Genomic DNA, 57671 nt, shown 5'->3' on the forward strand with positions numbered 1-57671 from the left:
CAATCAAGCAAGAGGAGCGGCAATGAACTCCCCACAAAAGAGCGGTAGAAAAACACTCGTCTTATTATTACTGGCTTTTGTGCTGCCTGTTGTTGCAGCCAAACTAGTATTGAGTTTTGATCTCTATAACGGCGGTGCAACCAATAAAGGCCAACTATTAGAGAGCGTCAGCTACTCCAATCTAGCGATGGCAAATCCTCAGCCTCAAGAGTGGCAACTTTTATATCAACTACCTAGCCATTGCGATGTCACCTGCGAAGATAGGCTTTACATCTTACAGCAAAGCCATACAGCCCTTGGTCGTAATCAAGACCGAGTGCACACCATCATTATGGTTAATCAGCAAAGCGATACCGCAGCGTTAACCGGCTTCGATTTTGTTACCGCCACACCATCTACAGAGCTTAGCCAGTTACTTAATCAACAACAGCTAGTGATTGTTGACCCCCTGGGCAGTTTAGTCATGAGCTATCCCATTGCTAGCGATCACCAAGCACAAATTATGCAAGGCAAAGCCTTAGTCGCTGACCTACGTAAACTACTGAAGTTATCGCGAATAGGATAAGGAAGGCCTGTTATGCAGATTAATTCGTTATTGAAAATCACCTTAGTCTTTACCCTCTGCGTTATCTTAATGGGTGCCTACACTCGACTAGCTGACGCTGGGCTTGGTTGCCCTGATTGGCCGGGCTGCTACGGCATGCTCAAAGTCCCTACTGCAACACATGAGTTAAACCAAGTTCAACAAGACTTTCCGGGCCATACAGTTGAAACCGATAAAGCTTGGTTAGAAATGATCCACCGCTACATTGCAGGTACTTTGGGCTTGCTAGTATTGCTTATTTTAGTGCTCAGCCTTAAAAGCCAAGACGCCCCAAAAAAGTTACCTATGTTTATTGCCGCACTTATTATCTTTCAGGCTGCTTTAGGCATGTGGACAGTTACCATGAAGCTAATGCCGATTATTGTGATGGCGCATCTGCTCGGTGGTTTTGCGCTATTTTCACTACTCTTGTTACTGTATTTACGTAATAAACCGCTGCGGATCCCCGGCGGCGATCCTCGGGCTCGCAAACTCGCTGGATTAGCCGCAATCTGTATTGGAGTGTTACTACTACAAATCATCTTAGGCGGCTGGACCTCATCAAATTACGCAGCGCTTGCCTGCACTACTTTACCGATTTGTGAAGGTAACTGGGTCGATAATCTTAACTTCGCCGATGCATTCTCACCATTTCAGGGCGACCACCCAAGCTTTGAGTTTGGCGTATTAGATTACTCGGCGCGCATGACTATTCATGTCGCTCACCGTATTGGTGCTGTCATCACCAGCATCATGTTGTTATATCTTGCTTTTAAGCTTATTCGCACTGCGAGCTCTAGCATTATGCGCAATGCAGCTTGGTTATTGATAGCCCTAGTGGTACTGCAAGTCATACTCGGGATCAGCAATGTAGTACTGCATTTACCACTTGGCATTGCCGTATCTCACAATGGCGGAGCCGCCTTACTGCTTTTGACCTTAGTTTTTATTAACTACGCCTTATGGCGTAAAGCATAGGAGGGCAAATAAATGACAACGACTAACGCCCACACTAACGCGCAACCGATGATGAGAGGTTTCAATTATGGCTAAACCAATCGCACTACCAAGAAACCCGGTAAGTTCAATATTTCAGTGGCGTGCCTACTATGAAATGACCAAACCTAAAGTCGTCGCACTAATGCTATTAACCGTTTTAGTCGGCATGTGTTTAGCCGTGCCCGGTGCTGTACCGATAACACCTTTACTAGCAGGAATGGCTGGTATTGGCATGATGGCTGGCTCTGCAGCAGCTTTTAACCACCTTATTGATCGCCGTATTGATGGCTTAATGGCGCGCACCTATAACCGGCCGCTACCTAAAGGCCGAGTGTCAATTACTAAGGCATTAACGTTTTCGTTTGGCTTGGGGATCTTAGGTTTTATTATTCTATACGCCCTAGTAAACCCGTTAACCGCTTGGCTAACCTTTGCTAGCCTAATTGGCTACGCCGTGGTTTATACCGCTTATTTGAAGCGCGCAACGCCGCAAAACATAGTGGTAGGTGGACTCGCTGGCGCTATGCCGCCACTACTTGGCTGGACTGCGGTAACCGGTGAGTTTCACGGTAATGCGCTACTGCTCGTTATTATTATTTTTGCTTGGACACCGCCACATTTTTGGGCACTAGCAATTCATCGTAAAACTGAATACGCCAAAGTCGATATTCCTATGCTGCCGGTTACCCATGGCGTTGAGTTCACTAAAACCTGTATTTTTTTATACACCATTTTACTCGCCATCGCGTGCTTACTGCCGGTATTAGTCGGCATGTGCGGCCCAGTTTACCTTGTGGGCTCAACACTGCTGAGTGCAGGCTTTATCTATAAAGCGTGGCAGCTTAAGTACCATGAAAAACCGGGTTTGGCGATGGATGTATTTAAGTTTTCTATCTACCACTTAATGCTGCTGTTTTTGGTGTTATTGGTTGATCACTATCTTTAACTAACAAGCACAGCCTTGAGTCAATAGCCTTGAGTTACTACGTACTCAATCTAGGCGAGCGAAATCGATGCAAAAGAGAATAAAAGGGGATAACAGATGAAGTTCACTTGGATTATTGCAGCCATTTTGCTCATTGCCGCAGGGGCCTATGCCAGCGTACAACTCAGCCAACAACCTCTAGAGCTACAAACAAGTTTTGAATATCCAACACCGCAACCTTTAGCGCCATTTACCTTGACCGATCAACGCGGCAACAGCTTTAGCAATGCGGATCTACAGGGCAAATGGAGCCTGTTTTTTATCGGTTACACCTCCTGCCCCGACGTTTGCCCAACCACTATGGGCAAACTCACTTCAGCCTATGCGGGTTTAAATCAAGAGTCTGATGTACAGGTTATTTTTATGTCGGTCGATCCTGAGCGTGACAGCACCAATAAGCTAGAAAACTACATGAACTTCTTTAATCCTGACTTTATTGCGGTCACTGGCGAACACAAGCAGCTTTTTCCGGTCACCCGTAGCTTAGGTTTTGTTTACGCCATGGTGGGAGACGGTCCTGATTACCAAGTTGACCATAGTGCCTCGTTTGCTTTGGTCTCCCCTCAAGGAGAAAAGGTCGCCATTATCAAACCCAAATCGCATTCTGCCGGCCAACTGCCACAGATAAAAAACAGCGATTTAATTCATGACGTTAATGCAATAATCGCCAAATATTCTAGCTAAAAAAAAGCGCCTAAGTAGGCGCTTTGATTTATTACTCGGCTATCCATTGGCCGTTAGATTTTGGTCTCACCCAAGGTTGTGAAAACCAGTAATAACTACCCTTTGTTTTACTCGGAGCGGTACAGTTATAGCGTGAACGACCTGCTGGTAAATCCAATTCAGCCTGAATTCTAAACTGGTTGTCACTGAGCCAATTTGGCTTTTTAGCACCTTGTCCTTGAATAAAACACATTAACTGCGACGCGTTAATATCGCTCATATCTAAGGTTACTTTGATCTCTGGTCGCCACTGACCTTGCACCAATTGCGGATTACTATTGGTTTGCGCAATAACTGGCATATTTAAACTATGAAGCTTCACCTTCAAGCTATTAAGATCAGCGTATACGCCTGCCACAGGAAAACGTGGCAATGCCGTTAACGGTGAATACGGACCTGCCGCACCCGATTGCTGACCAAACGCCACAAAACCGTGCTTAGTAAGCATGGCTTCAATTTGCTGATTGTATTCGCCATACGGGTAAGCCAGCATTTTTAAGTTCTGCCCTGTCGCTTTCACGATTTCAGCTTCAGTACGCAAAATGTTGTCTTCAATACGTGCTAGCCATTGCGCGTCTGTTTCACTACCTTCTTTACGAATTAAATGCTCATGATTCCAACTATGGTTAGCAATTTCAGCACCTTCTTTAGATAAGGTAACCAGTTGCTGCCAACTCATCATTTCACCATAAGCTTTTTGAATTGGCTCAACCGAGACAAAAAGCGTGTAGGGGAAATTATATTGCTTTAAAATAGGATGAGCAGTATTTGCAATGCTGCGATATCCATCATCGAACGTAATCGCGATTGTCTTCTGTGGCAGTGTTTTCTTTGCCTTAATAGACTCCACAACTGTTGAAAGTGGTACAACATTAAAGTTGTTGTCCGCTAGATATTGCATCTGCTCTTTAAATTGAGCTGGTGTTACGCTTGTAACCGCAGGCGTGCTATCCGAAACATGATGATATTGAAGGATCACCGCTGCGTGAGCCGAAAAACCTGTCAGCGCTAACAGCGCTAGCAACACGTTTTTAACCATAAATATTAGACCTCTAAAATGATTGCCTTATTGTTAAACCCACAAAAAAATCGTCAATTACTCGCTCTTGCGCTACCGATGATTTTATCAAATATCACGGTGCCGCTATTAGGGCTGGTTGACACTGCCGTTGTTGGACACCTTAGTAACGCCTATTATTTGGGCGGTGTGGCAGTTGGGTCAACGATTATAACCTTAATTTTGTGGTTGCTTGGATTTTTACGCATGGCAACCACAGGATTAGTCGCGCAAGCCTATGGCGCCGACGACACCCAGCAGCAATTTAAACTGTTAGTGCAAGCCGCCAGCTTAGCGTTAATGTTTGGTATCGCCGCCATTGCGCTACAAACGCCTATTTTGAATTTAGCTATGGCAATGTCAGACGCCAGTGTAGAAGTAGAACGCTATTGCCGTGAATATTTCCAAGTCAGGATCTGGTCTACGCCATTTGCGCTAATGAATTTAGTGATGCTGGGCTGGCTTCTTGGGCGTCAGCAACCAAAAGCCGCTATGTGGCAGCTAATCATTGCCAACTTAGTCAATATTGTTCTCGACGTACTGTTTGTATTGGTGCTTGGCTGGGGCGTAAAAGGCGCGGGTTTAGCATCTGTGTTTGCCGATATCTCAGGCTTTTTAGTTGCACTAACTATGGTACGCGGCCAACTTAATAAGCTCGGTGGATTCAAGCTATTTGCAGTAGCCAAGCAACTATCCTTGCAGAGTTACGGCAAGTTAATCAGCCTAAATGCCGATATTTTTGTGCGCAGTTTGTGCCTGCAGTTATCGTTTGCCTTTATGACTTTTTACGGCGCAGGCCTTGGCGATAACACAGTGGCAGCCAATGCGGTGTTGCTTAATTTGTTGATGCTTATTTCATACGCTTTAGATGGTATCGCCTATTACGCTGAGGCCGAAGTCGGCCGTGCCTATGGCCAGAAAAATAGCCAATTAATGCAAGAATCCGTAACGCTTGCTTGGGCTTGGTCAGCGATTGCCGCGCTCTGTTTTACGCTATTTTTCGCTGTTGGTGGCTCACAAATTATCTCTATGCTCACCAGTATTAGCGAAGTACAAGCCGTTGCAGAGCAGTATCTTATCTGGGTGGTATTCTTACCGCTGCTGGCTTTTGGATCTTATCTTTTTGATGGGGTGTATATTGGCGCAGCTAAAGGCAAAGTGATGCGTAACAGCATGATTTTATCAACCTTCGGCGTATTCTTCCCAGTGTGGTATTTGCTGTCAGAGCAAGGTAACCTTGCCTTATGGGCTGCTATGAGCTGCTTTATGCTCGCTCGGAGTGCCTCACTATCTTTGCACTACTGGTTTAGATTAAGGCTGACGCTTAGCCACTAAGTAACCACTAAATACCAGCATAAAAAAACGCGACCTTAGGTCGCGTTTTTATTTGAATTACTCAAGCCAATTGCAGTTAGCAATTATTGGTAAGAGTGGTCGCCATGTTGATGCTCTGTTACGTCTTTAACGCCAGTTAGCTCGCCTGGGAACATATCAAGCAATTGTTTCTCGATACCATCCTTTAGCGTTACATCAACCATAGAACAACCGTTACAACCACCGCCAAACTGCAGTACAGCGATGCCATCTTCAGAGATCTCAACTAGCATGATGTTACCACCATGGCTTGCTAGCTGTGGGTTGATTTCAGACTGGATAACATACTCAATACGCTCTTGTAGTGATGCATCGTCAGACACTTTACGCATTTTAGCGTTCGGTGCTTTCAGTGTTAGCTGTGAACCAAGTTGATCAGTTACAAAGTCGATTGTCGCTTCTTCAAGGAAAGGAGCGCTCTTTTCGTCAACCATGGCATTAAAGCCATTGAATTCTAATTCTGTGTCATCAGCTTCAACCGCGTCTGGTGGGCAATATGACACGCCACACTCAGCTTGCGCAGTGCCAGGGCTGATAACAAATACTCGAATGTGAGTTCCTTCAGGCTGATCTGATAACAATTTAACAAAATGCGCCTGAGCTGCTTCGGAAATGGTAATCATGAAAACATGCTCCGTCAGGAATAAACCTGAGTGTTTTAGTAAGAATTAACCCTATAATACTCTTACTCTGCAATCCTTTGTAGTCCCTAAGGCTCACAGATTAATAATAAATACTAATCAGATCACAGTTTTTTATCTTACCCTAGAGTGGTTTTGTCGCGCTCGAGCTGTTAATTTAACAACAATATTATAAATATAACGAAAAACTCCATGTCTAGAATTGGTCTTGTTTTTTTATGCGCTTTTTTGATCTTGCCCGCTTTTTTTGCCGACGCAAAAAAGACGCGCCTAACCGATAACCCGCTCTACGGCGTGACCACAACCAGCCCTGAAGCATTTTTAGGTTACCCACTTGGCGAGCGCTTGCTGCGTCATGACCAAATCAATTATTACCTCAAACAAATCGCCAGCGAAAACCCCAGAGTATCGATTGAAAATACCGGCCAAAGCCACGAAGCTCGCCAACAATTAACAGCGGTTATCACCTCCAGTGAAAACCAAGCCAAACTCGATGAAATCTTAGCTCAGCGTCAACAAGTTAAATACCAAGGTGAGCAACAAGGACCAATGGTGATCTGGCTGGCTTATTCAATCCATGGTGATGAAAGTAGCGGCGCCCACAGCGCCTTAAAACTAAGCCATATGTTAGCCACCAGCGAAGAAAAGTGGGTAAAAGAACTACTCAATAACGCAGTCGTCCTCATTACACCAACACAAAATCCCGATGGCTTTGACCGTTTCTCAACTTGGGCCAACGGCTATGCTGGTAAAGTTGCCGTTAGCGATCCTAACCACAAAGAGCACAAACAAGGCTGGCCAAGTGGCAGAAGTAATCACTACCTTGCCGACCTAAACCGAGACTGGCTGTTCTTGCGTCACCCTGAATCTCAAGGACGAGTAGCGTTATTTCACCGCTGGCAGCCGCATTATGTGGGTGATTTCCATGAAATGGGCCACAACCAAACTTACTTCTTCCAGCCCGGTGTACCAGAGCGCACTCACCCACTAACATCGAAAGCAAACCAGAAAATCACCGCCAAGCTAGCCGCTTATCATCAAGCAGAATTGGATGATAAAAAGCAGCGCTATTTTAGTCGCCAGCTGTTTGATGACTTTTTCTATGGTAAAGGCTCTACCTATCCCGATATCAACGGCGCGGTTGGAGTACTGTTTGAGCAGGCAAGTGCTCGCGGCCAACAACAAGACTCCGTTAATGGCTTAGTAACCTTTCAAGAAGCAATAGACAACCAATATGCGACTTCGATTTCCAGCCTGAAAGGCGCATTAGCATTAAGATCTGAGCTAGAAGAATATCAAGCGGATTTCTTTAAAAATAAACACCAAAAAGCCATTAAAAAGAAACCACGTCAAGCGGGGCTACTACTCAGTGCTGATAACGATAGCGGCCGAATTAATGCGCTTACCACATTGTTATCTCAACATAAAATTGACTATTACTATCTTACCCACACGCTCTCACAAGGCGGGCTAGATTTTGCTGTAAACAATAGTATTTTTATTCCTAATAAGCAGGCGCAGTCATCACTGCTTGAAGCTATGTTTGACGATAGAACCGAGTATATCGACCCGACTTTTTACGATATTTCGACTTGGAATCTGCAACACGCTTTTGGGTTAACTTTACGCCGCAATGTAAAGCTAGAGCTCAGTGTATTGAGTCAAACACCACCAGCCTTTACTCCAGTAAGTTTTAGTAATGATGCCGTCGCTTTACTAATTGATTGGCGTCAAAGCCAGGCCACGTTATTGCTACAACAGCTGCTAGAACAAGATATATTAGTCAAATTTGCAGCTAAACCTTTTAGCATGCAGGTCAAAAATAAAGACCTAGATTTTGTCGCTGGCACCTTACAAATCCCGCTGAAACAAGATGGCCATAAGGCAAGCGAACTTAACAAGTTAGTCGCTCAACTCGCGAATAAACTTAAAGTCGATGTCATTGCTGTAAACACTAGTGCGGCAAGCAGTGGTATCGATCTTGGTAGCCCAGACTTTGAGTTAATCAAACCAATTAAGCCGCTGCTCATTAGTGGTAAAGGCACCTCAACATCTGAAGTCGGTCAGCTCTGGTATTATCTCGATAATGTTTTAGGTGTCGCCACTACTGTAGTGGATATTAACCAACTCGCTTCAATCAAACTTAGTGATTACAGCCACGTATTGCTGGCCGATGGCCGCTACCAAACATTAGATGAACGCTTTGCACGTAAGCTAGGTCAGTTTGCCAGTGAAGGCGGCGTAATTATCGCCCAAAAGGGTGCACTACATTGGTTAGAGAAATCTAACTTACTCAAAAACAATTTACGCAGCGACCGCTTTTATAAGCAACTATTTGATGCAGAGGGGCTTACCTTCGATGAAAAGTCAGCTTTTAAAGCAAAGCAAGCCATAGGTGGTGCAATACTCGAACTAAAACTCGATCCTAGCCACCCAATCAACTTTGGCCTCAATGGCGACAGGCTGCCTATTTTGAAAAACAAAGTGATCGGCTTTTCACAAACCAATGGGCCTTTCAGTGTTGCTGCTAAATACACTTCAAAACCTTTGTTAAGTGGCTATTTAGCTCAAGAGTACCAAAGCAGTTTTAGTAATTCGCCTGCGATAATTGTTGAGTCTCGCAATAAAGGCGCAGTAGTGGCGATTGCTGATAACTTGCTGTTTAGAAATATCTGGTTAGGCAGTGAAAAAGTCTACGCTAATGCGCTGTATTTTATCCCAGCATTAAACTAATAGGCCACTTGCATTAACTTAGAGGCAACTCAGGATTATTAACCGCAGTTTGGTGCTTCGGCTCGAGCCAAGCACCAAACTTGCACTTGAGTATGAGTCGGCATAAACAACTTAGTGATTTCATTTACCGTAGTGCCAGTTGTCACCACATCATCAATCAAAGCAATACGTTGCAAGTTAATTTCAGTCACTAGCTCAAACGCATTAAGTAAGTTTTTTCGTCGCCGCTTACCCGATAACCCCGCTTGCGGTTCAGTCGCTCGAGTCCGTATCAAGCAATCATCTAATAACGGAATATTTAACCGACTCGATAGCGCCTTAGCAATCAACCATGCCTGATTAAAACCGCGCTGCTGCAATCGTTTCTTATGCAACGGCACGGCAATCAAAGCTTGCGGCAGCGTTAAGCAGCCGATGCTAATGAGATAACTAATCCGCTCAATTAATGCATCAACTAACACATCAATAACTGCAAACTGCGCCTGATACTTAATCTGGCCAACCCAATGCCCTAGCCCTTGATGGTAACTACAAGCAGCAACAATTTTTAACTTGGGAGTAAGCATGCACTTGCCGCAAAACGCCATTGGCAGTTGCATTTGCCTACCGCAACCTAAGCAAATATCGCCTTGATAACAGCAAGCTGACAAACACACGCCACAAATACCCCGCTGGGCTATGAAGATATGTTGATGGCACATCAAACAGCGATTGGGTAACATAGCTGCCAGCCATCTATGACTAAAAATATTGTTGATAGATGAAGTCCTTTTCAAATAATCAGTACAAGCCAACGAGATCGATATGAATCAACACCCTCTGCACATTGAATCTATAGGCCAAGGCCCAGATCTCGTCATCCTCCATGGCTGGGGTGTTAATAGCGCGGTATTTGCACCATTAAAATACGCACTCTCTGATTATAGAGTCCACTTTGTCGATCTGCCGGGGTTTGGCTACAGCCAAGTGGTTGAGGGCAATATTCATCACTGGCTTACAGCTATAATGCAGCAGGTGCCGCAAACAGCCATTTGGACTGGATGGTCGTTGGGCGGCCTAGTGACAAAACTTGCAGCGGCTCATTACCCAGAGCGAGTAAGCGCGTTATGTACCATAGCCTCGTCTCCTTGCTTTATGGCTCGCGAAGATTGGCCGGGGATCCCAGCTGAAGTATTGGGGCAATTCGCCAGCCAATTAACTAAAGATCTCGATAAAACCGTAGAGCGCTTCTTGGCGATTCAAGCCATGGGCAGCCAAACTGCAAAAGCCGATATTAAGCAATTACGTGAGTTAGTGCTTGCTCGCCCATCGGCGCAGCAAAGTGCACTTGCCCAAGGGCTCAATATGCTTGAAAACGTGGACTTACGTGCAGAAGTCGCTGCAATTAAGCAACCTTGGTTAAGAGTTTGGGGCAGACTCGACGGCTTAGTGCCACGCCGAGTAATTAAAGCCATGCCACAACTTGAAAATAGCCAAGACCTTATTCTGGCCAAAGCCTCACACGCCCCCTTTATCAGCCACACAGAGGAGTTTATTGAGGGTTACAAACTTTGGTTAAACAGCGCTGCGCGCGATACAAATCAAAGCTCAGACTAACCAAATTTAAATACAACGGCTGCAATCTAGCGGTTACAGCTTAAGCCGCTAAAGATCGACTAACACTTTATTTTTCCGCCCAAATTGATTAATATTTAAACATAAATGTTAATTCTCAAATAAGGTGGACCAGTTAAATGTTAGTGGTTACCAACTATCCTAACGTGCCGATTGCAACAACTAATGCTGCAACCGATTCTGCGCGCACGGATAGCCAGCAGCGACCACCTATCATTCCGCCACAACAAGCAACTAAAGGCCATGAAGAACGCGCCTTTAATCCACAACATGAGCGCACTGCAGAACAAACACAGACTCAAGCAAAATTGCGCGAGTCTATTCAAGACAAACAACAGGGCCAATCTCAACAAGAGCAATCTGGGCAAGAATCTAGCCAAGAAAAGCAAAAACAAAACCAAGCGCTTAATTTAAAGCAGTTACTGAGCCAACGCGCGCCATTAAAGCGCAGTGATATTAAATTACCCGGTCAACAAGTAGCGACTCAAGACTCTGCCCCGGCAAAACATCCAATGCCTAATGAAACACTGCAGTTCTACCAAGCATTTGGTGCCCGCATTGAAGCTTTTTATCATCAGCGTACCGAGCCCAATAGCCAGCCAGATCTGCTAATAACCGCATAATACCAATCAGTATAAACATTTAGTCACTCAGCGAGAATTTAGCGGTTTTGAGGCAAGGCAACGAATGAAGAGCATAGTTGTTCTACGTTCAAGTTCGTTAACACAGCATCAGAATCGCTAAAACTCGCCAGTCTGGAACGTTTTTGGCTGCCTACTTCTGCGTTGAATAGATTTATAAGGGAGTAACCATTATTGCAGCTATTCGCCTTGAATTAGTTTGCCAAAAATCGTTCTGAGTAGATCAAATTCTTATACTGATTGGTATAACTAGATATAAAAAAACCGACAATCAATGTCGGTTTTTTATTGCTGCGCCGAATTACTTTTTCAGCTTAGCAAAGGCATCGGCAAATGCATTACCCATGGCGGCGTTTGCTGGCTGCTTAGGTTTGTGGCTCTTTTGCTGTGGGCGCTGCTGATTAGCACCTTTAACATTATGCTGACCACCTTTGTTATTGCTTGGGCGCGGTGCCACTTTTGGTGCATCACCCGCTTTATCTTCAAGACGCATGCTTAAACCAATACGGCGGCGCTCAGCATCAACTTCCATCACTTTAACTTTAACGATGTCGCCAGCTTTAACGACTTTATGCGGGTCATCAATGAACTTGTCAGTCATCGATGAAATATGCACTAAACCATCTTGATGCACGCCAACATCAACAAAGGCGCCGAAGTTAGTTACGTTGGTCACTACGCCTTCTAAGATCATATCTAGCTTAAGATCTTTAATCTCTTCTACGCCCTCTTTAAAGGTCGCAGTTTTAAACTCGCCACGAGGATCGCGTCCCGGCTTATCAAGCTCGGCCAAGATATCGGTTACCGTTGGTAAACCAAACTCGCTGGTAATGAAATCTTTGGCTTCAAGCGCTTTAAGTAGCTCTGTATTACCGATAATTTCAGCAACAGAAATACCTTTAGCCTTAGCGATAGACTCAACCAAAGCATAAGCTTCAGGATGCACTGAAGAAGCATCGAGTGGGTTATCACCCTCGCTAATACGCAGGAAACCAGCAGCTTGCTCGTACGCTTTAGGCCCTAAACGCGCCACTTTTAATAACGCTTTACGGTTATTGAATCGACCTTGCTCGTCACGGTGAGCAACAATATTACGCGCTAAGGTTTTATTAAGACCTGCAACCTGAGCTAAAAGTGCTGCCGATGCCATGTTCACATCAACGCCTACGCCGTTTACACAATCTTCAACAACCGCTTCTAGCGAGCTTGATAGCTGGCTTTGGCTAACATCATGCTGGTATTGACCTACACCAATCGCTTTTGGCTCAATCTTAACGAGTTCTGCCAATGGATCTTGCAGACGACGTGCAATCGACACAGCACCGCGGATCGATACATCTATATCAGGGAATTCTTCAGAAGCAAGTTCAGACGCTGAATACACAGAAGCGCCTGCTTCGCTGACCATAATTTTAGTCAATCTTGGCAGCTCAGCTTTAACTTGGCTGATAAGATCTGTTGCTAGCTTGTCGGTTTCACGCGATGCAGTGCCGTTACCTACAGCGATGAGCTCAACCTTATGCATTTTAGCTAGGTTAGCCAGTGTTCTAACTGATTTGTCCCACTGGTTTTGCGGCGCATGTGGGAAGATAGTGGTGTGCGCCATTAACTTGCCAGTATCGTTAACGATAGCCACTTTAACACCCGAGCGCAGACCAGGATCTAAACCTAGAGTTGCTTTCGCGCCGGCAGGAGCGGCCATGAGCAAATCACCTAAGTTGCGTGCAAACACTTTAATCGCTTCTTGCTCAGCAACATCGCGCATACGTCCAAGAAACTCAGTTTCCATCTGCAGCGCAATTTTCACTTTCCAAGTTGCCGCAACAACCGTTTTTAACCAAGCATCAACGTTAGAATCGCTAAGGCCAAGCTTAAAGTGCTCGATAATAATCACTTCACAGTAACTGGCTTGCTTAGCATCTTGATGCGGATCCGCATTGATATTAAGGCTCAGCATGCCTTCATTACGGCCACGCAGCATAGCTAACGCACGGTGCGATGGCACCTTGGTTAGTTTTTCAGAGTGTTCGAAGTAATCTCTGAATTTAGCGCCTTCTTTTTCTTTACCCTTTACCATACGGCTTTCAAGCACTGCATTTTGCTCTACTTGAGTACGGATTTTTTGTAGTAGCTCAGCGTCTTCAGCAAAACGTTCCATCAAAATAAAACGCGCACCATCGAGTACCGCTTTAGCATCGCTAAAACCAGCCGCAGCATTGATATAATCAGCCGCAGCGGTTTCACAGTCAGCTTGGCGATTGGCCAATAAAAAGTCTGCTAATGGTTCAATACCGGCTTCGATTGCGATTAAACCTTTAGTACGGCGCTTAGGCTTATACGGCAAGTACAGATCTTCTAGGCGAGTTTTACTATCAGCGGCATTAATTGCAGCTTTCAGCTCAGGAGTTAACTTACTTTGAGCATCAATGCTCGACAAAATCACATTACGGCGCTCATTTAAGTCGCGTAAGTAACTTAAACGGCTGCTTAAGGTACGTAATTGTGCGTCATCCAAGCCACCGGTGGCTTCTTTACGGTAACGAGCAATAAAGGGTACTGTTGCACCATCGTCGAGTAATGAAATAGTGTCGGTAACTTGTTGCTGGCGAACGTTAAGTTCTTCAGCGATGAGCTGTGCAATATTCTGCATAAATAGAGGTCGAGCCTAGTTGATAAAGGGGAATTTGCCAAAGATACCACAGCACATGGCTTTGGTTAATGCTAATACTAAGACAATTATGCTAATTACGCCGCTAAACTGCGGCGTGTGCGTCACATAAGTTGGAGAAACTACTCAAAACCTTGATAAGAGATGCGGTTGATATACCAAGTTTGCTCACCTGCAGGAGTCTTGATTACGGCTTCGTCATCAACCTCTTTTTTGAGTAGACCACGCGCCATAGGAGAGTCGATTGAGATATAGTCTTTACGGCCAAAAATCTCATCGTAACCGACTATTTTAAACTGTAACTGCTCGCCATTATCGTTTTCAATTTCAACCCAAGCGCCAAAAAACACCTTGCCTTCTTGCGCAGGCGAGTAATCAACAACTTGCACATTTTCTAGGGTTTTACGCAAATAACGAACCCTACGGTCTATTTCTCGTAGTTTACGTTTATTAAAGGTGTAATCAGCATTCTCGCTGCGATCGCCCAAACTTGCGGCCCAACTGACGATCTTAGTGATTTCAGGTCTGTGCTCGCGCCAAAGATAATTTAGTTCTTTTTGCAGTTTTTCGAAACCTTCACGGGTTACGATAGCGGTTCTCATAGCGTCTACTTTCTATATTAAGGATTACGGGAATAATCGGTATTTTAACCGAGGCTGCTAGCTCTACTCTAGCGTAATTGCTCGCTACAGACTAGAAATCAAAGCCCAAATCTCACTTCAATTGTCGTGTTTTCAATCTCACCACAGACTGAGTTTTTAGCCCTAAGCTCAGCATAATTTGTGTTATTGCCCCGATAATCGACAAAACAGCAAAATTGTTACAATTTAACGGGCCACAGTGCGTTATAAAAAGCATTATAATTCATAGCATTAAAACTCAAGTATCAATTAACTCATGCTTAGATAGTGAACTAATTGAAATCTCACTAGTCATTTAATTAGCAAAGACGCTATATTAAGCAAGCACATAAGATTAATAACAAATTAGCTAGATATGCGACAACTTAAGCGCATATCGATAGCAATAAGGGGCCACAAGCATGGGACAAGAAACCTCAAAGATTCTCGTTGTTGACGATGATATGAGATTACGCGCACTACTAGAGCGTTACTTGATGGAGCAAGGTTATCAAGTGCGTAGCGCCGCCAATGCTGAGCAGATGGACCGTTTGCTAGAACGCGAGAATTTTCACTTGCTTGTGTTAGACCTTATGTTGCCTGGTGAAGATGGCCTATCTATATGTCGCCGCCTACGCCAAACCGGTAACCCCATCCCAATTGTTATGCTCACGGCTAAAGGTGATGAAGTTGATAGAATTATCGGCCTAGAGTTAGGGGCTGACGATTATCTGCCAAAACCATTTAACCCACGCGAGCTTTTAGCACGAATTAAAGCAGTCATGCGCCGTCAAACGCCTGAAGTTCCGGGCGCACCGACCCAGCAAGAAGAAGAGATCACCTTTGGTGAGTTTTCACTTAACCTTGCAACGCGTGAAATGCACCATGGCGAAGAAAGTATTGCATTAACCAGTGGTGAATTTGCGGTACTTAAAGTGCTCGTTAGCCACCCTCGTGAACCATTGTCTCGCGACAAGCTAATGAATCTTGCCAGAGGCCGTGACTATTCAGCCCTAGAACGCTCTATTGACGTGCAAGTTTCACGCTTACGCCGCCTGATTGAAAAAGACGCCGCCAACCCTCGCTATATTCAAACCGTGTGGGGCTTAGGTTATGTGTTTGTACCTGACGGTCAATCGCGTAAATAGTCTTGTCATTATAAAACGTGCCTTTAACTAAACGGTGGTGGCAGCGACTCCTGCCACGTAGCTCTTTTAGCCAAACAGTAATGCTGATTGGCTGTTTGCTGCTGACTAATCAGCTGGTTTCTTATATTTCAGTGGCGGTTTACTTTATTAAACCTAGCTACCAACAGATAAACCAGCTTATTGCCAGACAAGTAAAACTACTATTTGTTGGTGGTGTCGATATCGGTCGCGAACATTTAACGATGGTCGATGCACTTAACGCAAAAGTCAGCGACGACACCATGCACTTTTACAACCAAAAGCAAGCTCGGCAAGCTGGTATTGAGCGAGCCACTTACTACAGTTTTCTCTCTTCACAAATGTCTGAGTATTTAGGCGGTGAGGCAGAAGTACGCATTGCCCAAGGTGAAGAATTCGAGATCTGGATCCGTCCGCCTCAGGCGCCATCCATTTGGATTAAAGTGCCGCTAAAAGGCTTAAATGAAAAGAACTTATCTCCATTAACCTTGTACCTAATGGTAATTGGCGCCTTGAGTGTCGCCGGCGGTTGGTGGTTTGCACGCCAGCAAAACCGACCATTACGTCGTCTACAAAAAGCCGCCATCGCGGTATCCCGTGGTGATTACCCTAAACCACTGCCATTAAGTGGCTCGACTGAGATTGTTGAGGTGACTAACACCTTTAATCAAATGTCTCACAGCATGAAACAACTCGAACAAGACAGAGCATTGTTGATGGCGGGGATCTCGCACGATCTGCGCACTCCACTAACTCGTATTCGCTTAGCTTCTGAAATGATGGTCGAAGAAGATCAATACCTTAAAGATGGCATTGTTAACGATATCGAAGATATGGATGCCATTATCAACCAGTTCATTTCCTATATCCGTCAGGATCAAGAAGGCTGCCGTGAGTTGGCGCAAATCAATGAGCTTATTCAAGATGTGATTCAAGCTGAATCGAATCGTGAAGGTAAGATTGACTCAGAGCTAAGCGAATGCCCACCAATTCTCATGCAAGATATCGCCATTAAGCGCGTGATAAGCAATTTAGTCGAGAATGCTTACCGCTATGGTAACGGCTGGGTAAAAATCAGCTCACAGTTTAATGGACAGTTCGTCGGCTTTAGCATCGAAGATAACGGCCCTGGTATAAAAGAAGAACAAATTCCTAAGCTGTTTCAGCCATTCACCCAAGGCGATACTGCTCGTGGTAGCGTAGGCTCTGGCTTAGGTCTTGCGATTATCAAACGAATCGTAGACAGGCACCAAGGTAAAGTTATTTTAACTAACCGAACCGAAGGTGGACTCCATGCTCAGGTTTGGTTGCCAATAGAATAACGAAGATGAGTTTAATTCACTGTTTGTTGTAATTTTTTTGTAACCCTAATGCCATATTCTTACGCCAATTAAAAAAGATTGGCGTGACTTATGAAAATCTCAACCCTATCACTTTCAGCCTCTGCCCTGCTGTTACTAATCGCAGCTTTACTTGCAGGTGTCGTTTTTTGGAGCAGTGATAAGCGCCAATCTATCGAGCAACAAACCATACAGCTACAGCAAATCCAAACATTGTTTCTAGTTGAAGTCAGGCGCGATCTCGACAGTTATTTATCCACTGGCGATGCTGGACAACTTGAACGAGCTAAGCTCAATTTAATCAGTATTCAAAGCCAGATAAATCAGCAGCATGATTTGGACATTACCGAGATCCAGTCTTCAATCGACAACTTTATCAATGCCTTAGATAAAGATTATCGCGCAGCGGGTAAATTAGCTGGCAACCCACGTCAGCTATTGGCTCACGCTGAATCAGAAATGATAGATAACAACCGCCGCCTTGCTGAATATGCGTTTCAAGGTCAAAGCGAGCATCCTAGTCTAGCAGAGCAATATCTTGCATTAACCTCACAACTGCCGCCGATTATTTACGGTTTATCCCAAGTTAGCGCAGGATACTTAATCGACAAAGAGCAGCGACTAAAATCCATCTTAGCCACACTGATTAATGAACTAGAAGCATGGCACGATAAACTCGATGCACTAGTGCTTATAGGCATGTATGAAACCATTGAAGCCGACGAATTTGCCCTTGGTGATGATGAAGCAGAGCAAATTGAGATCGGTGAAAGTTACCGCAATGAATTATTGAGCTTAAGCAATCGATACAATAAAGAAGTTGCCAATACTCACGCACTCTTAATAGAAAATCAGCGTACACAGCAAGCGCTAATCGAAGACGTTGCAGTAATAGAAAAGCAATTACTCGACCTAGGCCAACAACAAGAAAAACAAAATCAACTACTTAAGAAGGAGTTGATGATTGCCATCTATACTATGGTGTCGGTTTTAATCGTATTTGCCATTGGCTACTTAGTGCTTCAACAGCGCCGAGTGATTAAGCCGTTAAAGCACCTCAATACTGCATTTTCTAAGTTAAGTGAATCCAATAGTCGTGAACGTTTAGCAATACAACGTCGCTGCGAAACCGGGCAAATTGCGGGTCACTTTAATCAACTGCTGCACCGCTTTGAACAAGAAGATGAACAGCAAAGACAACAAATCAGTTTAGTCTCGCAATCACTATCGCAACTTGTTGAACGCATTAACCATATTTCAGTTAGCACCGAGCAAACCCAAAGTATTGTACTTACCGCACAAAGCCAAACCGAACATATCCGCGTACTAGCTAAAGACGTTAGCCAAACCACGGACCAAGTAGAAAAGTCTGCGCAGCAAACTATGGTTCAAATGCAACAAAGCCAGCAAGAATCACAAGCGGTTCTCGATGCAACCGAAGAAACCCAAACCGCTGTGCAACATTGCCATCAATCACTTGCAAGCCTAACCACATCTGTTTCTGACGTGTCGCGCATTATTGATGTTATCGGTAATATTGCCGAGCAAACTAACTTACTTGCGTTAAACGCAGCAATTGAAGCCGCCAGAGCAGGCGAGCAAGGGCGCGGCTTTGCGGTAGTAGCCGAAGAAGTACGTAATCTGTCTCAGCGCACACAAGTGTCATTGAAAGAGATAATGCAAATTCTGAATCAGCTAACCCAAGCTAACGGTGATTTAGAGCTAAGAGTACAAGGTATTGAAGAAGCTACTCAAGCGCAGAAATCCCGAGCCCAAAGTCTATGGCAAGCCGCACAAAGCGTACAAAGCCAAGCCAGTGAAATGGTGAGTACTGCCCAACAAGGCGCTAATAGCACCCTTGAACAAGTCGCACACTTAGATGAGTTTGTAGTGGCAATGCAAAGCCTTAAAGAACATGCACAAGCATCATCAGAACAAAGCGAAGTCATTGCACAGGAAGTGCAGCAGAGTGTTGAAAATATTGAGGTCAGTTTAGGAATACACACAATAAAAGCGGCCTAAGCAAACACAAAAAAGGAGCTTAACAGCTCCTTTAAATTTAATTCAGGTGTTATTTTCCTGAAGTAAAAATCAACTCTAAAGCGTGGCTAAAATCGCTTCAGCAGTGCTCACTTCAAATGATTTTGGTGCTTCAACATTTAGCGTTGTCACCACGCCATTATCCACCACCATGGCATAACGCTGCGAGCGTACACCACCAAAGGCTGCAGTATCCATTTCTAAGCCGAGGGCTTTAGTAAAGCTGGCATCACCATCGGCAAGCATCATCAATTCAGTTGTATTTTGACTCTCGCCCCATGCTTTCATCACAAATGCATCGTTCACTGACACACAAGCAATTAAATCAACACCTTTAGCTTTTAACTGATCGGCAAAGACCACAAAGCCCGGCAAGTGCGATTCAGAGCAAGTAGGAGTAAAAGCGCCAGGTACAGCAAACAGCACCACTTTTTTGCCAGCAAATAGCTCGGCTACATCATGGTTTTGCATACCATCTTTAGTTAATTCAGCGAGAATCCCCGCTGGCAATTGTTGGCCTTGTTCAATCATTAGCATATTCCTTCATTACATTCAGAAAACTTATGCTAGTTGAAATTAAAGCTAACAAACACCTTAATTTTATGAGGGCTTTCTAATCCGACTTAGTTGTCGCCGCATACTCTTTAATGATCCAATCTACGATCTTCATGATACGGGCATCTCTTTTTCTTGAAGATTTATAGGCAATGGAGTACGTCCATCCGGTATAACAATGCGGTAAATCTAATTTGATTAAGTTCCCAGAGTCGACTTCAATTTGTAACGTTTGCTCTAATCCAAGCACAATACCTTGGCCAAAAATAGCCGCCTGAACAGCTAACATATTATGGTTATAAATAAACTTCCTTTGAAGTGGCCCAACTGCGACTTTGTTAAATCTATACCAACCTTCCCAATCGACCCCATAATCTTTATGTTTAGAATAAAGTAGTGTTTGCTCATGAAAAGTTGCTAAAGATATATTGGGATGTGCACTTAAGTATGCGGGACTACAATACGCCACCAGTTTTTCTTCAACAAGTGGCGTTATCGTATATCCATCCTGACATTCGCGAGTAATAATAAAAATATCTGCCAGCATGTCACTCATTTCAACATCATCTTGAAACATACCTACATTGATGTTGAATTCGGGATGCTGCTTTCTAAACTTAGCCATCTTTGGCACTAACCATCTAGCAGCCAAAGAATTATATGAATGAACTCTTACTTCATTAGACATATCCGGAACTAAACTAGCACACACGCTATTTAAATCATAAAAAACAGGTGCTAAACGCTGTCGAAGCTCTAGTCCCGATTCGGTCAGCGTAATCTTACCCGCATTACGGTGAAATAACTTTTCTAAAAAGTAATCTTCAAGCTGCTTTATCTGCTGTGAAACGGCACTTTGAGTTATGCATAACTCATTCGCAGCAAGAGAACAGCTTTCCAATCTTGCGCATGATTCAAAAACCTGTAATGCCCTTAGAGGGATATTATTATTCATATTTTATATACGAAGTTTAAATGCGTGATGCTCGAGATTAACATAGGGATTTAGAGTAAAAATGTAACTCTGAGCACATAAAGATACTAATTACTTGGCTCTCTAGGACTAGTTAACAATTATTCGAATGAGCTCACGAAACTGTCTATTTCGTGAGCAGCACCTAGCATTCAATTACATTGGTGACATTTAGATCTCTAGTAAATCTTGCTTAAGTTCGTCAAGAAATTCATCAGCTTGATCGAACACACCCAACATTTTTATAAATCCGTGGATTACCCCATTAAAGCAACGATATTTAACTTTGACTCCATCACGTTGTAGGGCTTGCGCATAAAGAAAGCCATCATCACATAAAGGATCAAACTCAGCGGTATAAATAAGAGTTGGCGGCAAGCTTCTATGGCTCTTGGCACTTAAAGGAGAGCAATAAGGATTTTGTGCATCGGCTACACTTCGCAAATAGTGACTCCAATAATATTTCATACTTGCACGTTGTAGCAGATAACCTTCAGCATTTGCATGAGCAGATGGCGTTTCCCAACCATATTGGACAGCTGGATATACCAAAACTTGATATGCTAACTTAGGTCCACTTTCATCGCGCAACCTCAACGTTACGGCGGCGGCAAGATTACCACCTGCGCTGTCACCTAGAATCCCTATCCGTTGAGGATCTAATCCAAGCAACTCTGCATGCTCAAAGATCCATAAAGTTGATGAGTAGCAATCATCCATAGGGATCGGAAATTTATGTTCCGGTGCTTTTTGATAGTTAATTGCTACAACAACAGAGCCAGTTCGATTCGCAAGCGCCCGACTAAAATGATCATTAGTCTCAATATTAGATACCACCCAACCACTACCGTGAATAAAGATAAGCGCAGGCTGCAATTCATCTTTATTACAAACCGTCGGACGGTAAATTCGCACGGGAAGATCCGCTGTAGGACCGGGAATAAAACTATGTTCAACCTTGGAAACTGATTCAAGCACTCTGTCAGCCCTAGCTCTAGTCAACTCATTCATATCTAAGCGTCTAGATTCCACAGGTGTCATATCCTCATAAGGCTTGGCACCACACTCTCTAACTTGCTGTAAATACAACGCAACTTTTGGATCTAACGGCATACAACTTTCCCTATATATCAATACTAAAACTGCTGTTAATGCACAATAAGGTGTACCGCCTGAGGCGCTAACAGATTTAAGCTTTATTGGGGTCGTACTCCCTCTTAAACCTTGAGCCTTAAAGCCCACTCAGGCGGAACCTAATCAACTAAGCTGCGTAAACTTTGACTGAGAAAGAACCTCAGTCAAACCTTTTAGTCTTGCCCTATCAGTTTCAATCTGAGTAAGAGGTTTAACTATTCTCATACTTTTTGCCGAGCGGTGTACCAGAGCCTGATACTCCATAGTATTGAGCCTTTTCCAATTCAGATCTTGTTCAGTTACATCACGAACATGCTTTGCAGGCTGCCCCATCAATAGCTGCTTAGGCTCACCTTGAAAACCTGCTTTAACAAAACTCATCGCAGCGACTATGCTATTCTCTCCAACGACCGCGCCATCCATAACGACGGCATTCATCCCCACTAAAGCATTACGCTTAATGACACAGCCATGTAAAATAGCTCCATGTCCAATATGTCCATCAGGCTCAACCACTGTATCCATGTCGCAGTATCCATGCATAATGCAACCATCTTGAAGGTTACTGCCACGTTGTAATATCAGCCGCCCGTAATCTCCACGCAGTGATGCATTAGGCCCAACATATACATCTGCCTCTATGATCACATCACCTATAAGTACCGCTGCGGGATGTACATAAGCAGTTGGGTCGACAACTGGTATTAACCCTTCAAATTCATAGCAAGGCATAAGCTAATTACTCAAAAATTTAGACTGACTCATCACTTAGCAATAACGCCTCAAACATTAAAACCACTATTACTAAGTACTGAATTCTTTAAGTGCTGATTAGACAGGAGGCAAACACCTCCTATTTCGACTTACTTCCACTCAACTAATCCAAAATTGAGATAAAAAGTCTCTGGGTCATTTGCATCCATGACTCTAAAGTGCACACAGTTTTCACTCCATTTCCAAATCTGAGTTTTAACTCTGCATCCCGGGTATAGAGATTTAGTTAACCGAGTCTTAAAACGCGTAAGGCGTTCCGGCTCACCAGTAAACATGGCTTGGATAACATGACGACATGCAACACCTGCTGTACTCACACCGTGCAGATTTGGCTTAGGATGACCAAACTCCTGCGCATACTCCCAGTCCACATGTTGCGGATGGTCATCGCCAGATAAACGGTAGATAAGCGCTTGGTTTAATGGAATGTCTTGCTCGACTTCAAAATCTGGAGCGCGTTCAGGGATCTCAACAATATCAATAGGAGCCTTAGGTCCGCCAAACCCACCATCATACAAAGCACAATCCCAGCTTTCATTCGTAAACAGCTTTACTCCAGCTTCATCGAACGTTTCACCTATATGTTGCGCTAAACACCCCCGCCCTTCGCCTCGGTCAAATAGCCCTTTCAACAGTACCTTAGTGGTCAATTTTCCTGGGTTAGTAGGTAACGGCTGATGGATCTGTAAATCAAATCCCCAGTGAAGTGAGCCTCCCCAGTTAAAGCCGTAATCGATGGTTTTAGTCACTTCAGCATCAACGATCTGAGTGGCTGCAAAGATAGGTAACACCTTTAAGTTTTTTTCATACACATAATCGAGCTCTGTTTTGCCATCACTACCTGCACCGCAACCCAATGCAAATAGCATCACGTCTCTGGCTGTATATTCATTAATAAATGGGCCATAGGTTTGCCCTTGCATCTCTAATTTCAACGCCATCTGTAAATCCTTTCATTACCTACAAACAGTTAAAGTAAGGCCTGATATTTCAGTAAAAACATCAGGCTTTATCGAGAGTCAAAATCTAAGAAAGCTATCTACCTTTCCACACAGGATCGCGCTTTTCAGAGAAGGCTAAAGGTCCTTCTAGCGCATCTTCAGAGTGCAACACTGATGGGTAGTTTTTCAGACCACCAGCTCGTATATGGCGATAACCATCCTCAACTGAAAGCTCACTCGTTTCACGGTAGATTTCTTTAATCGCCGCAATAGCTAAAGGGGCACCTTGAGCAATTTGTTGTGCAAGCTCACGAGCACTTTCCATTAATTGATCACTTTCAACCACACGATTTACTACGCCCCAACGCAACGCTTCCTCAGCGCCCATTCCGCGGCCAGTCATCATCAATTCATTCACGATTGCAGGTGGTAACAATTTAGGTAAGCGCAACATTCCGCCGCTATCAGGTACGATGCCTAGCTTGGCTTCTGGTAAAGCAAAGCTGGCATTTTCAGAGCAGATAATCATATCGGCAGCTAACGCTAGCTCAAATCCGCCACCAAAGGCATAACCGTTTACAGCTGCAATAACGGGTTTATCAAGATCAAAGATTTCAGTTAAACCTGCAAATCCACCTGGACCAAAATCAGCATCAGGTGCTTCACCTTCAGCTGCTGCTTTTAAATCCCAACCGGCTGAGAAGAAACGCTCACCTGCACCAGTAATAATCGCCACACGTAGCTCAGGATCTTCACGGAATGCTAAAAAGACCTCACCCATTTCAAAACTTGTTTTAGCGTCAATCGCGTTGGCTTTCGGTCTATCAAGAGTAATTTCTAAAATAGCGCCATTGCGGGTAACGTGTAATGATTCACTCATGCTAATACTCCAATATAGAGCCACTTCAGACTCATTTATTAAAAAGCTAATTAAGTTAACTTCACATCAGAAGTTTTTTTTGTACTTTACAGGTACAGGTTCTTGGAAAAGATTTTTTTATTTCAACAAAAGATGGAACTTTAAATTTAGCCATATTCTCAGAACAGAACTGAAGAATTTGTTCGATACTTAAAGATACACCCTCATTAAATATTACAAATGCTTTAACTGCTTCATCTCTAATTAAATCAGGCACACCAATAACTGCGGCATCTAAAATAAACGGATGCGACATTAAAACTTTTTCAATTTCAGAGCTTGAAATATTTTCGCCCGACCTTTTAATCATATTTGTCTTTCTATCGACAAAATAAAATAAACCACTTTCATCCACATAGGCTTTATCGCCGGTATATAGCCAACCATCGGTACTTAATACTTCTTCTGTCGACTTTTGGTCTTGATAATAGCCCTTCATAATGGTTCGACCTGGTACACCTTTGACCCAAAGGTCACCAATAGCGTTAGCCGCCAGTTCTTGACCATTTTCATCAGCAATTTTGGCTTCATAACCAAGCCCAGGACGACCTATTGAAGGCCAATGACGCTCCTCTGCAGGGCTATCACCAATAAGGCCAACTAAGGTTTCTGTCATACCGTAAGAGTTAAATAACTGCACCTTAAAGCGGGTTTCAAAATCAAGCTTCTCTTGATCAGATATATGCAAGAAAAACAACATGTCGCGTAGACAATGATCTTGTTCATTGGCTGCTTTTGGTTGCAACATCAGGGTACGAACAATCATTGGCATACTATGCGTAAGCGTAGCTTTATAGTCACAGATTTGTTGCCAGAATTTACGTGCACTGTACTTCTCAAGCATCACCAACTTGGCGCCAACAGTAAAGGCTGCCATTGCCGCATTACATTGAAAATCAATGTGAAAACTCGGCATCATGGTTAAGTATGTATCATCGCTTCTCAAACAGGTTTGCCACGCAGTGTAATAGCCAGCAAATTGTAAGTTACAATGAGTGATCTCAACTCCTTTTGGCCGTGACGTTGTCCCGGAGGTAAATAATATTTCGGCCACATCGTCACTACTAATCGTGACCTGTTTTACTAATTCGGTCTTTTGTTGGCTAACAAGAATATCAAAATTCATTGAATCAGATATATCTACACTAGTGGTTCTTGTAACCAAAATATTATTTATTGAGTTACCTACTTGCTGTTTCATCTTGCTATAAATAGCTAGAAACTCTTCTTCTATAACGACAGCTTTAACATCACACTTATTAATAATAAATTGACTCTCGGAAAATAAATATTGATTATTGATAGGGACAATAACCGCTCCTATTTTTGCAAGGCCAAACCAACAGAAAATAAACTGTGGACTGTTATACAACTGCACCGCAACTTTATCTCCTTTATTGATACCTAAATTTAAAAATAAATTTGCAGTTCTGTTAATTTCGTCATTAAGCTGACAATAAGTAAACTCTTGGACATCGCCGGCAGCATCCTCATAAACCAACGCTGTGTTATTACTAAATTTACGAGCACGCTCTTCCCACATGCATCTTAATGTTTTGCTACCAACGATATCCATTCTTCTAGCCTCACTTACACTCAGATACTTTTGCCAAGCCTTTTTCGCTTAAGCTCTCAATTTGCTCTTGTGAGTAACCAATATCTTCCAAGATTGCAGCGGTATCCATGCCATGCTTTGGCATACCTCGCCAAATTTGACCTGGGTTATTCTTAAACTTAGGCATCACGTTCGGACCTCTGTAGGTCTTACCGTCAATGTTCTTCCATTCAGTAATAGATTCACGCGCAATATATTGTGGATTGCTATCTAATTCAGGAATAGTCAACACTTTTGCACAAGCAACATTTAGCTCAGCGAACCTTGCCAATACTTCCTCAATGCTCTTTTGCGCTAAGTACTCGTCTAATGCATCTTCTATCTGGTAACCGAATGGACACTCAATACGGTGGATAAGCTGCGTACCTTGAGGCACCTCCTCGCCACCATATAAATGCATGATATTCATATCCTTGAACATCTCTTCGATCTGCATACCGCCAACAAGCTCCATAACGATATAGCCATCATTACACTTATATAGGCCGCAACCTGCATAGTAAGGATCTTTACCCTTCGTCATACGGGGGCAGACTTCGCCGCCATTAAAGTGATCCATCATGAAGTATTGCCCCATTCGCAGCATCACTTCATACATTGCAACGTCGATACTTTCACCCACACCAGTTTCACGTACACGGTATAAAGCCGCTAGCGCTGAAGTTGTTGCTGTCATACCTGAGAAGTAATCCGCCGTGTATGGGAAGGCAGGCATTGGCTGGTCAATATCGCCGTTTTGGATCAGGTATCCACTGAATGCTTGAGCAATTGTGTTGTAAGCTGGCAAGTTTGTGTATTCATCAGTACCGTACTGACCAAAACCCGACAAGTGAGCGATTACTAACTTTTTGTTTTGCTCCCATAGAACTTCATCAGTAATACCACGACGCGCAAACGCGGGACCTTTGCTCGCCTCAATAAAGATATCTGTGGTTTCCATTAACTTAAGAAATGCATCTCGGCCTTCATCTTTAAAGATGTTAAGTGATAATGCATGAAGGTTACGACGCGATAGTTCAGGGTAATTAGGCTGTACGCGGATAGTGTCAGCATAAGCAACGTTTTCAATCCAAATAACTTCTGCGCCCCACTCAGCTAGCATTTGTGCCGCAAATGGACCCGCAATTTCAATACCAGAAAACACCACTCTTAAACCAGCAAGAGGACCAAACGCAGGTGTGGACAATTTATTTGACATAATACCCATCTCTCTAAATATTCGAATAAAATCTCATCACGGCTCTATGCCGAGACAATAGTCATAATTGGGATTTACCAAGCATTACTGCAGTGAAAAGCAGGCGTTGGGATTCGAGTAGCAGTGTCGATCTGCTTAAAATTAAAAATAAGCGCTCAAATCCCACGCTAAATACTGCCCAGACTAAGTGCTCACTAACTCAGCACTTAATCTGTTAATCACCACGGTTAATTAGCGATAGCGTTTTAAAACTTCTCGACCTAAGGTCAGGATCTGCATTTCATCTGAGCCACCAGAAACACGGTCAACTCGGATATCGCGCCACATACGACTAATACGGTGTTCACCTGCAATCGCATAACCACCAAGCACTTGCATCGCAGAGTCAATCACTTCAAAGCCCGCATTCGCACAATAGAACTTACACATTGCCGAGTCACCAGAAGTCATTGTGCCGTTATCACACTTCCAAGCCGCTTCATAAACCATGTTTTTCATGCTGTTAAGCTTGATAGCCATGTGAGCAAACTTGTCTTGGATTAACTGGAAACGACCAATCGCTTCGCCAAATTGAACACGTTGGTTAGCGTATTTAGCCGCATCTTCAAATGCACAGTACGCTGCACCATAGTTAGTTAGCGCCACTAAGAAACGTTCTGAATCGAACTCCTCTTTAACGCGCATAAAACCGTTACCTTCAATACCGAAAATATCTGACTCTTCTAACTCAAACTCATCGAATTGAAGCTCACAACAGCTATCCATTTTTAGGCCTAACTTTGGTAACTTACTCATCTTGATGCCAGGCTTTGACATATCGACAAACCACTCACTGAAGATTGGTGTTTCAGAGTCTGCATCTTTAGCCATAACCACAATGTACGGTGCACCTGCAGCACTGGTAATGAAGCACTTGCTACCCGTTAAATACACCTTGCCATCGCGGCGCTTATAAGTGGTTAGTAAACTGCCCACATCAGAGCCAGCACTTGGTTCAGTGATCGCCGAGTTCCACATTTGCTTACCTGTACCACGTAGCGCCATGATCTTATCAATCTGCTCAGGACTACCATGTCTTAGCATCGTGCTAATCCCAGGTAGTTGATACAAGACGTAGGTCGGTGCACCTAAACGGCCTAGCTCTTCCCAGATCACAGCAAGCGTGACCATGCCTTCGTTGAATCCGCCATGTTCTTCTGGCAACAACAAGCTATCGATGCCCATCTCGGCAAGTTCTTTCACAAAACGCTCTGGATATTGGCTATTTTCATCACATTCTGCGAAATAGTTTTCCCAGTTTTCTTTAGCCATTAAGTCGCGGATACCTGCTACAAAAAGCTCTTGTTCGTCGGTTAATTTAAAATCCATTATTTATTCCTCTAAATTTCAACTGTGGATCCCAGGTGTGGCTAAGCCTCTTCACCGACAGGTTTCCAATTATTTTTACGAGCATCTTTTAAGAAAGAGATGATAATCATGATGTTAACTATGATGAGCGGCGCACCACCGGCGATAATTGCCGTTTGCAGCGGCTTCAAACCACCAAGCGATAAAAGTACGATACCGATAACACCTACAAGCACAGACCAACCAACACGAACCCAAACTGGTGGTTCGTTATCGGCGTCAGCACCTTTACAGGTAGACATAGCCAAGGTGTAAGAACAGGCGTTAACTAAAGTCACTGTCGCAAGGAAACATAGAATGAAGAATCCCCACATTGTGATCGTGCTGAAAGGTAATGCTGCCCATGTTTCGATAATCGCTCTCGCCGCACCATATTGCTCAATCAGCTGTGGCATATTGACAAGGTTTTCGTTCATCAAGCTCATAGTGTTACTACCTAGAATGGTCCATAGGAACCAGGTAGAAGCAGTTAAACCAGCCACCATAGTCAAACAAAGTTCACGTACAGTGCGGCCGCGGGAAATTTTAGCTAAGAAGATACACATTTGGATGCCGTACACTACCCACCAAGCCCAGTAGAACACAGTCCAGTCTTGTGGGAAGCTTCCTTCACTTACTGATGCTGTATAGAACAACATACGAGGAAGTAGCTCTAGCATTACGCCAATAGAGTCAGTGAAATAATTGATAGTGAAGCTGGTTGCACCAATTAGGAACACCCAAACCAACATAATGATGCTCAAGTAACTACGTAGGTCACTCGCGATTTTGACACCTTTAGTTAGACCAAATGCAACGCAGATAGCATTAAATATAATCCATGCCGAGATGATTATGGTATCAACTTCAGGGGTACGTGGAATACCGAATAGCCATTGAATACATTCAGTTACTAGCGGAGTTGCCAAACCTAAACTGGTACCCATAGCAAGAATTAGTGCAACAACATAAACGTTATCGATAAAGATACCGATGAAACCTTTGTGATGTTTACCCAATACAGGTTCTAATGTGCCACTTGGGCGGACAACATCCATTTTCTTTACAAAAAGGAAGTAACCAAGTGCCACAGTAAAGAAGCCGTAACCCATCCAAGGTAAAGGACCCCAATGGAACAAACTGTACGCAAGCCCTAACTCTTTAGCCTGAACAGATAATGGCTCAAGGTCGAAAGGTGGATAAGTTACATAGTAGTAAACTTCCAGAGAGCCCCAAAACAACACCGCGGCCGAGGTACAAGAAGCAAACATCAGGAAGATCCAACTTCCTGTACTAAACTCAGGTTTTTCCTGACCTAAACGGTTGTTAGAATATGGGCCCCATGTCAACCAAGCCCAGCCAGCTCCCATGAAAATCATATACCATTCAAATGCCCAACCCCATGTATGGGTCAAGTAATGAAATACTTCTTGAATCGCAACATTCGCCGCATCTAAGTCCCTTACTGTAAAGTAAGAAAGCAATACAACGGCGATTAATGAAGGAAAAAAGATAATCGGATCAATAGTGACCTTTCTCTTTCCTGCTTTGGCATCTACATCCATCGTTTTATTGTTCATATTAATACTTCTCCCTCTCTATTCTAAGAGGATAATAGTTAAAGTTTTAAACTGAGTATTTACCTAATTATTTTATTACCTAGAAATAAAAGTCGAAAAACAAATATAACCAAGCATTTTAATCAATCACCAAACAACAATTTTAATTACTTATAAAAGAGGACACATACAAGCAATTAATAAATTTAAATTAGCCCGCTGATTTGCGTAAGAATCATGCCAGCCAGAATTCCGCTATACAGTGATCGTTATCACGTTCATTTGAAATAGAAACTTAACGGCTTAGAATTGGCTAAAAACAAGTAAGAAAAAATAAAATCTAATTTATAAAAACTAGAAAGGCCTTATCAACAGACGCTAACACGCAAACAAAATCAACAACCGAAAATAAAAAATAAAACCACAAAATCAAAAGCTTAATCATCGCCCGCTTAATGTATAACACTAATTTAGAGTACTTTTAAACAATAGGTGAATTTTATAAATACGCTAAAAAACCCTGAAAACTGTAATTCTAATAAGCGTATTAGAATTACTTAACAGGTATATTTAAGCTCTACTAATGAGCTTATTAGCCTAAGTAAAAAGACCATTAGCCTACCTAATAACTGTATTAAAAAATCTAAAAAATAAACTTTCAAGGGCATATTAGTGAAACTAATAGAGCTGTTAGAAAGACTAACTCTACGCCATCTATAAGTGTGACGAACATAACATTAGCGTGTTAATTTATCGCCATATAATTGGTTCAACTTAGAATGGTTACCAAGAAGAAAAGTTAAAAAACCTCTTCTGAAATTTAATACTTTTAAGCGTTATTAATTTAAAACCCATTTTAACAATACCAAAACTAATAATTAGTTATGACATTCAAATTCTTATATTAGGTTTCTAAATACTTCGTATTTTAACGGGAGAAATAATGAAAATTATTACGTGTTATAAGTTAGTACCTGAAGAGCAAGATATCTCAATCGCCGCTGATGGTAGCTTAGATACCAATAAAGCCTCACCTAAAATTAATCCATTCGATCTCTGTGCAGTAGAAGCTGGCGTACAACTTAAAAGCCTTTTAGGCGACTGTAGTATCACTGCAATGAGTATTGGTGGTAAGGCGTTAGAAAACCCTAAATCACGAAAGGATATTCTTTCCCGTGGCCCAGATGACTTAACAGTTGTTGTAGACGAGAAATTTGAACACCTGTTACCACATCAGACAGCACGTGTATTGATGGCCGCAGCACAAAAAAGTGGTTTTGATTTAATCATCTGTGGTGATGGTTCTGGAGATTTATATGCTCAACAGGTTGGCTTACAGTTAGGTGAACTACTAGGCATCGCCAATATTAATGCTGTCAGTAAGATTATCGCCGCAGAGCCAGGCAAGATTACAGTTGAGCGCTCATTAGATGATGAAGTAGAAGTATTAGAAATTTCACTACCTGCCGTAATTTCTGTATCTGCAGATATTAATGAACCCACTATCCCATCGATGAAAACGATTCTAGCGGCAGCTAAAAAACCAGTCACGAGTTTAGGTGCCACAGACCTAGAACTACCAGAGTTTCCAGCATTAGTTGAACTCACCTCTGTTATCGCACCAAAACAGAAAGCTCGCCAAAATTTAATCATAGAAGGCGATGATGAGCAGCAGTTAGCCGAATTCGCAGAACACTTACGTAAAGCACTTAACTAATTAAGGATAAATGATGAGCAAACTATCTAATATTTGGGTATTTAGCGATATCGCTTCCCGTTTACCTGAAATGATCGCAGCTGGTGCTGCACTAGGTGAAAAAGTATCTGCATTTATTATTGGCGCAGAATCTGAAATTACAGCCGCTTACACATTAGGCGCAACACACGTGTATTACTTAGGTGAAAAAGATAGTCAAAAGATTACTGAAGACTATAGCCATACGATTGCACAAGTTATTGCTGAATATAGCGAAAGTAGCTTAGTCCTACTAGCTCCTACTAAACGCGGCAAAGCCATTGCTAGTAAATTAGGCGTGCAATTACAAGCTGGTGTTGTTAACGATGTAACCGAAATCAACGTTGAAAACGGTGTATACGCTAAGCATATGGCCTACGGCGGTTTAGCTATTGCTGAAGAAAAAATCAATAGCAAAGTAGCAATTATAACGTTGAGCAGCGGCGTATATGAAGCATTGCCAGCAGATTCTAGTCGCACAGGTGAAGCTGTAAACGTAGCTTTTATTGAGCCAGCAACAAGTATTACATGTATTGAGCGCCGAGCTAAGCAAGGTGAAAGCGTTGACTTGGGCAAAGCTAAACGCGTTATAGGTGTAGGTAGTGGTATTGGTAGTCAAGAAAACCTACAAGTCGCTAATGAACTAGCTGCACTTATAGGAGCCGAACTAGGTTGTTCTCGACCTATCGCTGAAACTGAAAAATGGATGGAACGCGAGCGCTACATCGGTGTATCTGGCGTAATGCTAAAACCAGAAATTTATTTAGCATTAGGTATTTCTGGTCAAATCCAACATATGGTTGGTGCTCTAGGTTCTCAGACAATTTTGGCTGTAAACAAAGATAAAAATGCGCCAATTTTCCAATATGCGGATTACGGTATTGTTGGTGATATCAACAAAGTCATGCCAGCACTTATTAGCGCTTTAAAAGCTTAACTGAAAAACAATTTATATCGTTATTTCAATCGCCTCCCGCTTTAAATTAGAGAGGCGACTAGCCAAATATATGTAGAGAGTGACGAGTATGTCAGAAGAATCATTTGACGCGATCATCGTAGGAGCGGGGCTTGCAGGCAGTGTTGCTGCATATGTTCTTGCGAAAGAAGGCGCAGACGTTCTAGTTATTGAACGCGGCAACTATGCTGGTAGCAAGAATATGACTGGAGGCCGTTTATATAGCCACAGTTTAGAAAGAATTATCCCTGGTTTTGCTAAAGAAGCGCCAATAGAAAGAAAGGTAACTAAAGAAAAAGTGACCTTTCTAACCGACGATACTGGCGTCACTCTCGATTACCACAACGGTCGAGAGCAAACTGCAATTGAAGAATCTTACACCCTATTAAGAGGCGACTTTGATCAGTGGTTAATGGGTAAAGCTGAAGAAGTTGGCGCTCAATTTATCAGTGGTATTCGGGTTGATGAAATCTTAGTCCAAGATGGCAAAGTCATCGGCGTGAAAGCTGATGGTGATGAGCTAACAGCCAAATCAGTGATTTTAGCTGAAGGCGTTAATCCAGTTCTTGGAGAGCAACTAGGAATGGTTAAACGTGTTAAATCTGATGCTATGGCTGTTGGAGCAAAGGAGTTAATAGAGCTACCAGAACAAGTTATTCGAGATCGTTTTAACCTTAATGACGATGAAGGTTGTGCTTGGTTATTTGCAGGCTCTCCCGCCAATGGCTTAATGGGAGGAGGCTTCATTTATACTAACAAAAGCTCAGTTTCATTAGGCATCGTTTGTGGTTTACATGATATTGGAAGTTCAAATAAAACTGTACCGCAAATGCTTGAAGACTTTAAAAACCACACCATGATTAAACCTCTTATCGAAGGTGGCAAGTTGATTGAATATTCAGGTCATGTAGTACCTGAAGCTGGTATTCATATGGTGCCGAAACTGGTTGATGATGGCGTATTAATTACCGGTGATGCTGCAGGCTTTTGCTTGAATATCGGCTACACAGTCCGCGGCATGGATCTAGCTATCGCTTCGGGTGAAGCTGCAGCAAAAGCTGTACTTGCTGCGCGCGAGAAAAATGATTTCAGTGCCCAAGGTTTGTCTTCTTATCAAACATTATTAGAAGATAGTTTCATCATGAAAGATCTTAACTTGTACAAAGAGTTACCTAAGTTCATGGAGAACCCACGCATTTTTAATCAATACCCTAAAATGGTTGCTGACATCATGCAAAGTATGTTCACTGTGGATGGCAGTCCATCTCAGCCTATTAGAAAAACTCTCATGAAGCACTGTAAAGAAGTCGGCTACATGAATCTAATAAAAGATGGGTTTAAAGGAGTCACTTCAATATGAATAAAGTAGTTAATGTCGATGTAAAACTTGGAGCTAACAAGTTTCATGTGGATGAGGGGCATGCGCACATTATCCTAAAAGATAACCCTGACCTAAATGAATATCGTAAACTTGTTAATGCTTGTCCTGCAGGGCTTTATAAATTAGAAGATGACGGAACAATAAGATTCGATTCAGCGGGATGCTTAGAATGTGGTACATGTAAATTTCTCTGCGGTGAAACCATTTTAGAAAAGTGGGAATACCCTAGAGGTACATTCGGCATAGAATATCGCTACGGATAAAAAACATAATTAACTTAATATAATTTAGGGTTGGGATATATATTCCGACCCTTTAGTCGTATTTAAAAAACATATATTTGTTGCTACTTCACAAATGTAAAACCTTTATTAAAAAATATAAAAAAACACCATTTAAGTCACCGTTTTAATAATTTTACCGAGTACTATTAAATTTAAGTTTATAAAACGTACAAAATGGAGCTGGCACCTCCATATAATAAATAAACCATAAGTCTCTAATAATTTGGTGGTAATTCGTATGAAACCAAGAACTAACTTTGATGATATGGAGTTTACTCCATTGCACAAAAAAATAATGCTTTGGGGTAGTGGTGGACCTTTTTTAGATGGGTATGTATTAGTAATAATTGGCCTAGCACTTCAACAACTAACACCTGCCCTAGAGTTAGATGCACAATGGATCGGATTAGTTGGAGCTGCTACGTTAGCCGGGCTCTTTATCGGTACAGCATTATTCGGTTATGTAGCCGATATATTTGGCCGAAAATTGATGTTCATGATAGATATCATTGCTATCGCAGTACTCTCCTTTGCAACCATGTTCATCTCCTCACCTATTGAACTAGTAGTTATGCGTTTTTTGATAGGTATTGTTATAGGTGCAGACTACCCTATTGCGACATCAATGGTTGCCGAATTCTCACCAACTAAAAAGCGAGCCTATACAATGGGCTTTATTGCTGCAATGTGGTACGTCGGAGCTACAGCAGCAAACATGGTTGGCTACCTATTATACGATGTAGAAGACGGTTGGCGCTGGATGTTTGGCAGCGCATTAATTCCTTGTCTAATAATACTTCTTGGCAGATTTCATCTTCCAGAGTCACCAAGATGGCTGCTAAAAAAAGGTCGTATTAAAGAATGTAAAGAGACAATGGAAAAGTACTTTGGTCCTAATGTTGATATAGCACATGAATCTGCAGAGCAAACTAAATACAGTAAACTTTTCGAGCCAGTTTATTTAAAAAGAATTCTATTCATTGGCTTTATTTGGACCTGCCAAGTTATTCCAATGTTTGCCATCTATACTTTTGGCCCACAAATTATCGAGCTCCTCGGCTTTACTGATGGCAAGGATGCAGCCTTAGGTAATATAGTGATCAGCCTCTTCTTCATGGCAGGCTGTATTCCGGCTATGTACTGGCTCAACTCTATAGGCCGCAGACCATTATTAATTGGCAGTTTTGGCATAATGACTGCTTCTCTAGCACTACTAGGGATAGTACCTGATCCTAGCATTTGGTTAATTATTGGCGCTTTTGCTACATATGCCTTCTTTTCTGGCGGTCCGGGAATATTACAATGGTTATATCCAAATGAACTATTTCCAACAGAGATCCGCGCATCAGCCGTCGGTGCTGTAATGTCATTTAGTCGAATTGGTACCATTATTTCAACCTATGCACTACCGATTTTCATGGCGAATTATGGTATTTCTCCAACATTATTAGTGGGGGCAGCTATTTCATTATTTGGTTTAATTATCTCTGTATTTATGGCTCCAGAAACTAAAGGTTTAACTTTAGAGACAACAAGCTCAGCAGCATTCAAAAGTAAAGGTAAAGGTAAAGGTATAGCAACGAACACCTAATAAAGACTAAGGGGGCTGCCCCCTTAATCTAACTCCAATTATTTATTAATTTGCATCTAAAAAATCATATTTAAAACTTAAGGAGTTAATATTTGAATAAACCAGTTATATATCCATGAAATAAACTTAAAAACAAATATAAATAATTTACTTACCTATATAAAACACTGGGATAACACGATCATGAACACAAATAGAAAGTTCTACCTTTCATTAATTGCAAGTGCACTCACACTCAGCACTTTTAATACCCTTGCTGCGGAGCAGGAAGAAGATGGTATTAATATCCATGGAGGCGTACGTGTAAATTATGCTTATAAAGATTATAGCGAAAGCTCAAAAGATAAAGCTGGGGATTTTACCTTTGATATGGCGTCTTTGCGCTTTGATGCAAAACACGGAAATTGGGGATTAAAGTCTGACTACCGTTTTACAGCTGATACTAACTATATAAAATTTGGTTATGGGTACTACAACTTCAATCCAGACTGGCAGTTACAATTTGGTATAAACAAGGTGCCATTTGGCAACCTAGGATATATTTCAAATAGTTATTGGTTTGGATTGCCTTACTATCTGGGTTTTGAGGATGATCATGATATCGGTATAAAAGCCGTTTACGAGCACAATGGTTGGCAAACTGATATGGCATTCTATAAAGGTGCTGAATATGGCCCTACAGAAAACAAACGTTATGCTGCAGATCTCTACAGCGGCACAATTAACGGAACTGAATACCATAACGAAGAGACAAATCAAGTTAACTTGCGCCAAACCTATAAAATGGAACATCAAGGTGGTTCAACGACCTTTGGTGCTTCTATTGAAGCTGGACAAATTTACAACTCGAAAACTGGTAACAACGGCGATAGATATGCTTTCGCTGCGCATTTAGACAGTACTTTCAATGGTTGGAATCTACAGTTACAAGCGATGCAATATGAGTTCGATGCCGCCGATAGCGCTGATAGTAATAAAATAGGTGTATCTGTAGTCAGCTGGCAATTTGAAGTGGCATCTAAAGGTCAAGTGTATAGTGCAAACATAGCTAAAACACTTCCGACAGACTGGGGAAGTATAAAATTCTACAATGACTTTGGTTTAATGACTCCCGATGTAGATGACGATAGCTATGATAATAGTATGCAAAATGTCATTGGCGCAGCTATAAGTGCAGGTCCAACATACACTCAGATTGACTTCATTATGGGTAAGAATATGACTTTCTCTACAGCTAACAACGACCACATAGGATTGCCTGAAGTTGGTGATGATTGGGATAAACGCTTCAACGTTAGCGTAGCCTACTATTTCTAGTAACTCCTCGCACAATTTGTGACGCTCACATTCCTACATGTCACTCGTAAAATGTTGATTTAGTCACCTAACCACAGCCTTCACTTAGTGAAGGCTTTTTTACGAGCATTACAAAGCGCTACCCAATATCTAGCCCATCAATTCAACCTCTACCCTATCAATACTGCAAAATGCTATTATTGGCATTAGCTAGACTTTATCTTTAACTCTGTAAAACCCATTGCGAGTTAACGATTTAATCAATATAGTTGCGCACTTTTTTAAGCCTCAGTTTAAGGTCGGTTACCATGTCATTGCCAAAAGATGAACTCCCTATCGATAACAGCCAACATCCAAGCGATTCAGAATATGAAGCGCCTGAGTTATCTATGGTTGAAGTGAGCCAATCCGTTGAGCAACTGACCAACGCAGAAGGTGAAGAGCAGGCAGAGCTTTTCGATGAAATGTTAGAAGAAGCAGAGCCAGGTACTGTGGCGCTGTTATTAGAGTCGTTACCGTTAGATGAGCGTTATGAGCGTTGGTCTCAAGTAGATAGCGATGAGCGCATTGCCGTACTAGATCTGATGCGCGCCGACCCGCGTAACGGCATTCTAGATGAGATGCCAGAGGCTGAGCTCGACTTATTGTTCTCGCAAATCTCACCTGAAGACTTGATTGAGTGGAGTGATACGCTATCTGATGCGATGACCGAACGTGCGCTATCGCAAATGGGCGAGCGCCAACGTCAGCACTATGATCGTTATGACCAATACTCTGAAAATGAAATTGGCCGTTACGCCGAACACCAATTTTTAGCACTAAACCTCACCTCAACCGTGTCTCAAGCACAGCGTTTTTTCCGTCGAATCAAGCTCGACTGTAACGATCATGTGTTTTTGCTCGATGATGACGACAAATACATAGGTAGTGTTCGCCGTCACGATGTATTTCGTGCCGCCCCAGAAGCGACTTTAGAAAGTTTACTATGGGAAGACAGTCGCTCAATTTTGGCAGATGCCAGCCTAATTGAAGCAGCAGAAGCAATTGAGCACAGTAACGAATTAGAAATCGCCGTCGTTGATACCAGCGGTATTATGATTGGCCGTATGACACTGCGCACCGCAACGGCACTGGTGCGTGAACACTATGAAGCGCAGTTAATGGCAACCGCAGGTATGGATGAGGACGACGATCTGTTCGCGCCGATTACCGTAGGTGCTCGCCGCCGAGCAGTATGGCTAGGAATTAATTTACTGACTGCCTTTTTAGCTTCAGCCACCATTGGTTTGTTTGAAAATGTATTAGAAAAGGTTGTCGCTCTAGCGGTATTAATGCCGATCGTAGCCTCAATGGGCGGCATTGCCGGTAGTCAGTCATTAACCCTGATGATCCGCGGTATGGCAATGGGGCAGATCTCTTCGGGTAACGTAATGTCGTTACTCAAAAACGAACTGGGTATTGGTATTTTAAATGGTGTGCTTTGGGCCACTGTCATCGGTCTTATTGCCGGGTACTGGTTTAACGATCCAATAATGGGCACTGTAATTGGCGCGGCTATTTTAATTAATATGGCGGTTGCGGCAATAGCCGGAGTGATGGTGCCGATGATCCTGCAAAAGATGAATCAAGACGCAGCGCTATCGGGCTCGGTTATTCTTACCACTGTTACTGATGTTGTCGGCTTCTTCTGCTTCTTGGGCCTAGCCTCAATTTTGTATTTATACTAACAATTGGATTTTCTGAGCACAGAAACTACAAAGCCTAGCTAACAGCTAGGCTTTTTATGCTCACTATTCGTTCTTTTGTTGTTTCTCTTGCGGCACCAATCTCACCGGCACTCCCAATTTAACTAAATAATTGAGAATATATCGACCACTCCAAGCCCAACCACTTAATGAAATGAGATGATTATCCACTCCAATCAGCTTTATATCACCATCAATGTATAAACCTGGTGGCCCAACATCGTCCTCTCCAGCCTGAACATCGGCGTGACTAATATAAGCGATTTCGGCGCATGATATCTTTCTCGAATCATGACCATTTATGCCGGGGATTAATAACCAAAACTTCTCTTTGGTAACACAAACCGCCTTAAACGTGCCAAATCTTACTTCGCTACAAAAAGTAAAAATACACGCTAAGCAAGGCAATGCTAAAAAAACAAACATTATACACATCATAAAAACTACACCGAAGTCAGACATACCTTCAGTGCGAGTAACAATATCACCAAATTTATTGCGATAACGGCCTACAGGAAACATAAATTTAAATAGATCAGGCAGCCAACAAACGTAAACGTATAGGCCGACAAGCCCAAAGCAAAATGACTTAATACTATTACGCCACGATTTTTTAGTCAGCGTATACCCCGGCGTTATGGATAGATGCTGATTTAACTGTGCAATAACCGTTTTGGCATCATCACCTTCGAACGGATCTTCCTCAAGCGAGATAGTGCCAACAAACACAAGCTCTCGCAGTTTAGCTTCATCTTGCTCGGTTAAAACCTCCGCTGGCAGGGGTAATGTTTCAGCGGATCGGTTAACCAAATAAATATCAAACCTTTGTAGTAACAAGCAATTAGACTGCTTATTTTCGAGCAGTAAATACTGCTCGGCCAAAGGTAAAACAAGCTCATCTAGGCGCTGCAACCGTTTGTAAACCAATACAGATAAGCAAACTTGATAAGCCACAATGACCAGCGTTAATGTGCTGATATTTGCCAAAGCATAGATATTGCTAACAGCAACAATCAAGATGAAACAAGCAAATACCCATTTATCAAAGCCTGATATTTGCGCTGACTTTGATACCCGTAGCGCGCCATCTTTCAGGTAAATCTGTTGGCGTAACTTAGGTTTAAAAACAAAACTGACAATCACATAAAGCGTTGCGAAAACCGTTAGCACCAGTGAGATAGCCTGAGCATCATAAAAACACGCACCAATTAGAAAACCTAAACCAATCACTAACGAGGCTTTTTGAAACATGCTTCGTGTAAAGGGGGTGAGGACTGTGTCTTGAATAATGGCTCCTGTGTTCACAGCATCTCCCACGCTTATCCGATTGGCGCTATGGCATCAATTAACTGACTCAAAAAGGCAGATTCATCTTGGATAAAGCTATTTTTCTTATGCTCTATTAGTGTCACTTGGGGCAATTTGGCGGTTAAAATTTGATTCATCAACTCTCGTTCTGACGGATATTGATAAAAGAGCTTGCCCGTTACATAAGCGTTATCTCGCTGCCACTCAGCGAACGATATTGAAAAGCCAGCCCCTGTTGGCACACTGATTTGTGCAAATAACTCAGGGTCAATATAGCGAGCGAAGTTATAGAGGCCGTGTAATTCGACTGCAAAACATTTCTCAAGTGCGCCATATACTCGGCTGCGGGCAAAACCAAGGCTAGCTTGCTGCAATGCTTCGCTCGCGCGGCTACTATCACCTTGCATCAAGGCCACTAGAAAATGTATAACCGCAGCATCCAACACTGGCAGCTTCTTTTTCAAAAACTTTTCAGCCAAAGCTAATACGTCTGTTTGTTTAGCTCGGTCCTGATAATACAGTGAAGTAATGAGGTTCAGCGCGGGGGCGTTGTAGTAGGGATACTTGCAAAATGGTAAATCTGCTGGTGCAAATGACTGAATAATTTCGAAATCATTACAAGCAAAGGCCGCCACTATATTGTGATAAAAACTGCTGTGGTCAGTACCACCAGCGGTTATTGCACTCGATAATAGTCTTTGCCTTGTGGACTGAAAAATAACGTCATTAAGCATCTGGCAATCTTGGGTGGTGAACGCCTGATAACATCCAAATAGCTCAACCGGCTGAGTATCTCGCAGACATCTCGCTACCGCCTTTGACAAGTCATTTCGATTTGCAAATAACTTAACCGTGTCTTCTGGCTCAAGTTCAACGCAATACAATTGCTGCAATTCATTCCATGAACGGGTGTAAGGATAAGTCTCAGAAAAACGTTGCAGGCGCTCTTCGGCGAGTTTGTTATAAAGAGTTAAATACTTTTGGGCGTTATCCATAATAATCTCAATCCCTCACCCACTATGTCGATGTAGCAGCGAAATCAGCAGGGACAAAATCGATGCCACTGACACCGGCTTGCTCTAGAGCAAATTTGACTCGCTCATTGACATAATAAACTAGTTTGTAATTCGATAGAGTGAAGCAGTCATGAGTGATTGTGGTACTCAAAAGCCGCAGTTTATCAAGCTTTTCACTCGAAACCTTAGCATAGCCACCAATCACCTCTTTAAAGCGTTTGGCATTAGATGCTACAGGATCAAGTAGATCATAATCCGCGATGCAATTCATAAATGCAAAACAGTGGTCAACCGTGTCAGCGTGCACCTCAACAGGCACAAACTGTAAACCGCTAAACTGATTTTCTAAGAAGATTTGCTGCACTTTTTCGCTCGCTAAAAAGCCAATACCGAGTTTTAAAAAGTCAGACATTGCCCGGCCTTCATAAAAAGTATCTAAGCTGACAGCTGGCGGTGTAGCAAATGATTTAGGCTCTGTGTGATAAAAGTTAAGCTGCTGAGGTTGCTGCTCAGTGAAGCTCGCTTCGTCAGGCTCAAAAACTGCGGACAACAAATAATAATTCATAAGTAAACGTACTCAACAACTACTTTCAAATAAATGGTCTCTGATAATGCCATGTAAATCAATAGCATTTACTTATCAGAACTGCGCTAACTTGCTATCGAAAAGCAAGCTCTCCCAACCACTCAATTTCGCTATTAGCCTAGTAACTACTGCGATTTAGGTAGTAAAAAGCCCCTTCTTAACAAGTTTAATAAGGGGCTTTCTTCAACAATATCGCTAGATTGATTGTCTTACTAAGTTGTCATTGCTGCTTTCACGTAAACATCGAAACGATTTTTCTTAGTGGCAATCACCATGCTAGGTTTTGCACCATCTAAATCATCGGCATAATCGGGACGTTTAACCACTACGCGCTTTGTAGCGAGTGCCATAGCCGGTGCTAACAAACCATCGGCATCAAGATCGGCGCCAACTAATGACTGAAAAACCCGCATCTCTTTTTTCACTAATGCTGACTTTTCGCGGTGCGGATACATAGGATCTAAATAAACCACGTCGACTTCGGTACTTGATGCTTTAGCCGCATCAGCTAGCGAATCAATACTTGAGCCATGAAACAAGCTCATACGCTCACGCATCCAATCGCCAATCTCAGCATCTTCATAGGCGCGACGTAAACCATCTTCTAGTAAGGCAGCCACTACTGGATGACGCTCAACCATCAATACCTTACAGCCTAAGCTTGCCAGTACAAAGGCATCACGGCCAAGGCCTGCAGTGCCATCAACCACGGTAGGCGTTACACCTTGCTTAAGACCGACCGCTTTAGCGATTGATTGACCACGACCACCACCAAACTTACGCCGATGCGCCACAGCACCTGTCACGAAATCCACCGAAATGCCCTTTAATTTAGGCTCATCACGCTTGATTAATGTCAGTACATCGTCTTCAAATATCAGTTCAAACGCGGCATCGGGATCGTAAACAAGTCCCCAGCGTTCACTGGCGGATTCAATTGTTGGGTAATGGCGATTAAAGAAAATGCTGGTCACAATTAGGCTCTAGTTAGAAATACTGACAAAGTGATGATACCACTACACATGCCGAAACCATATCTACCACTTTAGCCTCTAGTAATGATTTCAGGGCTATTTTGAACAATTTTGCAGCTCAAAAACCCTCAAAACAGCTCAAATCAACTGAAAAGCACCTAAAAAACTTCAAGATAACTATAAATAGGTAGCTGTTCACATCCTAGCCGATCTGCTTAAGGCACACTTTTTCCGCCGTTGATAAATCAACTGGCTCTAAAAAGAAATAAGCAGGATAAAAATGATGATGACTCCAAAAACTTTAAATAAGAAGCTGTGTTATGCCACGCTACTTGCTGCATGCTCAATCGGTATGACAGCCTGTTCTGGTGATGACGGTAAAGACGGCGAAGATGGTCAGCCTGGCGGCAACACCACCACGCAAGCTGAAGTGCTAACACTAACCCTGACTAGCACTACAATTACCGATAACGTGTTGAGTATCGATTTCAGCGCCGAGAACGAACTGGCGATTCCAGTGATAAAAATCGCCGCGATTAAAGTCAATGCCGCGCAGTTACTGCCACAAATTGAAGGCGAGCGCTCACAATGGCAAAAGCTAGCTGGTGAAACCTGCTCACCAACTAAAGGCTGCGAAGGCACTTTAGTTGATAACATGGATGGTAGTTACCGCTACACCATGAATGCACCGCTATCTATGGGCGATGTAAGCCATAACAGTGACTTCACTCAGCGTGTTCTATTTAGCGTGTTAGCAACAGACAATATTCCAGCTACTGAAGTTATCTCTGACTTTAAAGTTGATGGTAGCGAAGTCACTGACAACCGCGGCATTATCGATGGTAGTTCATGCTTGAGCTGTCACGACGATATAGCCTCAATTAAACACGGCGGCGCTAACATTGAGAACTGTGCAAGCTGCCACACCAGCAACAACATGGACAACCCTGCTATGGTTTGGCCGGTATTGGCGCACACTGCCCATATTGGTATAACCCCACAAGCACTAGGCAACTGCGCAAGTTGTCACGCTAAAGAAGTCAGTGACACTGAGCTACAAGCCACTAACTGGAACTTAGTACCGACTCGTGAAACCTGTTCTAGCTGTCACGACATGACCACCAATCCAGTTTACGATCACAGCACTCAGCCAGATAATGGCAACTGTTTAACTTGTCACTCACCTGAAAATACTTATGAAGTTCATTTAAGTAAGTCAGAAAAAGCCGTAGCGGAAGATGAGCGTAACATCGTCAATATCAGCCTTGAAGAGGCCAAACTTGTTGAGCAAAATGGTGAACATTACGCTGAAATTAGCTTTGCCCTGCTTGATCGCCAAGGCGAACGTATTAGCGTAGCGAACAACAACCCAGCCGACGCTGATTGGATTAAGAACCTACAGCTATATGTTAACTGGGGAACCTCTGTCGACTTCACCACCAGCCGTGGTTACAGTATTTTCGTTAAGAGTAATAAGAAAGACATTACTCAAGACGGCAGTGGCAACACGCCAGCAGGTGAACGTGAACGTACACCGCTACACGGCTCACAAGACAATGTGTTTACTTACCTAATGGGTCCAATTGTTACTCAGGACGCTATCTCAGGCGACTTGATTGATGATGCAGGTTTTATCACTAACCGCTTTATTTACTGCTTCGATAGCGCGCAAAATCTAGTGAGCTGTGATCAAGCTGGCCACACTAAAAATGCTGAAGCAAACAAGCGTTGGTTCTTTGATAAAAATGGCCTAACTGATGCACCTGAAGCAAAGCGTCCGGTGATTGTGAGCAACAAAACTTGTGGTACTTGCCACGGTTACGATGAGTTTAACGATAACACTGAGCTAGCTTGTCGCAACTGCCATAGCCGCAAAACAGAGATCAACAAAGAGCTGGCCGATACCACTTGTTTCTCAGGTCATGACCACGATGAATTAGATGAACATATTCGTCCGTTTGCAGAGCGCGCTATGATGCCAGGCGGCAAGCCAGGCTTCTTAAGTTCTACGGCTGACATCGTTGACCCATGTTTAGCGTGCCATAACCCGAACACGCCACCAACTCAGGCGATTCGCGAAATGCACACTAAACCAAGTGATTGGGATTATGTTGAGCAATTAACCGTGAGCCACCCTGACCACAAAGTATGGATGCACTCACTGCACACTAACCAACGTGCCACTCAAGATCGCGAAAACGGTGTACGTAACATTGAGTTCCCAGCAGACACAGCCAACTGTTACCGCTGTCACGAAGGCGACACCTTTGGCGTTGACCGTTTAACAGCTGTGGGTCGTCCACTAGCACTAGATTTGGACTACAACCCAGACTCACGTGCTCACCCAGCTACCGATATCACGGTTGATGCTTACACCTCACCCGTTTCAGCAACTTGTTACGCTTGTCATGCTAAGCAAGAAGACGCTAACGGTAAGATGGTGATCAATAAAGCCGTCCGTGCCCACATGGAGCAAAACGGCGGTCGATTCGGTGTTGCAGCCAACGAGCTACAAGTTGAAGCGTGCGCTGTTTGTCACTCGTTAGACAACCTTAAACAGGTGCATAACCTTTAAGGTTAAGCCAAAAAGTAATTGATGTCCCTGCAAGTACATCAAGCAGCCCGGCGTTTCACGCTGGGCTGCAACTTTTATAGTAATCACAAATATTCAGCTGCTCGCCCACAAAGTGACGGGCTTAAATTGAGAGTTTATATGCACAAATTGACTTTCTCAGGCCGCAATAATAGTTGAGCTAGGCAGCAAGCAAGCGAGAAATCAGGAAGTCGATCAAAGTTTACAGGCTTAGATTTCCACCGTAATAAACCTCAGAATATACTCAATTAGATATCTGTTTTATTAGAGAATACCCGTGCAACTAACGTCAACGCTAAGCTTAAACGTGGTTCAGCAATATTTATTTGATGCTGAAGACTCGTCACGTATCGAACTCAGCTTCGCCGAGACTGCTGTGCTACAACTGATGCTTAAGCATCAAGGTACGCTAATTACCCGAGAAGCCTTGCTAGAAGCTGGCTGGCACGACAGAGTTGTTTCAGCATCGTCATTACAGCAATGCATCAGTGTGCTACGTAAAAAGCTGGCCAATTACCCAGAAGTCGAACTAAAAACCATTCCAAGACACGGCTATGTGCTGCACCTTACAACGCCAAGCCAAAGCAATCATCGCTTTAAAAAACCAACAGCAGCGCTACTGTTTGCCGTAGCGGTTATCGCGTCAGTTATCTTACTTAGTTACACCTATTTAAATCACCATCAAGCGCCCTATAACGAAAACTTAGTGAACAGCAAACTCAGCAACGTTAGCGGTAATATGCGAGTGTTTACCCCAACTGAACAAGTGCAACTATCTGCCGAGCTAGCCAATAAACGTCTTGCAAATCAGATCAGTAACGAGCCTAACTGGCAAGCGCCATTTACTAGCTTTAGTAGCTTTGCACTGCTCAGCGACAAGATGGACAGTTTTGCCATTTGCCCTGACTACCAGCAAGAACAATGCAGTGGTAAACAGTTAATCAACATCAGTAGTGAAACCAAGCACGGTAGCCAACTCGAGTTATCAGACTTTCTCACCACTAAGATTAGAATGGAGCAAAAAACCTATAACAAGCTAGAGTTACCTGAGCTAAAGGCTCATCAAGGCGATTTAAAAGAGCAGATCTATCATGGCGATCTGTACTTTGCGATTGATGATCACCGCCTTGTTCGTAGCGACATTCGTATCTCATTGGTCGATCTCACACCTGATAGCGGTATATTTTACTTTGCAGCCTGTATTACAGATGAAGACTGCTACACCACGCCAATCCGCTATGAAGTTCGCGGTCAGTTCAAGCGTACCAGCGAAAAATGGCAACAACGCACCGTTGAGCGCTTTGATATTGAAGTCAGCAAAACCACCCTTTCATCGCCTAATGCATTGTCTGATACTGCGCAAATCATCTATCTTGCCCTCAGAAAGCAGCATTTAACCCAAGAGCAATTAAGCTTCTACCGCGTCTATCAAGATGATGGCACCGCCATCTGGCAGCTGCCATTGGTAGAAAACAATATGATGTGGATGCAGCGACAAACCCTGAAGCTGTAAGCGGCTATTTGCCTTATCTAGCTTGTCGATTAACACTCAGTTCTGCACATCCGTGCGGTTTGGGTATATAATCAGCGTTCTTTCCATCTTTGGTTTTAAACGCAATGTTAAGTTATCGTCACGGCTACCACGCTGGCAATTATGCCGATGTTCTCAAGCACGCAATTTTGCTGCAAGTTCTTAAACTCATGCATAAAAAAGATAAGCCAATGGCTTATATCGACACCCATGCAGGAGCTGGCGGTTATGCGTTAACTGACGAGTTTTCAAAGAAAACCGGCGAATACCTAGATGGCGTAGCCAGACTATGGGAAAGAACCGACTTACCAGAGTCGCTAGTGCAGTACATTGAAGATGTAAAACACTTCAACCAAGGCAAACAAGAGTTAGAGTTTTACCCTGGCTCGCCAGCATTTGTAGATATGAACATGCGTGAAAAAGATCGCATGGTATTGCACGAACTACACGGCACTGACTATTTAACCCTTGAAGAACAATACACTGGCGATCGCGCAGTTCGTGTTATCAAAGGTGATGGCCTTAAAGGTCTAATTGCTGCCGTGCCGCCACTTGAGCGCCGCGGCGTGATTTTGATCGATCCAAGTTATGAGATCAAAACTGACTACCAAGATGTGGCCAAAGCAATTATCAAAGCCCACAAACGCTTCGCCACTGGCGTATACATGCTGTGGTATCCGGTTGTTGATCGCGAGCAAACCGAAGGCATGCTGAAATTACTTGCTGAAAGCGGCATTAAAAACCAATTACGTATCGAGCAAGCAATCAAGCCTGATAGCAATGAATTTGGTATGACAGCAGCAGGCCTGTGGATCATTAACCCACCATGGCAGCTAGATACTACCGCTAAAGAGATGCTGGATTATCTAGAGCGTCGCCTTGGCCATAACGGTGGCAAGACTATCGTTAAGCAAGAAGTGCCAGAATAACTCACTTCAACAGTCGTCTTAGGTTTCATCAAAGCCCACGTTTTAACGTGGGCTTTTTGTTTATCGCCATTCGCAACTACAGACACTCTTGAGCATCATTACCCTGACGAGCAAACACGCCCAAAATGGCATTGATGACCCCAACCTCAGTATCTCTATTATTCGCTGATGATTCCGAACTACCGCCAATCACTTGCCGTTGCTCTCTCTGCTCAGCATTACTATGTGCGCCACTAACAAAGTCACAGCCAGCATTAGCAGCTGTGTTTGCTGAACACCCCGATAATGCAGCGCTGAGCAGTATTATCATCACAATCCTTTGTACTAGCTCTAGCATAAATCCTTGTCCTATTTATTCAAAAATCGACTCCATCAGGTCGCTTTAAAATGCACCTGCTGCGCCGGGGAAAACTACCGGACTTGCATTGCCATTGGCACTCACACTAGCAACACCAAACAGGTAATTATCGATCACCATATTGTTTAAGGTGAATGAATCGACTTTGCCGACATAACGGCTATGGGTCCATTCAGGCTCTGTAGTTAAACGCCAATATACACGGTAACCAACCACATCTTTAGCGTCACTTTGCTGCCAACTCAGTGTGGTATTAGCTGACACTTTACCCGCTATGGTCACTTCGCTTGGTGGCGCTGGTGCCCATGCCATTGAGGCTAAACTAATCGCATTAAGCGCAGTGAGCTTGGCATTAAAATCAAAATCGACCCCCTCAATTACATCACCATAAGCAATGCCATTTTCGACGCGAATATCTTGATGCTGACGGTCATAGTGCTCGTTAGTTTCCATGATCCGCACCGCAGGCAAGCCTGCTTTATTGAAGGGTAAATGGTGACCACCGCGACCGAATCTGTCTAAGCGGTACACCAACATTACATCTAGGTTTGTCATGTATTGGTCGGCTAATGTTTTGATCTTACGAGCAAGATTGCGAGATGCTGAATCATTCTCACCACCACTAAAATAACGCTCTTTAGCTTCATCGGCAGTTTCGGCAATACGCACTCCTTCAGAAAACACCCGCACCGAGCGATTATCAATAACACCGTTAATTCCGGCGATATTGCCTATCATGTCGTTATTGAGCACAGCCTCTACGCGCCAGTTTTTATCTTTTGCATACTGAGCGAGAGTTGCTCCGCCATACAAGCCTTGCTCTTCACCCGACAGCGCCGCATAAACAATGGTGCCTGCAAACTGATACTGCGACAGCACTCGCGCCGCTTCTATGGCACCAGCCACGCCAGAAGCGTTGTCGTTAGCGCCGGGGGATATCGCTTTAGCATTCATCACATCGGTTACCCGTGAATCAATATCACCACTCATCATTACCACACGTTTTGGGTCAAGCGTGCCACGCTGAATAGCAATAACATTCACCACTTCAGTGGGATTAGGGATGCGTTTACCCGTTACAGTATCGCTTAAACTAATCACCTCTAAACAGCCACCGCAGTCTTTAGATATTTGCTCAAATTCCGCATGGATCCAACGCCTTGCGGCGCCAATACCTTGAGTGTCAGACTCGGTTTCCGACAATGTATGTCGGGTACCAAAGCTCACCAGTTTAGCCACGTCTTGATGCAAACGGCTGGCGGAGGTGGCGTTGGCAATATCGTATAAACGCATATCTTCAGTTGAGGGAGCAGCAGTTAACCGTGCATCTTGGTTAGCAAAAGCGGCAATAGGTATTAACAGAGATAAAGCAGCCACGCTTGAGGTCACGCGGCTTTTGATTGAGGAAATAGATTGCATAATCGGCGCATTCTTTTGTTGTTATTTTAAACAACACAGTAGCAAAATCCGTCGCCTAAAACAGACCAAAGCAGTAAAGAATTGTTAATAGGTATGTCTATACACTTGGGCAGTAAACCTAAACCAATAAAGGTTAATGCAACACCGAGTGTAACTCATCAAACAACCAGTGCATCACCGGGCCGATTTGTTTATCGCGGCGGTTTACCACGCCCATTTCCACCAGCAATGGCTCGGTAATATATTCGGTTGAAAGCTCTTTTAGATCTTCAATGTACCAGTCTGATTTAGCGACATGCTCAGGCACTAACGCCCAGCCCACGCCTTGTAGCACCAGCGCAACGATGTAGTAATAACTATCTATATACCAATAGTTTGCAGATAAAGGCGGTGTTTGCGATTGCCCAGTAATATCACAAATAGCCAGCTGCCTATATTGCATCAGTTGCTCTAAGGTTGGCGCAGGATTAGATGCTAATGCATGGGTAGGGGCAACAACTAAGCTCTGCTTAAACTGACCAATCGACATAAAGTCGAGTGAGTCTGGCAGCATGGTTGAACTGTGGAACATAATACCGATATCGGCCCGCCCCGCATCGACCCACAGACCGATATCTTCTTGAGAGCCGTTGATAATGGTTAGCTTAAGCAACGGGAACTGAGTTGAAATTCGCTGAAACAGTGCCTCAAAAGCGGTTACAGGAACCGCTTCATCCATCGCAACTGTAAGCGTGACCTCTTCTCCAGACGTTACCGTCATCGCTCTGGCATTAAGACGTTGGCATTGCGCTAATACTGATTGCGCCTCAATAAACATCTCTTCGCCAAGTTTAGTCAGCACAGGTAGTTTGGCACTGCGATCAAACAACTCAAAACCAAGATCTGCCTCTAAGTTACTCACCGCGGTACTAATTCGCGACTGCGCCTTGCCCATTTTGCGCGCCGCAGCAGAAAAAGAGCCAAGCTTAACCGCATATACAAACGCGTTAAGCTCATCCAATGTCCAGTTCATCCACCCACCAACCTATATCAAAAACAGATAGTAACTAACTTTATTCAATCTCAAATACAGAGTAACTTGCCGGGCTTTATTGTTCAATATTGATATATCCATGCTAGATCCAAACATCGAAACGACACAAACCCAATCAATCGGCCGCACATTCTGGCGTTACACCTTGCCAGCCATTGCCGCCATGCTAGTTAACGGTTTATACCAAATCGTCGACGGGATTTTTATTGGCCATTACATAGGTTTCGAAGGACTCGCTGCAATCAATATGGCTTGGCCGGTGATCTACTTTATGGTGGGTTTTGGCATCATGGTCGGCATGGGTAGCGGTAGCTTGCTGTCAATTCAACGCGGTAAAGGCGACACCCGTGCAGCGCCAACTATTTTGACCAGCAGCCTAATGTTGATGCTAGGTTTGGCTGCTATATCTACCACTGTATTATACTTTTTCAGCACAGTGTTTTTAGAGGCGCAAGGTGGTGCAGACAATACCTTAGTGATGGCACAAGATTATATCGGCGTGTTTACTTGGGGCGCTCCAATTACCGTAATCGCTTCAGCTATTCCGTTGCTTATTCGTAATGATGAAAGCCCCAACATTGCCACCGGCTTAATGGTGTTAGGCGCTGTCATCAATATTGCTCTCGACTATTTACTGATCGGCGTATTCAATTTTGGCTTATTAGGCGCATCGATCGCCACCATCAGCGCACAAGCGGTTGTGTGTATTCTTGGCCTTATCTATTTTTGTTCGCACGTCAGTAGCATTAACTGGTCAGCTAAATTTAGCTGGTTTAATGGCGCTTTTGCGCAGCAAATTGTACTACTTGGCTCATCTAGCCTATTTATGTATTTGTATACCAGCTTTGTATTTGCCCTGCACAACCGATTATTCACTGAGTACGGCACACCGCTAACCGTTGGCGCATTTGCCATTGTTGGTTACCTTATGGTGCTGTATTACTTAATCGCTGAGGGTATTGCTGAAGGTATGCAGCCGCCTGTGAGTTATTACTATGGCGCTGAACAGCATGAAAATATTAATAAAATGCTCAAGCTGTCGGTAAAGGTGACCTTAATTGCAGGTGCGAGCTGGGTGTTACTACTCAATCTATTACCTGAAACCATGGTTGGCTTGTTTAACAATGATGATCCATTGTTAATCGCAACGGCTGTTGAAGGTATTAAAATGCACCTGTTCGCCATGCCGTTAGATGGCTTTATTGCGCTATCTTCAATCTACTTTATGGCGACTAACCAGGGCGTTAAAGCACTAGTCATTGCCTGTGGCAACATGCTTATTCAACTACCATTTTTAATGATTTTACCTAAGTTTTTAGGGGTAAATGGTGTGTGGATGGCAATGCCGCTGTCTAACATTGCTTTGTGTTTAATCGTGGTGCCTATGGTGTGGTTGGATATTAAAACTCGCGCCAAAAAGGCCAATCAAGCTAAAGCAGAACAAGCTAAATCTGAACAAACTAAATCGGAACAAACTAAGTCAAACAAAGACGAGTTAAACCAAGCTGCCGTAGCACTATAGTCATCTAATACTTTAAATCATATTGCTCAAGCGTTTAGCCTCTTCGGTAACGCTTGAGCAGTATTTGCACCCGCTCCACATAGGCGCGGGTTTCAGAGTATGGCGGTACGCCATTATACTGCTCAACCCTTGATGCGCCGGCGTTATAAGCTGCACATGCCAAGGTAATATCACCATCAAAACGTTTTAGCAGCTGAGCGAGATAACGGCTTCCGGCAGCGATATTTTCTTGCGGATGAAATGCATCAACCACGCCTAACTCTTTTGCTGTTGCAGGCATTAACTGCATCAAACCTTGCGCACCAACTTTTGATATAGCTTCTGGCTTAAATGCTGATTCAGCATGGATCACCGCACGGATAAGTGCTGGCTCTAACTGGTAAGTATGAGCAGCTGCGGCAATTTGTTGCTTATATAATGAGGTAAATAGCGGGATTGATTGCCAGTTAATATTCGAGTCTGGTTGGCATGCGTAACAGTCAAACAGTAACACTTGGTAATGCCCTTGCTGCGGTGCATAGTCGCTGAATACTAGGTTGCCGTCTGCATTGCGATAGTGATAAACCTTTTCTCCCTGCTCAGCTTTAGCCACGTCAGAGCTCATTGATATAGGCTCCGAGTTAACGACTGATCGAGCTAATGCACTTTTATTTGCTGGCTTAGCAACAAAGTGTGGCTTACTGGTCTCTGCCACCACATTAGCTGACAATACTGCAAGCATGAGTCCCAGCCATCGAGTCATCATAATCCGTTCGACTGCTCTAATTTCAGTACATCAACTATAGCAAACAGCTGCTTCATCTCTCTATTTATCTGACTAAATTCATATTCAAAAGTCGCAGGCTTAAATATAGATGCCATTTCAAAGCGATCTTGTTTGCTACCGAGCATGATCAGCAATTTATTACGGTAAAAGGCACACTGGATCTTATTGCCAAAACTGGCAGACAAAGCCTGTAAACGCTCCATAAAGCTCACCGTTAACAGATAACGCGCCTCAATTTGGTCGCTGGAAAACACATCAAATTGTTTTTCAAAAATAGGCTCTTCTAGCTTTACTCGATCTAAGCTTTTAAACGAACCAGACAGGAAACTAAAAATATTCATAATGTTAGTTTTCTTGTCTCCTTTACCTCGTTCCCCTGTAGCAAAGCTGCGCTATTTCAAGAAATCAGCGGCATCCACTGGCGCTTTAGCAGCCTCGTCAGCTTCATAAAATGGCATCACCTTAACCTTGGCCATTGATGCGATAATCGACCCGGGAAAGATTTCAACAGCTGTATTTAACTCAGACACGGCCGAATTATAAAAACGACGAGCAGCAGCAAGCTGAGCTTCAACTTCGTTATAAGTTTGCATGGCTTGCAGCATAGTATTGTCAGACTTTAGCTCAGGGTAGTTTTCAACGCTGACCATTAGCTGTGACATTTTTTGATTTAGTTTTTCAGAGACTTGCAGATGCTGCTTAACGGAGTCGGGATCGACATCATCGTAGCCTTTAGTCGCTAACGTTCTAAGCTCGGTGATTTCAGTCAGTAAGGATTTCTCATGCTCCATGTATTTTTGGGCGATCTTGAGAATGTTTGGTACAAGATTCGAGCGTTTTTTAAGTTGAACATCAATACCAGACAAAGCTTCACGACCAGTATTACGCTTTTTAATTAAGCTCACATACCAAAGGTAGCCAACAATAATCAGTAGGCCTAACCCTAATAATATCCCTTCCATTTGTACTTCCTATTATTCTTTTTAATGGCAACTGACTCACCTTAGCCGCTGTAATTGGACAACAAGGGTAAAACCAGTTTCATTGTTATTGCCATACTGTTACTTATTTGAGTAACTAAATCCAGCTTATGTAAAGATTTATCCATTCTTTAAAAGCGTTACTTTTTAAGCACACATGCAAAAAACTCTCGCCACCTACCCTATAAGCTTATGTTTAAACGAACATTAATGGCTGACTTAGCTCATTTTTATATTTAAATAAGCAAAATTAGCTAGCCGTGCGTAAAATTTAACTTACAAATAATGTAACCAATTGAAAAATGATAGATATATAACGAATATAATCAGTGCTTTTTTGAACAACTTATTTCTCATCCGCGTCAATTTCGACTATTTATCAAGTTAAAATTTAAACTTAACTCCACTTTTATTTAACTTTGCTCTTACTCGGCTATTTATCATGGTTTATCTGCAAGCGTTAACCTAAATCAGCCATATAGAACAAATGCCAGCGGTTATGAGCATCATAAACCTATTCAGCAGCAGTACAGCTTGCCCTAGTTATAGTTATCCCACTCCTAACGGACAACTAATCCATTTATCCCCTTCGGACTCATTCATATGAGTCCTTTTTTTTGCCTGTAATTTAATTTTCTCTATATAGATAAGCACTTTGAAATATTCATCTATCTACAAAACACTGTGCGATTTTTATGTGTACTTAGTCGGTCAATCATTCAGCCTAGATACAGCTAGCACTAGTTATAGTAATTCCATTCCCAACGGAAATTGTTAATCAATCCCTTTTAGACTCATCCTATATGAGTCTTTTTTTTTGCCTCTAAATCTAGCCTGAATAATCCCATTATCTAGTTAAAAACCGCACTACAGCTCGATTTCTTATGTTTTTGTTATCTCTGCTAAATCGTTCGATTTAAGGTTTAATTAATTTTATTTATCCATCATGACACATAGGCTTAACAATAAATGCTCATTAGTAGCTACTCAGGCCACACATCAGTAGAATAATAAAAATAATAATTAATATTGAAGGAAGACCTTATGAGCTCCAATAACGGCGATAGCTTACCTTTGCCTGGTGACGTCCCCTCTGACCCCAACAATCAACCTAGCGGTTGGTTTGTTCGCTTCCTTAACGTTGTAGAAAGACTCGGTAATTTACTACCTCACCCTATTACGCTGTTTGCAATGTTCTGCGCTGCAGTCGTGGTTATTAGTGGTATTGCTGGATACTTTGAATTAACCGTTGTAGACCCACGCCCTGAAGGCGCTTCGGGCCGCAGCGCTGATGGCTTAATCCATGTTGTCAGCCTGATGAACGCCGAAGGTCTGCGGATGATAGTCTCCAACTTGGTGACTAACTTTACCGGCTTTACCCCGCTAGGAACCGTGCTTGTAGCCTTATTGGGTGTCGGTATTGCCGACCGTTCAGGCTTATTGTCTGCCGCGATGCGTTTGCTGGTTATGGGTGCATCTAAGCGCTTAGTTACACTCACCTTAGTCTTTGCTGGTATCGTTTCAAACACCGCATCAGAGTTAGGCTACGTGGTGTTAATCCCGATGGCTGCGATGATCTTCCACTCGTTAGGGCGTCATCCTCTAGCTGGCCTTGCAGCAGCATTCGCCGGTGTATCGGGCGGTTACAGTGCGAATTTATTACTGGGCACTGTTGACCCTCTGCTTTCAGGGATCACCGAAGCTGCAGCGCAAATGATCGATCCTGACTACTTAGTTGGCCCAGAAGTAAACTGGTACTTCATGTTTGTCTCTACCTTCTTGATCACCTTCTTAGGTGCATTCGTTACTGAGAAAATTGTTGAGCCAAAGCTAGGCAAATATGATGCTAGCGAAGCAACAATTGATCTTAGCGAACAGAAGATGGATACCGTCAGTGCCCTTGAGAAAAAGGGATTAAAAATCGCCGGCCTTGCGGTATTAGTGATGTCTGCACTACTGGCGTTAACCATTATTCCTGAAGGCGCACCTCTTAGAAATCAAGAGACGGGCTTAGTCGCTGGCTCGCCATTTCTAAAAGGCATTGTGGCGTTTATCTTTATCTGTTTCGCTATTCCTGGTCTGGTTTATGGCCGTGTAGTGGGCAGCATGAAGCGCGATATTGATGTCATTAACGCCATGTCTAGCAGCATGAGCAGCATGGGCATGTATATCGTTTTGGTGTTCTTTGCTTCGCAGTTTGTGGCTTTCTTTAAGTGGACTAATTTAGGTGCTGTGCTTGCGGTTTCGGGCGCTGACGCACTCAATGCAGTAGGCCTTACCGGCCCTTTAGTATTTGTGCTGTTTATTATGATGTGTGGCTTTATCAACTTAATGTTAGGCAGCGCTTCTGCCCAGTGGGCTGTTACCGCACCTATCTTTGTGCCTATGCTAATGCTAGTAGGTTACGCACCAGAAACCATTCAAGCGGCTTACCGAATCGGTGACTCGGTGACTAACCTGATTACGCCGATGATGAGCTACTTTGGCCTTATTTTGGCAGTCGCTTCACAATATAAGAAGAACCTAGGTATTGGTACGCTAGTTGCTACTATGCTGCCATACTCAATCGTGTTCTTTATCGGTTGGACCTGCTTCTTCTTCCTTTGGGTATTCGTAATTGGCTTACCTGTTGGCCCAGGCGCAGCAACCTACTACACGCCATAATAACCAGCGTTTACTCATTAAAATATAAAGGCCTAACTCTTGATAGTTAGGCCTTTTTCATCGCTACTCAGCAAAGAGTGGATACAGGAGACTCCCAGCAACTAGAGTCATTTTACAAGCCTATTTATCAAAGCCTGCCCAGCAGTAAGCATGTTTTTGCAGCAAAGCCGTGCTGCTGGTCACTATTGCAGCTTTTGCTTTATTAATAAGCGATCCATTTAAGGTTCAATTAATTTTGCTTATCCATGATGCCAGCACCTTCAATTTAATAGAAGTCAGCATCTTAGCGCCAATCAAACGCTATTCCTGCCGCAGATATACTCAAAGCAATACCAAAATAATTAAAAATAATAACAACATCTTGTAAGGAAAAATCCATGAGCAGTAATAACGGAGATCGCCTGCATCAGTCAGGCGGTGCCTCTTTAGATCCTAATAATCAAGTCAGTGGTTGGTTTGTTCGTTTCCTCAACATTGTCGAAAAACTTGGCAACCTACTGCCTCATCCTATTACCCTTTTCGCCATCTTTTGCGGTGCGGTTATCGTTATTAGTGGTATCGCCGGATACTTTGAATTAAGTGTGGTTGACCCAAGACCGGAAGGTGCAGCGGGCCGCAGTAGTGACGGTATGATCCATGTTGTGAGCCTGATGAATGCTGAAGGTTTACGTATGATTGTCTCTAACTTGGTGACTAACTTTACTGGCTTTACCCCGTTAGGCACTGTGCTTGTTGCCCTCCTAGGTGTGGGTATTGCCGAACGCTCA

The 57671-nt window shown here is 43.2% G+C and carries 48 protein-coding genes and 1 pseudogene (1 of these 49 running past the window's edge); 24 read left to right on the plus strand and 25 right to left on the minus strand.

What is annotated here, in order from left to right; genetic code table 11:
• Positions 1-22: 22 nt before the first annotated feature.
• From L2740_RS06385 to L2740_RS06400, 4 genes are all read left to right on the plus strand, one after another.
• The gene (locus L2740_RS06385; protein WP_248949263.1) at positions 23-565 is read left to right on the plus strand and encodes a hypothetical protein; all 543 of its coding nucleotides are present in this window, start codon (positions 23-25) and stop codon (positions 563-565) included.
• 12 nt (positions 566-577) lie between these two features.
• Positions 578-1561: a COX15/CtaA family protein gene (locus L2740_RS06390; RefSeq protein ID WP_248949264.1), complete on the plus strand. Its 984-nt coding sequence runs from the start codon at positions 578-580 to the stop codon at positions 1559-1561.
• Positions 1562-1628: 67 nt separating this feature from the next.
• Complete coding sequence (gene cyoE / locus L2740_RS06395) at positions 1629-2528, plus strand: heme o synthase (protein ID WP_248949265.1); 900 nt, start codon at positions 1629-1631, stop codon at positions 2526-2528.
• A gap of 96 nt (positions 2529-2624) precedes the next feature.
• The gene (locus L2740_RS06400) at positions 2625-3251 is read left to right on the plus strand and encodes an SCO family protein (RefSeq protein ID WP_248949266.1); all 627 of its coding nucleotides are present in this window, start codon (positions 2625-2627) and stop codon (positions 3249-3251) included.
• A 31-nt stretch (positions 3252-3282) separates the two neighbouring features.
• Here the strand turns inward: L2740_RS06400 and L2740_RS06405 are convergent, their stop codons facing one another.
• The gene (locus L2740_RS06405; protein ID WP_248949267.1) at positions 3283-4329 is read right to left on the minus strand and encodes a polysaccharide deacetylase family protein; all 1047 of its coding nucleotides are present in this window, start codon (positions 4327-4329) and stop codon (positions 3283-3285) included.
• Positions 4330-4347: 18 nt separating this feature from the next.
• Here L2740_RS06405 and L2740_RS06410 point away from each other — a divergent pair, with 18 nt between their 5' ends.
• Complete coding sequence (locus tag L2740_RS06410) at positions 4348-5682, plus strand: MATE family efflux transporter (RefSeq protein ID WP_248949268.1); 1335 nt, start codon at positions 4348-4350, stop codon at positions 5680-5682.
• Positions 5683-5765: 83 nt separating this feature from the next.
• Here the strand turns inward: L2740_RS06410 and nfuA are convergent, their stop codons facing one another.
• Positions 5766-6344, minus strand: coding sequence for a Fe-S biogenesis protein NfuA (gene nfuA / locus L2740_RS06415; RefSeq protein WP_248470468.1), 579 nt, complete (start codon positions 6342-6344; stop codon positions 5766-5768).
• A gap of 210 nt (positions 6345-6554) precedes the next feature.
• On the opposite strand from nfuA, the gene L2740_RS06420 reads away from it, so the two are divergent.
• Positions 6555-9095 (plus strand): M14 family zinc carboxypeptidase, encoded by a 2541-nt coding sequence (locus L2740_RS06420; protein WP_248949269.1) that lies wholly within the window; start codon positions 6555-6557, stop codon positions 9093-9095.
• 38 nt (positions 9096-9133) lie between these two features.
• Here L2740_RS06420 and L2740_RS06425 read toward each other — a convergent pair whose 3' ends face one another.
• Positions 9134-9751, minus strand: a complete 618-nt coding sequence (locus L2740_RS06425; RefSeq protein WP_248949393.1) for a ComF family protein — start codon at positions 9749-9751, stop codon at positions 9134-9136.
• Positions 9752-9899: 148 nt separating this feature from the next.
• Here L2740_RS06425 and bioH point away from each other — a divergent pair, with 148 nt between their 5' ends.
• Complete coding sequence (gene bioH, locus L2740_RS06430) at positions 9900-10691, plus strand: pimeloyl-ACP methyl ester esterase BioH (protein WP_248949270.1); 792 nt, start codon at positions 9900-9902, stop codon at positions 10689-10691.
• 137 nt (positions 10692-10828) lie between these two features.
• Positions 10829-11332: a hypothetical protein gene (locus tag L2740_RS06435; protein ID WP_248949271.1), complete on the plus strand. Its 504-nt coding sequence runs from the start codon at positions 10829-10831 to the stop codon at positions 11330-11332.
• A 319-nt stretch (positions 11333-11651) separates the two neighbouring features.
• Here L2740_RS06435 and L2740_RS06440 read toward each other — a convergent pair whose 3' ends face one another.
• Positions 11652-14000, minus strand: a complete 2349-nt coding sequence (locus L2740_RS06440; RefSeq protein ID WP_248949272.1) for a Tex family protein — start codon at positions 13998-14000, stop codon at positions 11652-11654.
• A 140-nt stretch (positions 14001-14140) separates the two neighbouring features.
• Positions 14141-14620 carry a transcription elongation factor GreB gene (greB, locus tag L2740_RS06445; RefSeq protein WP_248949273.1) on the minus strand — a complete coding sequence of 160 codons (480 nt, stop codon included), beginning with the start codon at positions 14618-14620 and terminating at the stop codon, positions 14141-14143.
• A gap of 440 nt (positions 14621-15060) precedes the next feature.
• Here greB and ompR point away from each other — a divergent pair, with 440 nt between their 5' ends.
• The 3 genes from ompR to L2740_RS06460 all read left to right on the plus strand — a co-directional run bounded on the left by ompR (position 15061) and on the right by L2740_RS06460 (position 19166).
• On the plus strand, positions 15061-15786 hold the full coding sequence (ompR, locus tag L2740_RS06450) for an osmolarity response regulator transcription factor OmpR (RefSeq protein WP_220778309.1): 726 nt from the start codon (positions 15061-15063) through the stop codon (positions 15784-15786).
• A gap of 17 nt (positions 15787-15803) precedes the next feature.
• Positions 15804-17126: a two-component system sensor histidine kinase EnvZ gene (envZ, locus tag L2740_RS06455; RefSeq protein ID WP_338056235.1), complete on the plus strand. Its 1323-nt coding sequence runs from the start codon at positions 15804-15806 to the stop codon at positions 17124-17126.
• A gap of 90 nt (positions 17127-17216) precedes the next feature.
• Positions 17217-19166: a methyl-accepting chemotaxis protein gene (locus tag L2740_RS06460; protein WP_248949275.1), complete on the plus strand. Its 1950-nt coding sequence runs from the start codon at positions 17217-17219 to the stop codon at positions 19164-19166.
• Positions 19167-19241: 75 nt separating this feature from the next.
• On the opposite strand, the gene L2740_RS06465 is transcribed toward L2740_RS06460, so the two are convergent.
• The 10 genes from L2740_RS06465 to caiT form a co-directional block, all read right to left on the minus strand.
• Entirely contained in the window at positions 19242-19715 is a 474-nt protein-coding gene (locus L2740_RS06465) for a peroxiredoxin (protein WP_248949276.1), read from the minus strand.
• Between the two features lie 82 nt (positions 19716-19797).
• Positions 19798-20694 (minus strand): LysR substrate-binding domain-containing protein, encoded by an 897-nt coding sequence (locus L2740_RS06470; protein WP_248949277.1) that lies wholly within the window; start codon positions 20692-20694, stop codon positions 19798-19800.
• Positions 20695-20883: 189 nt separating this feature from the next.
• Positions 20884-21825: an alpha/beta hydrolase gene (locus L2740_RS06475; protein WP_248949278.1), complete on the minus strand. Its 942-nt coding sequence runs from the start codon at positions 21823-21825 to the stop codon at positions 20884-20886.
• Positions 21826-21969: 144 nt separating this feature from the next.
• Complete coding sequence (caiE, locus tag L2740_RS06480) at positions 21970-22578, minus strand: carnitine operon protein CaiE (protein ID WP_248949279.1); 609 nt, start codon at positions 22576-22578, stop codon at positions 21970-21972.
• Between the two features lie 131 nt (positions 22579-22709).
• Positions 22710-23561 (minus strand): MaoC/PaaZ C-terminal domain-containing protein, encoded by an 852-nt coding sequence (locus L2740_RS06485; protein ID WP_248949280.1) that lies wholly within the window; start codon positions 23559-23561, stop codon positions 22710-22712.
• A gap of 94 nt (positions 23562-23655) precedes the next feature.
• Entirely contained in the window at positions 23656-24441 is a 786-nt protein-coding gene (caiD, locus tag L2740_RS06490) for a crotonobetainyl-CoA hydratase (RefSeq protein ID WP_248949281.1), read from the minus strand.
• Between the two features lie 61 nt (positions 24442-24502).
• Positions 24503-26056, minus strand: coding sequence for a crotonobetaine/carnitine-CoA ligase (gene caiC / locus L2740_RS06495; RefSeq protein ID WP_248949282.1), 1554 nt, complete (start codon positions 26054-26056; stop codon positions 24503-24505).
• A gap of 10 nt (positions 26057-26066) precedes the next feature.
• The gene (gene caiB, locus L2740_RS06500) at positions 26067-27293 is read right to left on the minus strand and encodes an L-carnitine CoA-transferase (RefSeq protein ID WP_248949283.1); all 1227 of its coding nucleotides are present in this window, start codon (positions 27291-27293) and stop codon (positions 26067-26069) included.
• Between the two features lie 231 nt (positions 27294-27524).
• Entirely contained in the window at positions 27525-28661 is a 1137-nt protein-coding gene (gene caiA / locus L2740_RS06505) for a crotonobetainyl-CoA dehydrogenase (protein ID WP_248470448.1), read from the minus strand.
• A gap of 41 nt (positions 28662-28702) precedes the next feature.
• The gene (gene caiT, locus L2740_RS06510; protein WP_248949284.1) at positions 28703-30259 is read right to left on the minus strand and encodes an L-carnitine/gamma-butyrobetaine antiporter; all 1557 of its coding nucleotides are present in this window, start codon (positions 30257-30259) and stop codon (positions 28703-28705) included.
• Positions 30260-31181: 922 nt separating this feature from the next.
• Between caiT and L2740_RS06515 the strand changes: the two genes are divergently transcribed.
• The 7 genes from L2740_RS06515 (at position 31182) to L2740_RS06545 (ending at position 39207) form a co-directional block, all read left to right on the plus strand.
• A complete protein-coding gene (locus tag L2740_RS06515; protein ID WP_248949285.1) occupies positions 31182-31955 on the plus strand; it encodes an electron transfer flavoprotein FixA in 774 nt (257 codons plus the stop codon).
• A 13-nt stretch (positions 31956-31968) separates the two neighbouring features.
• Positions 31969-32910: an FAD-binding protein gene (locus L2740_RS06520; protein WP_248949286.1), complete on the plus strand. Its 942-nt coding sequence runs from the start codon at positions 31969-31971 to the stop codon at positions 32908-32910.
• 88 nt (positions 32911-32998) lie between these two features.
• Positions 32999-34288 carry an FAD-dependent oxidoreductase FixC gene (gene fixC / locus L2740_RS06525; RefSeq protein WP_248949287.1) on the plus strand — a complete coding sequence of 430 codons (1290 nt, stop codon included), beginning with the start codon at positions 32999-33001 and terminating at the stop codon, positions 34286-34288.
• Complete coding sequence (locus L2740_RS06530) at positions 34285-34572, plus strand: ferredoxin family protein (RefSeq protein WP_248949288.1); 288 nt, start codon at positions 34285-34287, stop codon at positions 34570-34572. The genes fixC and L2740_RS06530 overlap by 4 nt, the downstream gene beginning before the upstream one ends.
• A 259-nt stretch (positions 34573-34831) precedes the next feature.
• Positions 34832-36184, plus strand: coding sequence for an MFS transporter (locus L2740_RS06535; RefSeq protein ID WP_248949289.1), 1353 nt, complete (start codon positions 34832-34834; stop codon positions 36182-36184).
• Positions 36185-36364: 180 nt separating this feature from the next.
• Positions 36365-37501, plus strand: a complete 1137-nt coding sequence (locus L2740_RS06540) for a hypothetical protein (RefSeq protein WP_248949394.1) — start codon at positions 36365-36367, stop codon at positions 37499-37501.
• Between the two features lie 287 nt (positions 37502-37788).
• Positions 37789-39207, plus strand: coding sequence for a magnesium transporter (locus L2740_RS06545; protein WP_420833510.1), 1419 nt, complete (start codon positions 37789-37791; stop codon positions 39205-39207).
• 63 nt (positions 39208-39270) lie between these two features.
• Here the strand turns inward: L2740_RS06545 and L2740_RS06550 are convergent, their stop codons facing one another.
• From L2740_RS06550 to L2740_RS06565, 4 genes are all read right to left on the minus strand, one after another.
• Positions 39271-40530, minus strand: coding sequence for a hypothetical protein (locus tag L2740_RS06550; RefSeq protein WP_248949290.1), 1260 nt, complete (start codon positions 40528-40530; stop codon positions 39271-39273).
• 14 nt (positions 40531-40544) lie between these two features.
• The gene (locus L2740_RS06555) at positions 40545-41528 is read right to left on the minus strand and encodes a hypothetical protein (protein WP_248949291.1); all 984 of its coding nucleotides are present in this window, start codon (positions 41526-41528) and stop codon (positions 40545-40547) included.
• A gap of 22 nt (positions 41529-41550) precedes the next feature.
• The gene (locus tag L2740_RS06560; RefSeq protein WP_248949292.1) at positions 41551-42099 is read right to left on the minus strand and encodes an imm11 family protein; all 549 of its coding nucleotides are present in this window, start codon (positions 42097-42099) and stop codon (positions 41551-41553) included.
• A gap of 248 nt (positions 42100-42347) precedes the next feature.
• Positions 42348-43109: a class I SAM-dependent methyltransferase gene (locus L2740_RS06565; RefSeq protein ID WP_248949293.1), complete on the minus strand. Its 762-nt coding sequence runs from the start codon at positions 43107-43109 to the stop codon at positions 42348-42350.
• A gap of 283 nt (positions 43110-43392) precedes the next feature.
• Here L2740_RS06565 and L2740_RS06570 point away from each other — a divergent pair, with 283 nt between their 5' ends.
• From L2740_RS06570 to L2740_RS06580, 3 genes are all read left to right on the plus strand, one after another.
• Positions 43393-45684, plus strand: coding sequence for a multiheme c-type cytochrome (locus L2740_RS06570; RefSeq protein ID WP_248949294.1), 2292 nt, complete (start codon positions 43393-43395; stop codon positions 45682-45684).
• 295 nt (positions 45685-45979) lie between these two features.
• Positions 45980-47215 carry a winged helix-turn-helix domain-containing protein gene (locus tag L2740_RS06575; RefSeq protein WP_248949295.1) on the plus strand — a complete coding sequence of 412 codons (1236 nt, stop codon included), beginning with the start codon at positions 45980-45982 and terminating at the stop codon, positions 47213-47215.
• Between the two features lie 104 nt (positions 47216-47319).
• Positions 47320-48162 carry a 23S rRNA (adenine(2030)-N(6))-methyltransferase RlmJ gene (locus L2740_RS06580; RefSeq protein ID WP_220781598.1) on the plus strand — a complete coding sequence of 281 codons (843 nt, stop codon included), beginning with the start codon at positions 47320-47322 and terminating at the stop codon, positions 48160-48162.
• A 76-nt stretch (positions 48163-48238) separates the two neighbouring features.
• Here the strand turns inward: L2740_RS06580 and L2740_RS06585 are convergent, their stop codons facing one another.
• The 3 genes from L2740_RS06585 to L2740_RS06595 all read right to left on the minus strand — a co-directional run bounded on the left by L2740_RS06585 (position 48239) and on the right by L2740_RS06595 (position 50951).
• Positions 48239-48499 (minus strand): hypothetical protein, encoded by a 261-nt coding sequence (locus L2740_RS06585; protein WP_248949296.1) that lies wholly within the window; start codon positions 48497-48499, stop codon positions 48239-48241.
• Positions 48500-48544: 45 nt separating this feature from the next.
• Positions 48545-49939: a M28 family peptidase gene (locus L2740_RS06590; RefSeq protein ID WP_248949297.1), complete on the minus strand. Its 1395-nt coding sequence runs from the start codon at positions 49937-49939 to the stop codon at positions 48545-48547.
• 133 nt (positions 49940-50072) lie between these two features.
• Positions 50073-50951, minus strand: coding sequence for a LysR family transcriptional regulator (locus tag L2740_RS06595; protein WP_248949298.1), 879 nt, complete (start codon positions 50949-50951; stop codon positions 50073-50075).
• 100 nt (positions 50952-51051) lie between these two features.
• On the opposite strand from L2740_RS06595, the gene L2740_RS06600 reads away from it, so the two are divergent.
• Positions 51052-52494: an MATE family efflux transporter gene (locus L2740_RS06600; RefSeq protein WP_248949299.1), complete on the plus strand. Its 1443-nt coding sequence runs from the start codon at positions 51052-51054 to the stop codon at positions 52492-52494.
• Between the two features lie 34 nt (positions 52495-52528).
• On the opposite strand, the gene L2740_RS06605 is transcribed toward L2740_RS06600, so the two are convergent.
• From L2740_RS06605 to L2740_RS06615, 3 genes and pseudogenes are all read right to left on the minus strand, one after another.
• A complete protein-coding gene (locus L2740_RS06605) occupies positions 52529-53239 on the minus strand; it encodes a lytic transglycosylase domain-containing protein (protein WP_248949300.1) in 711 nt (236 codons plus the stop codon).
• Positions 53236-53589 (minus strand): annotated as a pseudogene (locus L2740_RS06610) (DUF3137 domain-containing protein); the annotation flags it as partial. The gene L2740_RS06605 and the pseudogene L2740_RS06610, both read right to left, overlap by 4 nt.
• A 63-nt stretch (positions 53590-53652) precedes the next feature.
• Positions 53653-54222 carry a LemA family protein gene (locus L2740_RS06615; protein WP_248949301.1) on the minus strand — a complete coding sequence of 190 codons (570 nt, stop codon included), beginning with the start codon at positions 54220-54222 and terminating at the stop codon, positions 53653-53655.
• 1062 nt (positions 54223-55284) lie between these two features.
• On the opposite strand from L2740_RS06615, the gene L2740_RS06620 reads away from it, so the two are divergent.
• Both L2740_RS06620 and L2740_RS06625 read left to right on the plus strand, forming a co-directional pair.
• Complete coding sequence (locus L2740_RS06620) at positions 55285-56904, plus strand: AbgT family transporter (RefSeq protein ID WP_248949302.1); 1620 nt, start codon at positions 55285-55287, stop codon at positions 56902-56904.
• 377 nt (positions 56905-57281) lie between these two features.
• Positions 57282-57671: the 5' end (the start) of an AbgT family transporter gene (locus tag L2740_RS06625; RefSeq protein ID WP_248949303.1), read on the plus strand. The gene runs 1230 nt beyond the window's last position; the window shows 390 of its 1620 coding nt (coding positions 1-390); the start codon lies at positions 57282-57284; the stop codon falls past the right edge of the window.

Source organism: Shewanella pneumatophori (assembly GCF_023283895.1).
Lineage (GTDB): Bacteria > Pseudomonadota > Gammaproteobacteria > Enterobacterales > Shewanellaceae > Shewanella > Shewanella pneumatophori.

Bases quoted from the DNA above. Each gene is read 5' to 3' on its own strand.
- L2740_RS06600 (WP_248949299.1), top strand. From the start codon at position 51,052: ATGCTAGATCCAAACATCGAAACGACACAAACCCAATCAATCGGCCGC.
- L2740_RS06390 (WP_248949264.1), top strand. From the start codon at position 578: ATGCAGATTAATTCGTTATTGAAAATCACCTTAGTCTTTACCCTCTGC.
- L2740_RS06435 (WP_248949271.1), top strand. From the start codon at position 10,829: ATGTTAGTGGTTACCAACTATCCTAACGTGCCGATTGCAACAACTAAT.
- caiT (WP_248949284.1), bottom strand. From the start codon at position 30,259: ATGAACAATAAAACGATGGATGTAGATGCCAAAGCAGGAAAGAGAAAG.
- L2740_RS06555 (WP_248949291.1), bottom strand. From the start codon at position 41,528: ATGGATAACGCCCAAAAGTATTTAACTCTTTATAACAAACTCGCCGAA.
- fixC (WP_248949287.1), top strand. From the start codon at position 32,999: ATGTCAGAAGAATCATTTGACGCGATCATCGTAGGAGCGGGGCTTGCA.
- L2740_RS06420 (WP_248949269.1), top strand. From the start codon at position 6,555: ATGTCTAGAATTGGTCTTGTTTTTTTATGCGCTTTTTTGATCTTGCCC.
- L2740_RS06465 (WP_248949276.1), bottom strand. From the start codon at position 19,715: ATGATTGAACAAGGCCAACAATTGCCAGCGGGGATTCTCGCTGAATTA.
- L2740_RS06530 (WP_248949288.1), top strand. From the start codon at position 34,285: ATGAATAAAGTAGTTAATGTCGATGTAAAACTTGGAGCTAACAAGTTT.
- L2740_RS06485 (WP_248949280.1), bottom strand. From the start codon at position 23,561: ATGGCGTTGAAATTAGAGATGCAAGGGCAAACCTATGGCCCATTTATT.
- L2740_RS06585 (WP_248949296.1), bottom strand. From the start codon at position 48,499: ATGCTAGAGCTAGTACAAAGGATTGTGATGATAATACTGCTCAGCGCT.
- L2740_RS06605 (WP_248949300.1), bottom strand. From the start codon at position 53,239: ATGATGACTCGATGGCTGGGACTCATGCTTGCAGTATTGTCAGCTAAT.
- nfuA (WP_248470468.1), bottom strand. From the start codon at position 6,344: ATGATTACCATTTCCGAAGCAGCTCAGGCGCATTTTGTTAAATTGTTA.
- ompR (WP_220778309.1), top strand. From the start codon at position 15,061: ATGGGACAAGAAACCTCAAAGATTCTCGTTGTTGACGATGATATGAGA.
- L2740_RS06595 (WP_248949298.1), bottom strand. From the start codon at position 50,951: ATGAACTGGACATTGGATGAGCTTAACGCGTTTGTATATGCGGTTAAG.
- L2740_RS06470 (WP_248949277.1), bottom strand. From the start codon at position 20,694: ATGAATAATAATATCCCTCTAAGGGCATTACAGGTTTTTGAATCATGC.
- L2740_RS06515 (WP_248949285.1), top strand. From the start codon at position 31,182: ATGAAAATTATTACGTGTTATAAGTTAGTACCTGAAGAGCAAGATATC.
- L2740_RS06615 (WP_248949301.1), bottom strand. From the start codon at position 54,222: ATGGAAGGGATATTATTAGGGTTAGGCCTACTGATTATTGTTGGCTAC.
- L2740_RS06520 (WP_248949286.1), top strand. From the start codon at position 31,969: ATGAGCAAACTATCTAATATTTGGGTATTTAGCGATATCGCTTCCCGT.
- bioH (WP_248949270.1), top strand. From the start codon at position 9,900: ATGAATCAACACCCTCTGCACATTGAATCTATAGGCCAAGGCCCAGAT.
- L2740_RS06385 (WP_248949263.1), top strand. From the start codon at position 23: ATGAACTCCCCACAAAAGAGCGGTAGAAAAACACTCGTCTTATTATTA.
- caiD (WP_248949281.1), bottom strand. From the start codon at position 24,441: ATGAGTGAATCATTACACGTTACCCGCAATGGCGCTATTTTAGAAATT.
- L2740_RS06620 (WP_248949302.1), top strand. From the start codon at position 55,285: ATGAGCTCCAATAACGGCGATAGCTTACCTTTGCCTGGTGACGTCCCC.
- L2740_RS06440 (WP_248949272.1), bottom strand. From the start codon at position 14,000: ATGCAGAATATTGCACAGCTCATCGCTGAAGAACTTAACGTTCGCCAG.
- L2740_RS06405 (WP_248949267.1), bottom strand. From the start codon at position 4,329: ATGGTTAAAAACGTGTTGCTAGCGCTGTTAGCGCTGACAGGTTTTTCG.
- caiC (WP_248949282.1), bottom strand. From the start codon at position 26,056: ATGGATATCGTTGGTAGCAAAACATTAAGATGCATGTGGGAAGAGCGT.
- L2740_RS06545 (WP_420833510.1), top strand. From the start codon at position 37,789: ATGTCATTGCCAAAAGATGAACTCCCTATCGATAACAGCCAACATCCA.
- L2740_RS06475 (WP_248949278.1), bottom strand. From the start codon at position 21,825: ATGCCGTTAGATCCAAAAGTTGCGTTGTATTTACAGCAAGTTAGAGAG.
- caiA (WP_248470448.1), bottom strand. From the start codon at position 28,661: ATGGATTTTAAATTAACCGACGAACAAGAGCTTTTTGTAGCAGGTATC.
- L2740_RS06580 (WP_220781598.1), top strand. From the start codon at position 47,320: ATGTTAAGTTATCGTCACGGCTACCACGCTGGCAATTATGCCGATGTT.
- L2740_RS06590 (WP_248949297.1), bottom strand. From the start codon at position 49,939: ATGCAATCTATTTCCTCAATCAAAAGCCGCGTGACCTCAAGCGTGGCT.
- greB (WP_248949273.1), bottom strand. From the start codon at position 14,620: ATGAGAACCGCTATCGTAACCCGTGAAGGTTTCGAAAAACTGCAAAAA.
- caiB (WP_248949283.1), bottom strand. From the start codon at position 27,293: ATGTCAAATAAATTGTCCACACCTGCGTTTGGTCCTCTTGCTGGTTTA.
- L2740_RS06460 (WP_248949275.1), top strand. From the start codon at position 17,217: ATGAAAATCTCAACCCTATCACTTTCAGCCTCTGCCCTGCTGTTACTA.
- L2740_RS06535 (WP_248949289.1), top strand. From the start codon at position 34,832: ATGAAACCAAGAACTAACTTTGATGATATGGAGTTTACTCCATTGCAC.
- caiE (WP_248949279.1), bottom strand. From the start codon at position 22,578: ATGCCTTGCTATGAATTTGAAGGGTTAATACCAGTTGTCGACCCAACT.
- L2740_RS06400 (WP_248949266.1), top strand. From the start codon at position 2,625: ATGAAGTTCACTTGGATTATTGCAGCCATTTTGCTCATTGCCGCAGGG.
- L2740_RS06410 (WP_248949268.1), top strand. From the start codon at position 4,348: ATGATTGCCTTATTGTTAAACCCACAAAAAAATCGTCAATTACTCGCT.
- L2740_RS06570 (WP_248949294.1), top strand. From the start codon at position 43,393: ATGATGACTCCAAAAACTTTAAATAAGAAGCTGTGTTATGCCACGCTA.
- cyoE (WP_248949265.1), top strand. From the start codon at position 1,629: ATGGCTAAACCAATCGCACTACCAAGAAACCCGGTAAGTTCAATATTT.